The sequence below is a fragment of the Sphingomonas sp. Leaf412 genome (assembly GCF_001425405.1).
In the GTDB taxonomy this organism is placed as follows: Bacteria; Pseudomonadota; Alphaproteobacteria; order Sphingomonadales; family Sphingomonadaceae; genus Sphingomonas.
On record NZ_LMQP01000003.1, the window covers coordinates 163,762 to 214,001 of the forward strand.

The following is a 50,240-nucleotide window of genomic DNA, read 5'->3' on the forward strand; positions in this document are numbered from 1 at the left end:
CCCCGTGCCGGGGAGGATATAGGTCGTGTCCCTCAACCTTCCTTCGCAGCGCAACCGCGGGCGGCGGGCGCCGATGGCGGATATCAACGTCACGCCGCTGGTCGACGTGATGCTGGTGCTGCTCATCATCTTCATGGTCACCGCGCCCCTTCTGACACAGGGCGTGCCGGTGAACCTGCCCGACAGCCGCGCGAAGCCGCTGGAGCAGGAGCAGCAGCCGACCGAGATCTCGCTCGACGCCGCCGGGCGCGTGTTCGTCGCGAAGGAGGAGGTGGGTGCGGATGCATTGCCGCAGCGGCTCGCGACGATCGCCGCCGCGGGGAAGGATGGCCAGCCGCCGCAGGTGCTGCTGCGTGCCGACCGCGGGCTCGACTACGGGCGCGTCATGCGCGTCATGGGCGAGCTGAACGCCGCGGGGCTGAACCGTGTCGCGCTGGTGACGGTGGGCGACGAGTAACGATGGAGCGCGCGGAGAAGATCGGGCTGGGCGTCGCGACGGCAGGGCATGTCCTGCTGTTCGGTGCGCTGTCGCTCGGCTTCCTCGACACGCCCAACCCCGCGAAGCTGTTGCCCAAGCCGATCGAGGTCAGCCTGGTGCCCGACGTCGCGCTGGAGGCGGCGGCGCCCGCATCGACCGAGGCGCCGTCGCAATCGGTCGCGCCCGAGACGGGCGAGCCGGTCGATTCCCCGCCCCCGGTGCCCGACCCCGCGCCGCAGCCCGAGCCGCAGCCCGCGCCCGCGCCCGTCCCCAGGCCCGCGCCGCAACCGCCGACGCCCGCGCCGCCCAAGCCGACCCCGCCCAAACCCGCGGCGGCGAAGCCCGCGCCGAAGCCTGCCCCCGGGCCCAAACCGGTGCCGCAGCCCAGGCCGGCGCCGAAGCGACCCGCGCCCGCGGCGGAGAAGGCGCCGGCGCGCCCGGCGAAGCCGACGCAGGCCGCCTCGTCCAGCAGCGCGGCGAAGCCCGCGACCGCGGCGACGCGGGGCGCGGGCAAGTCGCCCGCCGCCACCGCGCCGCGGCCGCGCGGCGGGCGGCTGGGCGACGATTTCCTGAAGGGCATGACGGCGGAGAAGAGCAATGCGCGCGAGAACGACGCGCCCCCCGCCGCGGCGAAGATCGACGGGCGTGCGCTGGCCAGCATCGTGCAGGCGATCGCGCGGCAGATCCAGCCGTGTGCGGACCGGCAGGTCGATCCGGGGCCGGGCGCGAACCGGATCGTGACGAAGCTGAACCTGCGGCTGAACCGCGACGGCACGCTGGCGGCGACGCCCACGATGGTCAGCCAGTCGGGCCTGACCGACGAGAACCAGCGCTATGCCCGCCGCGTCGTCGACCTGGGCATCGCGGCGTTCAAGGGCTGTTCGCCGCTGCGGTTGCCGGCGGAATATTACGACACCGCCAATGGCGGGTGGAGCAACATCAACTTCAACTGGAAGCTGCGATGAAGAACATCCTCTCGTTCGCCGTGCTGCTCGCCACGCCTGCGATGGCGCAGGACCTGCCCGCGCCGGCCGCGCCCCCCGCCGTCGCGCCGACGCAGGGCGGCGGGCCGCTGGAGGTGGACGTGACCGGCGGCATCTCCGCGCCGATGCCGATCGCGATCCCGCCGATGCCGACGCCCGCGGTCGCCTCCACCCCCGCAGGGTCGACGGACGTGCTGGGGCGCCAATTGTCCGAGATCATCGCCAACGACCTGCGCAATTCCGGCCTGTTCACGCCCGTCCCGCCCGCGCAGTTGCGGACGGTTTCGGTGCCCGAAGTGACCGCGCCCGCCTTCGATTACTGGGGCGGATCGGGTGCGCAGGCGCTGGTGCAGGGTTATGTCCGCGCGAACGGCGACGGCACGCTGACGGTCGGCTGTTACCTGTACGACGTGTCGGCGCGGACCGAACTGGCGCGGCAGGGCTTCGTCGTGCCGCCGTCGGACTGGCGCCGCGCGGGCCACAAATGCGCCGATTCGGTCTATCAGCGGCTGACCGGGGAGGGGCCGTATTTCGACAGCCGCGTCGTCTACGTCAGCGAGACCGGGCCGAAGGGCAACCGCATCAAGCGGCTGGGCATCATGGACCAGGACGGGGCCAATCATCGTTTCCTCACGCAGGGCTCGCTGGTCCTGACGCCGCGGTTCGCGCCGAACCAGCAGTCGATCGTGTACATGAGCTATGTGGGGAAGAGCCCCGCGATCTACGTCTACGACATCGGGTCCGCGCGGCAGCGGCTGGTGGTGCAGAACGCCGCGACGACCTTCGCGCCGCGCTTCTCCCCCGACGGCCGGTGGATCCTGTTCTCGATGGCGACCGCGGGCAATACCGACCTGTATCGCGTCCCCGCGGGCGGCGGCACGCCGCAGCGGCTGACGACATCGCCCGGGATCGACACCGGGGGCAGCTATTCCCCCGACGGATCGCGGATCGTGTTCGAAAGCGACCGGTCGGGCGGGCAGCAATTGTACGTCATGAACGCGGACGGATCGAACCAGCAGCGGATCAGTTTCGGCGGCGGGCGCTACGCCACGCCCGTCTGGAGCCCGCGCGGCGACCTGATCGCGTTCACGAAGCTGGCGGGGGCGTTCCGCATCGGCATCATGGGCCCGAACGGATCGGGCGAGAAACTGCTGACCAATTCGTGGCAGGACGAAGGCCCGTCGTGGAGCCCCAACGGCCGCGTGCTGATGTTCTATCGCCAGGGGCGCGGCAATGCGGGGAAGGCGGACCTGTGGTCGGTCGACCTGACCGGCGTGAACGAACGCCGCGTGCCGACGCCGCTGGACGGGTCCGACCCGGCCTGGGGGCCGTTACGTCCGTAGCATCGTTCATGGGGGCATGACGCGCCTTGCGATCGTTCATGGGGGCATGAACGGGGGACCGATAAAGAGGAGACATCACGTGGCTAGACTGACCACCACCTTCCTTCTGGGCGCCGCACTGGTCGCGACCGCCGCCTGTTCGAAGAAGCGGCCGGAAGTCCTGCCGCCCGCGCCGGGGGAGGCGCCCGCCGCCGGGCCGTCCGTGCCCGGTTCGCCCAATGCGGACGGCGTGACGCCGGGTTCCGCCGCGGACTTCCGCCGCTCGATCACCAGCGACACGGTCAATTTCGGGCTCGACATGGTGGACATCGATTCCACCGCGCGCGCGATCCTGGATACGCAGGCGGCGTGGCTGCAACGCTACCCCGACGTCCGCGTGCAACTGGAGGGCCATGCGGACGAGCGCGGGACGCGGGAATACAACCTCGCGCTGGGCGACCGGCGCGCCAATTCGGCGAAGAACTATCTCGCCGCGCGCGGCGTGTCGCCGTCGCGGATCACGACGATCAGTTACGGCAAGGAACGCCCGCTGGCGCTGGGATCGGACGAGGAAAGCTGGGCGCAGAACCGCCGCGCGGTGACGGTGGCGGTGACGAACTGAGCTATCCTCCCCGGCACGGGGAGGATATCACCGCTTCAACGCCCACCGGACCACGTTGCCGAGCGCGCCTGCGCCTGCCCGCACGGCGGGGCGCGCCAGCAGGCCGGGCGTCCGGCCGTGCATCGCCGCGGCCCAGGGCGGCAGCAGGTCGCGCGCCGCCGCCGCCGCCATGCGCATACCGGCGTTCGTCGCGGCGTCGTCGCCCGGCGCCAGCAGCGCGTCCGCGACCTCGCGCGTGCGGTGGTCGAACCGCAGGTCGCCGCGCACCCGCGCGTAATAGGCCGCCACCGCGGCGCGCGACGTCGGCACGCCCGTCGCGCCGAGCCGCTCGGCCACCAGCGCGGTCTGCGCCAGGTACAGGTCCTGGTCCGCCGCCGTCATGCCGGGATCGCGATAGCGCAGATAGGCGCGCAGGAAGCTGTCGACCTCCGCCACGTGCACCCATGTCAGCAGGGCGGGATCGTTGGCGTCGTAGCGCGTCCCGTCCGGCAGCGTGCCGTGGACGCGGTCGTGGATCGCGCGGACGTGATCGATCGCGCCGGTCGCGGTGGCGGTGGCGCCGAACGTCGTCGCGGCGATGAACCGTGCGGTGCGCTTCAGCCGCCCGAGCCGGTCGTGGCGGAAATCGCTATGGTCCCACACGCCCGCCAGCGCGAGCGGATGGAGCATCTGGAGCAGCAGGGCGGAAATGCCGCCGATCATCATCGCGGTGAAATCGCCGTGCACGCGCCACGCGGGCGATCCCGGACCGAACAGTCCGTCGTCGCCCGGCGGGCGCGCCAGGTCGATGCTGCCGCTCCCGACGAGCGAGCGCAGCCGGCGGGCCAGCGTGTCCCTGACGCGGTCGGTCAGCGGCACGCCGGCCCGCGTGTCGTCACGCCTCGGTCGTCGACTTGCGACGGCCGCGCGGCCCCTTGTCCGCGGCGGCGGCGTCGACCGCACCCTCGGTCCGGCGCGCGCCGGGCTTGCGGCCCAGGCCGATCTTCTTCGCCATGTCGCGACGCGCGGCGGAGTAGTTTTCCGCGACCATCGGATAGTCGGATTTCAGGCCGTAGCGCGCGCGATAGTCTTCCGGCGTCAGGCCGTGGCCCGACAGGTGGCGACGCAGCGTCTTGTACGGCTTGCCGTCGATCAGCGAGATCAGGTGATCCTTCGACGCGAGCGACTTGCGCACCGACACGGCGGGCGAATAATCGCTCTGCGGCTCCTCGCTCGGCGTCGACGAAGCACTGGCCGAAAGGTTCGCGACCGCATCGTGCATCGTGCGCAGGAACGCCGGAACATCCTCACCCGAAGCGCGCGTGTTGGGATTGGACAGCCATGCGATCGTCAATTCGGTCGCAAGCTCCACCGCATTGCTGGCGAGGGTTTCGTCGGTCATCGTCGGGTTCTCCAATAATCGTTTCTTGCCCTTGGCGCGGGCCGGTTGCTTCGTCAACGTCGGATACCAGCAAAAGCATCCAGTTATTGCTCCAGGTTATTCAATTGGTGCAGCAAGATTGACAGATGAAGCATGAACAGCGGCAGATCGTTTCTATCACGTCACGATTATCGGTGCAAAGCGCCGCGTCACGTCGCCGTTCTTGCACCGGAAAGGGCAGGTTATCCCGCTTGACCGGTGCCGCGCCGCCGCCCCATGATGGCCGGAACGAGAAGAAAAAGGGGTTTTCGATCATGACGATACGTCGCGTCCGCGGCGTGCTGGCTCCCGTGGCGATGGGGATGCTGGCACTGTCCGCCTGTTCGACCGGCGCGGACCGCCCGAAATCGGCATCGGCGAAGGCACCGCCGCAACCCTATTCGCGCAATCCCTATCCTTCGACGTACAAAGTTTATCCCGGCGTCCCCACGCTGGTCCGCAATGTCACCGTCTTCGACGGCGAGGGCGGGCGGATCGAGAACGGGCAGGTCCTGTTCGCGGACGGCAAGGTCGTCGCGGTCGGACAGACGGTGGATGCGCCCGCGGGCGCCACGATCATCGACGGGCAGGGGAAGTTCGTGACCCCCGGCGTCGTCGACATCCACAGCCACCTGGGCGACTATCCCAGCCCCGGCGTGCAGGCGCATTCGGACGGGAACGAGGCGACCGCGCCGATCACCGCCGAAGTGTGGGCCGAACACAGCGTGTGGCCGCAGGACCCGGGGTTCAGCCGTGCGCTGGCGAACGGCGGCGTCACCACGTTGCAGATCCTGCCCGGCTCCGCGAACCTGATGGGCGGGCGCAGCGTGGTGCTGAAGAACGTGTACGCGCGCACGATGCAGGGGATGAAGTTCCCCGGCGCACCCTATGGCCTGAAGATGGCGTGCGGCGAGAATCCCAAGCGCGTCTACGGCGGCAAGGGGCGCATCCCCTCCACCCGCATGGGCAATGTCGCGGTCGACCGGCAGACGTGGGCGAAGGCGGCGGCATACCGGCGCAAGTGGGACAAGTATGAAAAGGACGGCGGCGACATGCCCGATCGCGACATCGCGATGGATACGCTGCGCGGCGTCCTGTCGGGCGAGATCCTGATCCAGAACCACTGCTATCGCGCCGACGAAATGGCCATCGTCTTGGATATGGCCCAGGAGTTCGGGTACAAGGTCACCGCCTTCCACCACGCGGTGGAGGCGTACAAGATCGCGGACTTGTTGAAGGCGCGTGGCGCCTGTGCCGCGGTGTGGGCCGACTGGTACGGGTTCAAGATGGAAAGCTACGACGGGATCGGCGAGAATCTCGCGATCCTGGAGAATGCGGGCGCGTGCGCGATGATCCATTCGGACGACGCCAACGGCATTCAGCGGCTGAACCAGGAAGTCGGCAAGGTCCTGTCCTCCGCCCGGCATTCGGGCATCAACATCCCGGACGAGGCGGCGTGGAAGTGGCTGTCGCTCGGCCCGGCGAAGGCGCTGGGCATCGATGCGCAGACCGGGTCGCTGCGACCCGGCAAGATGGCCGACGTCGTGCTGTGGAACGGCAATCCGTTCAGCGTCTACACCCGGCCGGAGAAGGTGTGGGTCGACGGCGCGCTATTGTACGATTCCAGCGACCCCAAACGCCGCCCGGTCAGCGATTTCGAGCTGGGCCAGCCCGGCATGGGAGACGTCAAGTGAAGCGCGCCTTTCTCCTCCTCGCCGCCACGATGCTGGCGACGCCCGCAGCGGCGCAGACACCGGGGTCCCCGCAAAGTACCACTTTGCGGGGTGGGACGATCGCCATCACCGGCGGGACGGTCGCGATCGGCGACGGATCGCAGCCGATCGAAGGCGGCACGGTCGTCATGTCGAACGGCCGCATCGTCGCGGCAGGACGCGGCGTGGCGGTGCCCGCGGGCGCGCAGGTGATCGACGCGACGGGCAAATGGGTCGCGGCGGGCATGGTGTCCGCGCCCACCGACCTGTCGCTGGTCGACAGCGAGGGCGTGCGCGAATCGAGCGACGTGCGCGCGCGAGAGACGCCGTTCAACGCCGCGCTGGACGTGTCGGTGGCGGTGAACCCGAACAGCATCAAGCTGGCGAACGAACGCGTGCTGGGCGTCACGCGCGCGCTGATCGCGCCGTCCGCGGGCAATTCCGTCTTCGCCGGGCAGGGCGCGGTCATCGATCTGGCCGCCGATCCCGATGCGGTCACGCGTGCGCGGGCGTTCCAGTTCGCGGAACTGGGCGAGGACGGCGGGCAGAACGCCGGGGGCACGCGCCCCGCGGCCTATGCCATGTTGAAGGACGCGTTCGCGCAGGCGCAGGATTACCGCCGCAACCCCGCGGCGTTCGACGGGCGCAGCCGCGATTCGCTGCTGAAGCGCGCCGACGCCGAGGTGCTGGTGAAGGTGCTGGACGGCGCCATGCCGTTGCTGGTCCATGTCGAGCGCGCGAGCGACATCCGCAGCGTGCTTGGGCTGACGACGGACTATCCGCGGCTGAAGCTGGTGCTGGTGGGCGTCGCCGAAGGATGGATGGTGGCGCGCGAGATCGCGGCGGCGCGCGTGCCCGTCATCGCGCAGGCGCTGGCCGATCTGCCCGCGTCGTTCGAGCAGGTCGCGGCGACCGAATCCAACGCGGGCCGGATGCGGGCGGCGGGGGTTCAGGTGGCGCTGGCGTCGACGGGTGCGTCGGGGGGCGACCATGTGCTGCGCCAGTTCGCGGGCAATCTGGTCGCGATCACGCGCGTGCCGGGGCACACCGGGCTGGACTGGGGACAGGCGTTCGCCGCGATCACCAGCGGGCCGGCGGAGGCGCTGGGCATGGGCGCGGACTTCGGCAGCCTGCGCGCGGGACGGCGCGCGGATGTGGTGCTGTGGGACGGCGATCCGCTGGAACTGTCGAGCGCGCCGGTGTCGGTGTGGATCGACGGCGTCGCGCAGCCGATGCGGTCGCGGCAGACCGACCTGCGCGACCGGTACCTGACGCCGACCGAAGGCGCGCTGCCGAAGGCGTACGAGCGGCGGTAGTTCTTTCCTGGCCCTCTCCCCGCCGGGAGAGGGCTAGGGCCGATCGACATTCAATTTTCCGGTGCAAGATGTTCGCACGAAGCCGCAAAGACGCGAAGTAAAGCAAGAGACTGGTTCGCGCGGAGGCGCGGAGGGCGCAGAGAGTAAAGTGTAACGCAGACCGGCACTCCCCTCGTCGAAGCAGCCCCCTCATCCAAGCAGCGACGTCGGGCCGGCCGGTAATTGGCCCTCCGATCAGCCCGGTGCACGACACCTCCGCGTCCTCCGCGCCTCCGCGCGAACCCGAACTTCCTTGCGGCTTCGCGGTTTCGCTTGAGCGTTTCATCCCGCCATCTGAATGTCGATTGGCCCTAGGATGGTTTCGTTATTGCGAGCGTAGCGAAGCAATCCAGCGTGGCGCGTCCCGCCCTTGATTGCTTCGCTGCGCTCGCAATGACGGGGCGGTCACCGCCCCAGCAGCACGCGGGCCTGGCTGGCGATCTGCGCCAGCATCGCGGCATTGGGTTCGGCGGCGTTGCGGGCGCGGTCGACGACGGCCTTGAACTGGCCGACGCGCGTCGCATTCTCCGCCAGCCAGCTATCGACCAGCGCCTCCGGATCGCGCTTCCCGGCCTTGCCCAGGAAGTCGAAGCGCAATTGCTGGAAATCGCGCGCCAGCCCCGCGATCAGCAGGCGTTCCCACGGATCGCTGGGCGTGATCCGCGCCGCATTCGCCTGCGCCCAGTCGAGCCCCAGCGCCTGACCCAGCCGCGTGAAGGCGCGGGTCAGCTTCGTTTCATCCACCTTCGACCGTTCGCCGAGGTCGGCGAGGCCGACCGCGCCGTCCAGTTCGAACAGGCGCACCACCTTCGTCGTCAGCGCCGCCGGCGCACCGGCGGCCTCCAGCGTGTCGGCGATGCGGCGGCTCTGCGCGCGCGCTTCCTCCAGCAGCAGGTCGCCCGCCGCCTGTTCCAGATGCGCGATCCCCTTCGCCAGCCGCTTCAGCACCGCGGACGGCGCGACGCCCGGTGCGGTGACGCGCAGCAAATCCGCGATCTGCGACCGGACCGCGACCGCGACCTCGTCGAACAGCGCGAGCCGTCCCGCCTCGGGCATCGCGGTCGTCTCGATCTCGCGCCACAGCGCCGACAGGCCGAACTGGCGTTCCGCCACGACGAACATCGCCGCGATGTCGCCCAGCGCGGCGCCTTCCTCCTCCGCCAGTTCGAACGGATGCAGGATGCCGATGCGGTTGACGATGCGGTTGGCCAGCTTCGTCGCGACGATCTCGCTGCGCAGCCGGTGCTGGTCGATCGCCTTCGCGAACCGGTCCTGCATCGCCTGCGGGAAGGCGGCGTGGAGGTCTGACTTCAGCGCGTCGTCCGCGCCCAGACCCGCGCGCTCGATCTCGTCCTGCAACGCCAGCTTCGCGGTCGCCAGCAGCACCGCCAGCTCGGGCCGGGTCAGCCCGCGCCCCTCGGCGGCGCGGCGCAGCAGTCCCACGTTCGATCCCAATCCCTCGACGCGGCGGTCGAGGCGGCCCGCGCCCTCGAATATCTCGATCGCGCGGACGTAGCTGGGCAGCGACTGCGCGCCGTCCCGCTCCGCGATCGACAGCGCCAGCGTCTGGAGCCGGTTGTCCTCCAGCACCAGATGCGCGACGTCGTCGGTCATCCCTTCCAGCACCGCGTTGCGATCCTCGTAGGACAAGCGCCCCTCGGTCATCTCGCGGTTCAACGCGATCTTGATGTTCACCTCGTTGTCCGAACAATCGACGCCCGCCGAATTGTCGATGAAGTCGGTGTTGATCCGCCCGCCGCGCGCCGCGAACGCGATGCGCGCCGCCTGCGTCACGCCCAGGTTCGCGCCCTCGCCGATCGCGATCGCGCGCACCTCCTCCGCATCGACGCGCAGGCGGTCGTTGGCGGGATCGCCGACCGTGGCGTTATTCTCCGCCGCCGCCTTCACATAGGTACCGATGCCGCCGAACCAGATCAGGTCGACGGGCGACTTCAGGATCGCGGAGATCAGCGCGGCGGGTTCGATCGAGTCGACCGGGATGTCCAGCGCGGCGCGGATCTCGGGCGACAGCGGGATCGACTTGGCATCGCGCGCGAACACGCCGCCGCCCGGCGAGATCAACGCCGTGTCGTAATCCGCCCAGCTCGACCGCGGCAGGGCGAACATCCGCTCGCGCTCGATCCAGCTGGCCGCAGGGTCGGGATCGGGATCGAGGAAGATGTGGCGGTGGTCGAACGCCGCGACCAGTTTGAGCGCCTTCGACAGCAGCATCCCGTTGCCGAACACGTCACCCGACATGTCGCCGCATCCGACGACGCGGATCGGCTGCGTCTGCACGTCCAGCCCGCGTTCGGCGAAGTGGCGCTGCACCGATACCCACGCGCCCTTGGCGGTGATGCCCATCGCCTTGTGGTCGTAGCCGACGCTGCCCCCGCTGGCGAAGGCGTCGCCCAGCCAGAAATCGCGTTCCAGCGCCAGGGCGTTGGCGACGTCGCTGAACGTCGCGGTGCCCTTGTCCGCCGCGACGACGAAATACGGGTCCTCGCCGTCGTGGATCACGACGCCGTCGGGATGCACGACCTTCGACCCCACGATATTGTCGGTGATCGACAGGAGCGTGCGGATGAAGATGCGATACGCCTCCGTCCCCTCCGCCAGCCACGCGTCGCGGTTGCCGGGCGGTGGCAGCTGCTTGGCATAGAAGCCGCCCTTCGCCCCCGTCGGCACGATCACCGCATTCTTCACGCGCTGCGCCTTCATCAGGCCCAGGATCTCGGTCCGGAAATCGTCGCGGCGGTCGGACCAGCGCAGGCCGCCGCGCGCGACCGGACCGGCGCGCAGGTGGATGCCCTCGACACGGGGGGAATAGACCCACACCTCGCGCCACGGCAGCGGCTTGGGCAGGCCGGGGATCTTCGCGCTGTCCAGCTTGAACGCCAGCGCCTCCTCCGCCGCGGGGATGAAGGCGTTGGTGCGCAGCGTCGCGCCGATCAGGGCGTGGAAGGCGCGCAGGATGCGGTCGTCGTCGATCGCGGTGACCGCGTCCAGGCCCGCGGCGATCGTGGCGTCGGTCGCCGCGCTGTCGCCGCGCTGCGCCGGATCGTGCGCCTGCGCGAACCGCTGGACCAATGCCTTCGCCAGGTCGGGCGCGCGGCGCAGCGTGTCCACGACCGTGGTCATGCCGTACGTCAGCCCCGCCTGCCGCAGGTAGCGGAACCACGCGCGGAACAGGACGACCGCGCGCGGGCTGAGCCCGGCGTCGACGATCAGGCTGTTGAACGCGTCGTTTTCCGCGGTACCGCGCAGCGCGTCCGCGATCGCCCGTTCCAGCACCTGCGGATCGTCGTCGAACGCGGCATCCGCCGCCTCGACGACGAAATCGTGGACGAAGGCGTCGTCCGCCTCCTTCAGCCGCGTCGGCAATTCGCCGATCACGCGGAAACCGAAATTCTCCAGCACCGGCACCGCGTCCGACAACGCCAGCGCGCCGTGGAGCTTGTAGATCTTCAGCCGGTGATCCTCGCCCGGTGCGGTCGGGTACAGATGGACCTGCCGGTCGGCGGGCGTTTCAAGCGCGGACAGGCGCAGGATGTCCTCCGCCGCCTCGCTCGCCACCGATACGTTGCGGTAATTGGGCGGGAAGGCCGCGGCCCAGCGCAAGGCGAGGCGCGCGGCGCGCGGGGCGGCGATGCGCTCCGCCAGCGCGGCCTCCACCTCCGGCACCCAGCCGCGCACCATTCGCGCGACGCGCGCGTCGAGCGGGACGACGTCCGGCGCACTGCCGCCGTCACGCATGTCCAGCGTGTAGCGCAGCATCGCGACGACGCCGTCCTCCAGGCTGATCGACCAGTTCAGCAGGCGCGCGTTCGCCGCCTTCGCCAGCATGTCGCCGATCGACACGCGCCGCGCGGTCGTCACGTCGTCGCGCGGCAGCCACACGAAGGCGAACAGGTGGCGACCGAGCGGGGAGGGGACCAGCACGACCTTCGGCCGCGGGCGGTCGGCCAGGCTCATCGCGGTCAGCGCCAGCGTCTCGACCGCAGGACCGTCGAATGCGGTCATCAGGTCGTGGGGCAGCGAAGCGAGCGCGTGCGTCAGCGCCTTGCCGGTATGGCCCGCGGGATCGAACCCGAACTTCGCCTCCAGCTCCGCCAGCCGCTGGCGTAGCCGCGGCACGCTGCGCGGGGGAGCGTTCAGCGCGGCGGAGGTCCACAGGCCCGCGTGGATCGACAGGCCGGTCACCTTCCCCGCGGTCGCGAGCGGGACGATGACGAGGTCCAGCGGCGTGCGGCGGTGGACGGGCGAGATCAGGCTGGATTTCAGGACCAGCGGCGCGGCATTGCCCTTCGCGAACCACGCGATCGCCAGGTGGCGCGACTTGTCCGCCAGCAGCGGGACGTCGTGGCGGTTCTTCGCGATGCCCAGCGCGCCCGCCGCGGTGCCGCCGTCGACGGTCCAGCGCTCGTGCCCCAGCAGCGTGAAATGCCGGTCCAGGAACCAGCGCAGCAGCCCGGCCCCTTCCGCGTCGCCGCCGGTATCGTCCAGCATCCCCGCGTCCGCCGCCAGCGCGGCCTGCATCGCGCGCCAGTCGCGCACCGCCTCGCGCACGTCGGCCAGTACCTTGGCCAGTTCGTCGGTCAGTTCGCGCCGGTCGCGCGCGTCGACGCGCTCCAGCTCGATGTAGATCATCGATTCGGTCGCGGTGCCGTCGTCCCCGATCGCGGTCAGATGCCCCTTCGCATCGCGCGCGACGCGGACGACGGGATGGATGATGCGATCGACCGCGATGTCGCGCTCGCCGATCGCGGCGGCGATCGAATCGACCAGGAAGGGCATGTCGTCGTTGACGATCCCCAGCCGCATGCGGCGGCGCCCGTCCATCTCGGGCAGCGCCTCCAGCGCCATGGCGGGCTCGCCCGGTGCGCGGTCGATGCCCGTCGCGATCAGGAAGGCCGCGGCCTCCGCCTGTTCGGCGGCGGCGAAATCGTCCAGCTCGCCCGGCAGCGCGCGGTGCGTCAGGCGTTCGGCGAGCGCCCGGGACAGTATCCGTTGTGACTTTTCCGACATGCCGCGGCTATGCCCCTGCCGCGGGCGTATCTCAACCCCGGCGGATCATCCGATCCGCTTCAGCAGCGCCCCCGCCAGCCGCGCGTCGGCCACCGCGCCGACCACTTCCACGGTCCCGTCCGGCCCCGCGCGGCCTAGCAGCACGACCGCCTCTCCCGCCGCGATGCCGGTGTCCAACGATAGCGTCGCCACGGTGGCGCGCCGGTCGAGCGGGGCGGGGTCGGCGCGTGGGCGCACCGGGCGGCGCGCGGCGCGTTCGTCCGCCACGATCCCCTTGATGCCGCCCGGCGTCGCCTCCAGCACGCGCGGCAGGCCGCCGTCGGGCACGTCGTGGCGCCGTGCATGCGCCAGGACGGTGGCGATCTCGGTCAGCCGCGTCTTGTCGTGGTCGGCGCCGAAGACCAGCTTCGCCACCGCGGTCAGCGGGCTGCGCGCCTGGGCGACGATCCCCGCGTCGGCCAGCAGGGCCGCCAGCCGGTCCGGCGCGGCGTGCGCGGCCAGCGCGAAATCGTGCGCGCGGCCCAGCGCGCGGTACAAGGCGGCGTGGCTGCGCGTGTCCGCGGCGCGCGCCGCGGCGGCGCTGGCGCGTGCGGCGGCCAGGCGGTCGTCCAGCGTGTCGGCCGCGCCGTGATCGGGGGCAAGGCCGGTGCCCGCGGGCGCCCCCGCGCCGGGACCGTCGGCCCATGCCACCGCCGCGTCCGCGCGTTGCGGCGCGCGCGCCGCGCTCAGTTCCGCGGCCAGCGCCGCCTGCTGCCCGGCGGAGGCCAGTTCCTTCCAGTTGATGACGCCGTAGATATAGTCGATCGTCGCGGCATCGGACGAGAAGGGCATCAGGATGCCGCGATACATCGTCGGCGTGCCGCGCGTGCCGACGAACTCCGCCTCGAACCCGATCGGCGCGCGATTGGCGATGATCTGTAGGTAATGGTCGGTCAGCCGCGACAGCAGCGAGCGCGCGGGCACGTCCGCGATATGCGCGATGTCCTGGTCCGCCATCCCGCATTCGTCGCGCAGCGCACGGCCCAGGAACTGGATCGCCGGATTGTCGAGCCCGGCGGAGAAATCGAGGAGGACGCTGTTCGGCCCGAAATCCGCGATGCTGGCGGGATCGAGGTCCGCGATCGCGGGGAAGGGGCGGTCGCCCAGCAGCGACACCCAGTGATTGTACGCACGCACGTGCATCCGCCGCTCGTCCAGGCCGACCGCGATCTCTGCCTCGCCGACGCCGCCCGCGGCGGGATCGTCGTCGTGCCGGATGTCGTCATGGCCGCGCGCGCTGTCCATCGTCCTGTCGTCCCGTGGTATGCGCCCGTGACGGCGCGTCGGGACGGCTTGTGCGCCGTGCATGGTAAAGACGCTGTTAACGCTGTCCCGCACACTCGCGCTTGCCAGCGGCGATCCGCCCTGATAGTCGCCCGCCCCACGTCGTGTCTCCACCGACGCGGACGACCAGGCCGCTTTAGCTCAGCTGGTAGAGCATCGCATTCGTAATGCGGGGGTCACAGGTTCGAGTCCTGTAAGCGGCACCATTTCCCATCGAAACCGAGAAACCCGACGCCCACCCACGGCGGCGTGCATGCCGGGTCCGGTCCGGTCAGAACGGTGCCGCCGGATCGGTCAGGATGCCGCAGGCGGCGGCCGCCTTGCCGACCGCGATCGGGACGCGGGGGTCGTTCACCTGACCGGCGACGCGGATGAAGTCGCCCGCCGTCAGGCGACCGGGCGTCGTGTCGCCCTCGCGCGCGGCGCGCGCCGCGCGGCCGAGCTGCTGGAGCTGGCCGAGGGACAGATCCGCCTCCAGCTGGTCGCCGACGCACCGGGATTGCGCGGGCTGGAAGCCGTAGCCCTCCATCGAGGTCGCGATCTTCGCGGACGGGTTCACGCACGCGCCGACGACGACCGTCGCGAGGGCGACGGCCGCGATGCCGGCAGAACGCAGGGCGGTTGGGCGCAGGCCGGCGGAGCGCAGGATCGTCCGGTAGGTCATGGTCGTGGATCCTCGTTCGTTCGCCTGGCGCGCGGGTCGTCGGGGCCATGGCGGCTGGAATCCGGAAACCGACGTGCCGCGCGATCGATCCCGGGTATCGATGCACCTGCATTGGTAGAAATCGATCACGGCCAGGCACGCGGGCAGGCGCGCGGGCAGCAGCGCGGGCGGGGGCCGGGCGCGTCGCGCCGCGATGGTCCGCCAGGTGCGCGACCGGCGCCGCGGATGCCGGAATGCGGCGGCCGATGGATCGAACCGGGCGGTCCCGCGCTGTCGCGCCACAATATATCGGGATATGCTGCATGGAAGCCGCGAACGTCTTCACCACGCTCGACATCGAACTGAAGCCCGATCCGTCGCGGACGGTGATCCGTCCGTTCGGCTTCAGCTACCCCGACGCCTTCGCGAAGGGGCGGCCGACCCGGTCGGAGGCGGTGGCGGGGCGGTTGATGGGGCTGGACGCGGCGATGCGCGAGCGGATGCTGGGGCTGCTCCACGACGCCATGCGACCGCGCCACCGCAACGTCGACCACGTGTTCCTGCGCCGGTTCGAGGAAGTGAAGGGCGAGCTGGGCGTCGCGGTCGAGAGCGAGTGCGACCGGTTGCTGATCGGCGCCTATTTCAGCCAGGAATATGCGTTCGAGAGCGCGGCATTGTTCAACCCATCGATCGTCGCGGTGCCGGACGAGGACCCGGACGACGGCAGCATCGCCTTCCTCCTGTCGCTGCGCGGCGTGGGGGAGGGGCATATCTCCTCGGTCACGTTCCGGTCGGGCACGTGGGACGGCGGCGACGGGCTGGTGCTGCATCCCGCCAGCTCGCAGGGCGTGCCGCCGCGGATCGAGCAGGCCGACGACGGCGGCTGGGTCCGGCTGCGCTCGCACGACAGCCACCACGTGTCCGAAACCGTGATCTTCCCGATCCTGCCCAGCCAGCGGCAGGGGGTGGAGGATCTGCGGATGGTCAACTTCACGGACCACGACGGGGTGCGCAGCCTGATCGGGACCTACACCGCGTTCGACGGCAGCACGGCGCGCGCCGAATTGCTGCGCGGCGTCGACCTGCGCACGTACGAGATGCGCCCGCTGACCGGCGCGATGGCCGCGTACAAGGGCATGGCGCTGTTCCCGCGGCGCATCGACGGCCGGTTCGTGATGCTGGGGCGGCAGGACAACGAGAATATCTGGCTGCTGCGGTCCGACGACCTGCACCGCTGGGACACGGGCGAGATCATCATGGGACCGAAATATCCGTGGGAGTTCGTCCAGATGGGCAATTGCGGATCGCCGATCGAGATCGACGAGGGCTGGCTGGTCTTCACCCACGGCGTCGGGCTGGTGCGCGGCTATTGCGTCGGCGCGTGCCTGCTGGACAAGGACGATCCGTCGAAGGTGCTGGCGCGCACCGCGTCGCCGTTGCTGTTCCCCAGCGCGGAGCAGCGCGGCGGCTATGTCCCCAACGTCACCTACAGCTGCGGCGCGTTGCTGCACGGGCGCCGCGTGCTGCTGCCCTATGCCATCGGCGACGAATATACCGCCTTCGCGGTCGGCAGCGTCGACGACCTGCTGTCGGTCATGCGGGCGTGAGCGCGTGGGACGCCGCCGCCGTGCGCGCGTGGCTGGCGAGCCGCATCGCCGCCGCGCGGACGGATCAGGTCGCGGCGGAGCGCGGCGGGCGGGAGCGGCAGGACGATTGCGACAAGGCGACGGCGGAGGAGATGGTCTGCACCCTCCTGTCGGCGAAGGTACCCGCCGACGATTCGGCGCCGTTCCTGGCGGCACTGACCGCGCTGCTGGATCGCGACGACTATGTCTGGCGCGGCGTGTACGACGACCGGCGGTTCGACCGGCACGTCCGCACGTACCTGAAGAAACTGGTGCGGATGACGAAGGCGAATGCGGGTTTCGGCAACATGACGCATTACCAGTGACGGCGCGGGCGTCCGCGTCTGCTACGGCATCGTCCGCCCGGAACGACGAAGGACGATGCCGCCTGCCATGACCGTGACCGACGATTCCCTTCGCGACCTGGGCTGGGACGCGCATTTCGCCGGGCAGCTTTCGTCGGAGGAGGCGGCGCGCCGCCGCCCGGTCCGCGTGATGGCGGTGCATCGCGGCGCGATCGCGGTCGCGGGCGCGGACTGGGACGGTCTGGTCACCCCGCATATCCAGGGCGCGTCGCCGTCCGACGATCACCCGACCGTCGGCGACTGGCTGCTGCTGGACGAGGCGACGGACCTGCCGCTGCGCGTGCTGGCGCGCCGGAACCTCTTCAAGCGCCGCGCGCCCGGCGATCCCCGGCGCGAACAGATGATCGCGGCGAACGTGGACACGGTGTTTCTGGTCGCGTCGTGCAACCAGGATTTCAGCGCCGCGCGGATCGAACGCTACCTGATCCTGGCGCGCGACGTGGGGGTGGAGGCGGTGGTGGTGCTGACCAAGGTCGACCTGACCGATACGCCCGCCGCGTTCGCCGATGCGGTCCGCGCGATCGAGCCGGGACTGGTGGTGGAGGCGGTCGACGCCCGCGTCGCGACGGATGTCGCGCGGCTGGCGGCCTGGTGCGGTCCGGGCCGGACGGTCGCGTTCCTGGGCTCGTCGGGCGTGGGGAAGTCGACGCTGGTCAACACGTTGCGCGGGACGGACAGCATCGCGACGCAGCCGATCCGCGAGAATGACGGGACCGGGCGGCACACCACGACGGTGCGCGAGATGCACCGGCTGGATCATGGCGGCTGGCTGCTCGACCTGCCGGGGATGCGCGAACTGCAATTGTCGGAGGCCGCCACGGGGATCGCGGAGGTGTTCGACGATTTCGAGGCGGCGGCGGCGGACTGCCGCTTCTCCAATTGCGCGCACGGGGGCGAGCCGGGGTGCGCGGTGCGCGCGGGGATCGCGGACGGCGCGCTGACGCAGGAACGCTTCGACCGCTGGCGCACGCTGGCCGATGCGGACGCGGCGGCCGCGCTACAGGCGTCGCGGCGGCGGCCGCGGTAGCGCGTCAGGCGATCTCGACGATCGGCGCGGGGCGTCCGGCGTCGATGCGGACGCGCTTCGCGGTCGCCTCCGCGAACGGCTTGGCGATGACGGTCGATACCGTGCGGAACTCGGCCGTCGCCGCGCTCGGGGTCAGCGTCAGCAGCAGGAAGCCCTTCGCATCCTGGTCGCAATAGCGCACCTCCGGGTTCGCCTCCGCGATCAGCGTGCCGATGCCGGGGATCAGCGAGCCGTAGGACGGGCTGGTGATCGCGGTCGCGCCCAGTTCGGCGGCGACGAGGCGGCCGGCGTCGTCGTGCAGGTCGTTGGCCCAGGCGGCGTGGCTGTCCCCCGACAGGACGATCGGCCGCGCCTTCGCGCGCCGGAAGGCGGCGTACAGCCGCTCGCGCGCCGCCGGATAGCCGTCCCAGCTGTCGAAATTGAACGGCAGGCCGGCGCGATACGATGCGATGCTCGCGGCCAGCCGCGCGCGCCACATGGCGGGCAGCGTCGCCAGCAGCGTGGCGAAGCGCGCCGGCCCCAGCTGCCGTTCGATATCCGGCCCCGCGACGCGCGCCATCACGACCTGGTTCCCCAGAACCTGCCACGGCCGCCCCGCCGCGACCGACGTCGCCAGCGTTCGTTCGACCCACGCCAGCTGCTTCGGTCCCAGCAGGTCGCGCGTCGGTTGCGCGCGTTCCGCCATCATCGGCGCATAATCCTCCGGCGCGATCCCCGCGCCCTTCGGCGCCACCTGCCGGTCGCGCGCCAGCAGCCGCGTCTCGACCATCACCAGCGTCGCCAGGTCGCCGAAATCGAAGCTGCGGTTGATCGCCGCCCAGGGCTGTCCGGGGAGCGGATCGCGGATCGGCATCCACTCGAAATAGGCCTGCATCGCCGCGGCCTTGCGCTTGTCCCAGTCGCCCTCGGTCGCGGGCGTGTGGTTCTCCGCCCCGTGCATCCAGCCGTCGTTCGCGACCTCGTGATCGTCCCAGACGCAGATGAAGGCGGCGCGCGCGTGCGCGGCCTGCATGTCGGCATCGCGCTTCAATTGCGCATGACGGCGGCGATAGTCGTCCAGCGTGACGATCTCGTGCGCGGGTTCTACGACGCGGCCGGTCTTCTTCGCGACGTCGGCGCCATACCCCTCGGGACCGTATTCGTAAATGTAGTCGCCCAGGTGGACGACCGCGTCGACGCGGTCGAGCCGGGCGATCGCGGCACAGGCGTTGAACAGGCCAGCGTAGAGCTGGCACGACGCCACCGCCATCACGACGTCCGCCGTCCTGCCGCGCGGCAGGGTGCGGAACCGGCCCACGGGGGAGCGGGTGCCGTCCGCGGCGGTGAACCAGTAATAATAATCGCGGCCGGGCTTCAGCCCCGTCGCCGCCGCCTTCGCCGTGTGGTCGCGCGCCGCACGCGCGACGACGCGCCCCGACGCCAGCACCGGGCCGTCGACGCGATCGGCGACGTGCCAGTCCAGCGCGACGTCGCCCCCGCGCGCCGTCGTGGCGCGGGTCCACAGGATCGCGCCGTCCGCCGCCGGATCGCCGCTGGCGACCCCATGGGCGAACGCCACCGCCCCCGCGGCGTCGGCGCCGCCGGGCAGCGCGAGCGCGGCGCCCGATCCCAGCCCCGATCCCAACAATGTCAGTGCGTTGCGGCGATTGATCGTCATGGCCTGTCGTCCCGTCGGCGAAGTTCGGTGCGCTAGCGCCCATCGACGACAGTCTCGCGGCGGATGCAAGACGGTTCCGTGACGGGACCGTCATGGTCCCTTCATCGCCACGCCGCCGAACCGTCACGCGCCGTCCCTAGGGGCGGCTGCAACGACATCGGGGGCTTTTTCAATGACATGCATTTCCACCCGGCTCGCGCTCGCCGCGCTTGCCACCACCTGTTCGACGCAGGCGATGGCGCAGGCCGATCCCGACATGGGCACCGACATCGTCGTGACGGCGCAGAAGCGCGAACAGCGGATCGCGGACGTCCCCGTCACCGTCACCGCGCTGACCGGCGCGCGCATGGCCGACATCGGCGTGTCCGAACTGGACGAGGTGGCGATGTTCGTCCCCGGCCTCCAGGTGCAGGAGCAGAGCGCGAACAACCCCGGCCTCGTCATCCGCGGCATCACGTCGGACAGCGGATCGGCGCAGCAGGGCGCGCGCGTCACGCTGTACTACAACGGCGTCGACATCAGCCGCTCGCGCGGGGCGTGGCAGGACCTGTACGACCTGGAACGGATCGAGGTGGTGAAGGGGCCGCAGGCGACCCTGTTCGGCACCGCCGCCGCGGTCGGCGCGATCAGCCTGATCTCCGCCCGTCCGCAGGCGGGCACGTCGGGCGGCATCGACGCGTCCTACGGCAATTTCGATCGCACGCAGGTGTCCGGCTTCATCAATGCGGGCGACGACATCCTGTCGGCGCGGATCGCGGGCGCGTACAAATACCGCCGCGGCTACGTCCGCAACATCGCGGGCGATCCGGATGTGCCCAACCAGAATCAGGGCGGGGTGGATCAGGACGACCTGAACGGGCAGGACCAGCGCGGCCTGCGCGGCTCGCTGCGCTTCCGGCCCGACGACCGCATCACCGCGGACCTGGTCCTGACCTACGACGGGCAGCGCAATCCCGGCACCGCGTTCAAGAGCCGCGCCTTCGCCCCCACGGGCGGGCAGACGGGCGATTACGGCAATGCCGAACTGTCCGGCTCGCCGAACAGCCTGGCGGTGCTGGGCGCGCGCAAGCTGGGGCTGGACCGCAACGTGTACGACGCGAACCTGACCGTCGCGGTGGACCTGTCGCCGGGCGTCACCTTCACCACCGTCAACGGCTATCGCCGCTTCGACGCGCTGGAGATCTTCGACGCCGACGGCGGCCCCGTGTCGTATCTGGAATTTGCGGAGGATGCGAAGGGCGACCAGTGGAGCCACGAGGGGCGCTTCGCGTTCGACGGCGACAGGGTGCGCGCCTCGTTCGGCTGGAACGCCTTCTTCGAAAACGGTTTCCAGCGCGTGCCGTTCGCGACGGAGGAGGGGACGTACCTGGCCTGCTCCGTCGCGGGCGCCTATGCCGCGGTGCGCGCGGGGCTGAACCGCGCGGGCATCCCGACCGGCCCGGCGTGCGTCGCACCCAACGGCACGATCCCCGCCCTGCGCGCCACCGCGGTGCTGAGCGGCGGCCGCGCAACGTCGATCCCCTACGCCGCGGAATTCACCAACTACGGCAACAACGATACCTATTCGGTGTTCGCCGACGCGACCTACATGCCCGTGCCGCAGCTGGAACTGACCGCGGGCGCGCGCATCCTGATCGAGGATCGCCAGTCGGGATATTCCTCGATCCAGCCCAATTCGGTGCTGCTGGCCGGGCTGGGCGTGCAGAGCAGCCTGCTGGGCACCGCCAATACCGGCGGCCGGAAATTCGAGGCGGAGCGCAGCTTCACCGCCGTCCTGCCGCGCTTCAACGCGCTGCTGAAGCTGGACGCGGGCGTGAACCTGTACGCCACGGTCAGCAAGGGCCGCCGATCCCCCGTGGTGCAGCTGGCGGCGGCGCGCGCGGGATCGGCGGTCGTCCCCAATTTGCAGATCGTGCCGGAGGAGAAGGTCTGGAACTACGAAGGCGGGATCAAGGGGAGCATCGGCCCGTTCACCGGCGCGGCATCGGTCTTCTACCAGACGTATGACGGGTTCCAGGTGTCGGTGACCGAGAACGGCGTGACCACGACGCGCAGCGCGGGCTCGGCGAACAATCTGGGCGTGGAGCTGGAGGGCAATGTCCGCGTCGCGCCGATCCTGTCGGTGTTCGGCACCTTCGCCTATATCGACGGCGGGATCGGGAAGGATGCGTCGAACGGCGTGTTCGCGGGCAACCGCTTCCGCCTGCAACCCGAAACCACCGCATCGGGTGGCGCGATGCTGCGCGTGCCGGTCGGCGGCGCGATCGCCTATGCCACGCCGTCGGTCACGTATCGGTCGAGCGTCTTCTTCGAACTGCCCAACAATCCCGCGATAGCCACGCCGGGCTATACATTGGTGAACCTGCGTGCGGGCGTGGAGCTGATGGACGGGCGCTATCGCATCGGCGGGTTCGCGCGGAACCTGACCAACAAGCGCTACCTGATCGACGCGGGCAACACCGGGGGCGGCTTCGGCATCCCGACCTATATCGCGGGCGAGCCGCGCTTCTACGGCGTGGAACTGGGCGCGAAGTTCTGATGCGCGCGGGCGGGGCGGGGGGTGTTCCCTTGCGCCCCGTCCGCATCCTACAAGGGGGCATGGACACCGCCTTCCCGCCACCGCCGCCGATCCTCGCCCCCGTCGTCGACGGTCCCGCCTTCCCCGTCGGCCGCGTCTTCTGCATCGGCCGCAACTATGCCGACCACGCGCACGAGATGGGCGGCGATCCGACGCGCGAGGCGCCGTTCTTCTTCACCAAATGGGCACAGGCGGTCGTGCCGTCGGGCGGCACGATCCCCTATCCGCCGGAAACCGCCGATTACCAGCACGAGGTGGAACTGGTCGTCGCGATCGGCACCGGCGGGCGCGACATCGCGGCGGCGGATGCGCCGGCGCACGTGTTCGGCCATGCGGTCGGCCTCGACATGACGCGCCGCGATCTTCAGGCGGCGGCGAAGGCGGACGGGCGGCCGTGGGATGCGGCGAAGAACGTGGAACACGGCGCCCCGCTCGGCCCGATCCACCCCGTGGCGCAGGCAGGCCACCCCGCGGCGGGGCGCATCGCGCTGACCGTGAACGACATCGTGCGGCAGGACGGCGACCTGTCGGACATGACCTGGGGCGTGGCGGACCTGATCGCGTATCTGTCGCGCTTCTACCGGCTCGAACCCGGCGACCTGATCTGGACCGGCACGCCCGCGGGCGTCGCCGCGGTGGTGCCCGGTGACGTGCTGGTGGCGTCGATCGCGGGCCTGTCCGACCTGACCGTCACCATCGGGGAGCGGGCGCGTGGCTGATCCCGTCCTGCACGGCTATTGGCGCTCCACCGCGTCGTATCGCGTCCGCATCGCGCTGAACCTGAAGGGCGTGGCCTATCGCGACGCCTTCCACCACCTGCGCGACGGGGCGCAGCGCGCGCCCGCGTACCTGGCGCTGAACCCGCAGGGTTTCGTGCCCGCGTTGCAGGTGGGCGACGCGGTGCTGACGCAGAGCCTGGCGATCTGCGATTATCTGGACGAGGTGTATCCCGAGCCCCCCCTGCTCCCCGCCGACCCGGTCGCGCGCGCGCAGGTGCGCGCCGTGGCGCAGGTGATCGCGTGCGACGTCCATCCGGTGCAGAACCTGAAGGTCCTCGACCGCCTGCGCGCGGCGGGGCTGGACGGCGCGGCGGTGAAGGAATGGGCGCGCGCGACGATCGACGACGGGCTGGACGCGTGCGACCGGCTGCTGGCGGAGCGGGCGGGGCCGTATTGCTTCGGCGCGTCGGTGACGCTGGCCGACCTGTTCCTGGTCCCGCAACTGACCAACGCGCGCCGCTTCGGCGTCGACCTGCGCTGGCCGCGGTTGCTGGCGATCGAGGCGGCGTGTTTGAGGCTGGATGCGTTCCGGCGGGCGGCGCCGGAGAATCAGCCCGACGCGGAGTGAGGGGGGGGCGGATCAAGCTTCCGGCGGCTCCGTGCCGTCATGGGGGTAGAGGAGACGATGCGTGACCCTGCCGTCCGGACCGTCGCGGACGATTCGCCCGATGCCGCCGTGCCGCCGTGCCGCCGTGCCGGCGGTGGGCACGGGTTGCAATTCGTCCGTGCCGGCCACAGCATGGCGGACGCCCTCGCGGCGCAACGGATCGTCCCGAAGGACTGCGGTGGAACCTGTTCCAGAGGATATCGAGGTCGTGTTCCTCGCGCAGCGCGGGGCATTGCTGTCGTTCTTGCGCGCGCGCAACGCCGGCGAGGCGGCGGAGGACGTCCTGCACGACATCTGGATGCGGCTGCCGCGCGGGGCGGCGGACATCCGTTCGCCGCGCGCCTATCTGTTCCGCATGGCCAATGCCGTCCTGATCGACCGGCGCCGCAGCGCGGCGCGGCAGCGGCGGCGCGACGATGCGTGGCATGAAACGGCGGGTCCGATCGACGGCGATCGATGCGAGCGGCCCGCGGCGGATCGCGCGATCGCGGCGCGCCAGGCCGCCGCGGCGGTCCTTGCCCTACTCGACGCGCAGGGGCCGCGGGTCGCGCGGGTTTTTCGCCTGCACCGGATCGACGGCATGATCCGGCGCGATATCGCCGCGTGCCTGGGCGTCAGCCTGAGCACCGTCGAGGGCGACCTGCGTCGGGCATATGCCGCCCTGGCATCGTTCCGGGAGAGCGACGATGCGGCCTGAGATCGCCATCGACGACGAGGCGATCGGGTGGGCGGTCCGCTCGTCGGAGCCGGACTTCGACGACTGGGAGGGGCTGGCCGCGTGGCTGTCGACGGATCCGGCGCGCAACGCGGCGTACGATCGGGCGATGATGGGTGCTGCCGCGGCGCAGGACGCGCTGGTGCAGGGCGCGGTCGTCGTCCCCCTCGGCGCGCGCCCGTCACGCCCGGCGTCGGGGCGGCGCCTGCTTCCCGCCGCCGGCTGGATCGCGGGCATCGCGGCGTGCGCGGCCGGCGCGCTCCTGCTGCTTCGTCCCGTCGCCCCCGTCGCCCCGCCCCCCCGGATCGTCGATGCGCCCGCGGGCCGGGCGCGCGTCGTCGCGCTGGCCGACGGCACCCGGATCACGATGGCGGGCAGCAGCCGGTTGCTGCTCGACGACGGCGATACCCGCCGTGTCACCCTGTCGCGGGGGCGGGCGGTGTTCGCGGTCCGGCACGATGCGACCCGCCGCTTCGGCGTGACGGTGGGCGCGCACGAGGTGGTCGATGCGGGCACGGTGTTCGAGGTCGCCGAAATCGCGGGCGGCGCATCGGTGGCCGTCGCGGAAGGGGCGGTGATCGTCGATCCGGCGGGCATCGCGGCGCGACTGGCGGCGGGCGAGGTGCTGGTGCTGCGCGACGGCGACCGGCCGCGACGTTCCGCGATCCCGCGCGAGGCCGTGGGGCGGTGGCACGCCGCGCGCATGACGTACCGCGCCGCGCCGCTGCCACAGGTGGCGTCCGACCTCGCGATCGCCTGGGGCCGCACGCTGTCGGTCGATCCGGTGCTGCGCGACCGGCGCTTCACGGGTATTCTCGTCCCGGCGGTCCTGCGCGACCGTCCCGACGAGCTGGGCGCGCTGCTCGACGTGCGTGTCCGGACGGACGCGGCCGGATGGCGCCTGCTGCCGCGGTGAGGCGGTGGGCGGCGCCGCTCTGCCTCGTCGTCGCCGTCGTTCCGGCGGCGGCGCAGACGATGGACGTCGACATGCCCGCCGCGCCGCTGACCGTCGTCGTGGAGCGGCTGTCCCGGCGGTTCGGGATCAGCGTGGTCCTGACCGACCCGAAATTGCTGACGCGCCGGGTTCCCGTCACGTTTGGCGCTGGAAGTCTTTACTCGCTTGGCGGGGCCCCCCTGTCCTTCACGGATACGCAGGCGGTCCGGTTCGATTGAGATGCACGGAATGTCGTCATAGACCTTGACATTGTTCGGGCGCAGTTTGCCCAACTCATCCAGTCGACACCCGGTGAACGGAGCAAGAAGTAAAACCCAAAACAATGTGCGAGGGGAAACCCCACTCCGCTCGGGCAAAGGAGAGCGGAAAATTCTCACCAGGTCTTGTGACTCGAACGGCAGGCGAGGATCTTCGATTTCATTTTTCGGCAGCGACTTTACGGCCTTTGCCACGTTGTCGCTGATTATCTCTAGCTCTTCGACAGCATGCTCAAGCGTCACGCGAATGGCAGAGAGAGCTTTGTTCACCGTTGCAGGAGATAACGTCGTCAGCCCTTGCGCCTTGGCGAGTTCGACCTGCTCGAGAAGCGGGAGGGCGGTGATCTGCTTTCCAGCGCGCGCGGGAAGCCCGGCGTAGGTACGACGATAAGCACGAACCATGGATGCGGTGATGGTATCCACGGGCGGATCATCGTGCAGGCGTGCGAACCGGCCGATAGCCGTGCGCCACTCGTCTACTAGCTTCGGCTCGCGGGGCTGAAACGCAGCCCAATCCTCGAAAACCTGCGCGATGGTCGGGGTAGCGTCCTTCGCCGAGGTTTGGGACGCCGCCGCCGCCGATGACGCCGCCTCAATCCCGGTGACCAAGATCGGGGATGGCAAGACACGGGCTCGTCCTGAATCTATCCTCAGCGCGCATGCAGCGCATAGCCTGTCGAGAAACGCTCGACCGATCGCTTCGTACAAAGCTGGTTCTATCGGGAAGGCGATGCGGTTGCCGTAGGCGATAGCGATAATTGCCCAGTCGATGGGATCAAGGCTTGGCAAGTTGGAAATGCGCTGCAGGGTCTCTAGCCATGGCAGCGGGCTGAAGTCGGGTACCGCCTCCAGCATCGCCTTGCGGTCGCCGTGGTCTCGTAGGTCGTCCGCGGTAGGCGGCGTGCCGAAATCGTAACGGGCGCCGGGTTCATGATCCGCCAGGCCATGGGCATGCCTGAATGCTCCAATTTCGAGCGAAGCCAGCTTCTGCGCGATGCCTTGAAGCTGTTGATCGCTACTACCCTCGAGATAGGTGTCGACCATCACGCGTGCTGATCGGAGATGGCCACTTGCCAGTGCTCGTTTCGCCGAGGCGAGTTTTTGATCGTAGGCAACCGCATGAGGGTGATAGCGCCGACGAGCCTCATCAGGGTCGCGAGTGTCGAGCGTCCGCTTATACTCGCTCGTGACACCGTCGAAGAACGGGCGCAGCGGCGCGGGGATGACCCGTCGGAAATAGAAGATGCCGGTGCGAGGATCTTTGAAAGGGGCAGCCATACGGATCACTTTGTACGCATCCTTTGTACACAAGGATGGGTAAAGCGTCCATAATCACCACAAAAACCGCGCTAATCCGCCATTCTAGCAGGTGCTGGTGACCCCTACGGGAATCGAACCCGTGCTTCAGCCGTGAAAGGGCCGCGTCCTAACCGCTAGACGAAGGGGCCGTGAAGGCGAGCGTCCGCCTACGGAAAGCGGGGGCGGGGGTCAAGCGGCTGGATGCGAAAAGGGCGGCCCGTCGCCGGACCGCCCCCTTTTTCCCGATGGCCGCAAGGCCGCGGGATCAGCGCTTCGAGAACTGGAAGCTGCGGCGTGCCTTCGCACGGCCGTACTTCTTGCGCTCCACGACGCGGCTGTCGCGGGTCAGGAAGCCTGCGGCCTTCACCGGCGCGCGCAGGATCGGTTCGTAGCGGGTGATCGCCTGGCTGATGCCGTGCTTCACCGCGCCCGCCTGGCCCGACAGGCCGCCGCCCTTGACGGTGCAGACGACGTCGTACTGGCCCTCGCGCTCGGTGATGCCGAACACCTGGTTGATGACGAGGCGCAGCGTCGGACGCGCGAAATACACCTCCTGGTCGCGGCCGTTGATCGTGATCTTGCCCGAGCCGGGCTTCAGCCAGACGCGCGCGACCGCATCCTTGCGGCGGCCGGTGGCATAGGCGCGGCCGTACTGGTCCAGTTCCTGCTCGCGCAGGGGTGCGCGCTGCACCGGCGCCTCCGCCGTGCCGGACAGATAGGCGTCGGCCGACACTTCGTTGCCCTGGTCCGTGCCCGCGGGCGCATCGGTCGCGGCCTGCTGCTGACCCAGCGCCGCGCCCAGATCGGCCAGCGACTGGCGGTTGTCGGAGGAATCCTGGCGGTTGTCGGACATTATGCGCCCACCTTGTTCTTGCGGCTCATGCCGGCGATGTCGAGGACCTCGGGGTTCTGCGCCGTGTGCGGATGCTCGGTGCCGTTGTAGATGCGCAGGTTGCGCATCTGCTGCCGACCCAGCGGCCCGCGCGGGATCATGCGCTCCACGGCCTTTTCCAGCACGCGATCGGGGAAGCGGCCGTCGAGCATCTTCTCGGCGGTGACGCCCTTGATGCCGCCGGCATAGCCGGTGTGGCGATAGTAGATCTTCCCCTTCAGCTTGTTGCCGGTGAAGCGCACCTTGTCCGCGTTGATGACGATGACGTTGTCACCGCAATCGACGTGGGGAGTGAACGACGTCTTGTGCTTGCCGCGCAGGACGTTGGCGATCACCACCGCGGCGCGGCCGACGACCAGGTTTTCGGCATCGACGATATGCCACTTCTTTTCCACTTCGTGCGGCTTGGCCGCCTTCGTGGTCTTCATCAGCGCCTTCATGGGGCCAGACCTTCATTTCGCGTTCGACAGGAAAAAGGACGCGGTCCCCGCCGGGACGCACGCCGTTGCCAGCGCCAATGACCGCGGACCCTTCGAAAGTCAAGGTTTCCGGGCTGTTCCCGGCGGGTACGGGGATACCATGGCGACGAGGCGGGCCGTGCGGACGGTCGTGGCGGTGCGCACCACGCCCCGGTGGCGGGCGGTCAGGCGGCGATCCTCGCGCATGTCGCGGACCAGGCCGTCGGCGCGGGCGATCGTGCGGCTGCGCACCAGCGTGCCGGCATCGTCGCGCGTCACCACGACCGTCACGTCGCGACCGCGCCGGACGGTTTCCCGGACAGGCAGGAGGGTTCCGTCGGTCGCGGGAAGAGTCGTGTCGCGGCCCGCGTCGCGCCGGTCGGCGTCCGCCCCCGCGCACAGTGCCAGCAGATCGCCCGCCAGCGTCTGCACCCGCACCGCGGGCGTGGCGGCGTCGTGCAGCGCCAGCAGGCGTCGGCGCGAGGCGGGGTCGTCGTCCGTCGCCACGATCGCGGCACGCAGCCGGTCCCACAACGGGTCGACGTCCTCGACCGCGATCAGTCCGCCGTGACGGTCGAGCCTGACGATGATGGGCACGCCGGCCAGCGCGGACTGGAGCCGCGCGAAATGGCGTGTCCCGCCGCTGTCGGCCGCACTGGCGGGCAGCGCGCGCAGGACGGCACGATATCCGTCGTGGTCGCGCGTGAACGTCACGGCGTAATCGGTGGCGAAACGGCGGACGCCGCCTTCCCCCGACTGGCGCTCCCCCAACTGGCGTTCCATCGTCATGGTCAGGCGATAGGGGGCGTCGGTGGCGGGGGCGAACCGCGCCGCCGCGGGCGTCGCCGCCAGCGCGACGAGCGCCGCCGCCCGGCCGAGCCTCACCGCCGGCGCGCCCCCGCGGCATGCGCGGCGGCGGTCGCGGCGATCAGCAGCAGCGCGGCATTCGCCTGGTGCGCGACCGCGACCGCGATCTGGACGCCGCTCAGCAGCGTCGCGATGCCCAGCAGGACCTGCACCACGACCAGCGCGACGACCGCCGCCCCCGCCGGTCCGCGCACCTTCAGCGCCATCCACACCAGCGCGCCCGCCGCGGCGAAGGCCAGCCAGCGGTGGATGAACTGCACCACCACGGGATTGTCGACCGCGTTGCTCAGCGCGGGCGTCAGCATCGGGGCGTCGGCGGGGAAGAACGCGTCGCCCATCAACGGCCAGCTGGCGAAGGCATAGCCCGCGTCCAGCCCGGCGGTCAGCGCGCCGAACACGATCTGCACGAACAGCAGGGCCAGGACCAGCGCGGGGCCGCGGCGCAGCGGCGTCGCGCGCGCGCGCGGGTCGGCGGCGCGGGCGGACAGGTCGCGCGCGGTCCACACGATCCCCGCCAGGATCAGCAGCGCGACGGTCAGGTGGACGGCGAGGCGGATGTGGCTGACGTCGGTCCGCTCCGACAGGCCGGAGGCGACCATCCACCACCCGATCGTCCCCTGCAATCCGCCGAGCGCGAGCAGGGCGGTCAACCGCCAGCCGTATCCGCGCGGGATGCGCCCGCGCACCGCGAACCACGCCAGCGGAAGCGCGAAGGCGAGCCCGATCACCCGGCCCAGCAGGCGGTGGGCATATTCCCAGAAGAAGATCGCCTTGAATCCGTCCAGCGTCATGCCGCGGTTCAGCTGCTGATATTCGGGGATGCGCTGGTAATTGGCGAATTCGGCCAGCCACTGCGCCTCGTTCAGCGGGGGGACGATGCCGCTGATCGGTTTCCATTGCGTGATCGACAGGCCCGATTCGGTCAGCCGCGTGATGCCGCCGACGATTACCATCGCGACGATCAGCGCGGCGACGACATGAAGCCACCGCACGAGCGCGAGGGGGCGTGCGGTGACCGAATAGCCGGAAGATGCCTGGAGCATGGCGCGTCCTATCGCATCGCCGGGGGCGCGTCGATTCTCTTGCGCACGGCCCCGCGGCGGCGCGGACGCATGATGTGATGTTGTAACATGGGCAGGGATGCGCTACATCGTCGTCATGGCGCGGCATGACTCCCCCTCGATCATCGACCGGCTGGATCGCTGGGCGATCTGGCTGTCGGCGGCGTGCGTCGCGCATTGCGTCGCCACGACCGCGGCGGTCGCGACGCTGGCGGTCGCGGGCGGCGTGCTGGGCAATCCGGTGATCCACCAGGTCGGGTTGATCGCCGCGATGTTGCTGGGCGCGGTCGCGTTCGGGCGCGGGCTGCTGCGGCATCGGCAGGCGCTGCCGATGGCGGTCGGCGCGATCGGACTGGCGCTGATGGCCGCCGCGGTGGTGATGCCGCACGGGGAGAACCATCTGGCCGAATCGATGCTGACGATCGCGGGCGTCGCGGTGCTGGCGGGGGCGCATGCGCTCAACCGCCGGGCCTATCGCTGAACTTGCCCGCGCGCGCGCCGGACCCTATTTCACCGTCATGGCGCACGATCACCACGAACCGCAGGGCGTCGCGCTCCAGGACGCCGCGCGGCTGACGCTGGAGCGATCGGGCGAGCAATGGACCGCGATGCGCGCCAGCGTCTACGCCGCTTTGTCGGGTTTCGCGAAACCGGCGTCCGCCTACGACATCGCCGACGCGGTGTCGCGCAGCGAGGGGCGGCGGATCGCGGCGAACAGCATCTATCGCATCTTAGACCTGTTCGTGACCGCGAACCTGGCGCGCCGGGTCGAAAGCGCGAATGCCTATGTCGCGAACGCGCATCCCGCATGCCGGCACGACTGCATCTTCCTCGTGTGCGACGCCTGCGGGCGGACGACGCATCTGGACGACGACCGGGTGACCGGCGGAGTGCGCGATGCGGCGCGCGCGGCGGGTTTCCAGCCGATCCGCCCGGTGATCGAGGTGCGCGGGCGCTGCGCCGCCTGCGCGGTCGCCAACTGACGCCCCGCGCGGGCCGGTAACCGGTAGCAATCGACACGACGTGGGACGTCGGCTATTCGGGACGGATGGCCGACGCACCAGAAACGCCCCTGCTCGATACCGTCACCACCCCCGACGACCTCCGCACACTGAAACCCGAACAGTTGCGGCAGCTTGCCGACGAACTGCGGCAGGAGACGATCTCCGCGGTCGGCACGACCGGCGGGCATCTGGGATCGGGGCTCGGCGTCGTCGAACTGACGACCGCGATCCACTACGTCTTCGACACGCCGCGCGACCGGTTGATCTGGGACGTCGGGCACCAATGCTATCCGCACAAGATCCTGACCGGGCGGCGCGACCGCATCCGCACCCTTAGGCAGGGCGGCGGGCTCAGCGGCTTCACGAAGCGCAGCGAGAGCGAATACGACCCGTTCGGCGCGGCGCATTCGTCCACGTCCATTTCCGCCGCGCTGGGCTTCGCGATCGCGAACAAGCTGTCGGGCGCGCCGGGCAAGGGTATCGCGGTCATCGGCGACGGCGCGATGTCCGCGGGGATGGCGTACGAGGCGATGAACAATGCGGAGGCGGCGGGCAACCGGCTGGTCGTCATCCTGAACGACAACGACATGTCGATCGCGCCGCCCGTCGGCGGGCTGTCGGCCTATCTGTCGCGGATCGTGTCGAGCCGCGAGTTCCTGTCGCTGCGCGACCTGATGAAGCGCGTCGCGCGCAAGCTGCCGCGCCCGTTCCACACCGCGGCGAAGAAGACCGACGAATTCGCGCGCGGCATGACGATGGGCGGCACGTTGTTCGAGGAGCTGGGCTTCTATTACGTCGGCCCGATCGACGGTCATAACCTCGACCACCTCATCCCCGTGCTGGAGAATGTGCGCGATGCGGAGGAAGGGCCGATCCTCGTCCATGTCGTGACGAAGAAGGGCAAGGGCTATGCCCCGGCCGAGGAATCGGCGGACAAATATCACGGCGTGCAGAAGTTCGACGTCATCACCGGCGCGCAGGCGAAGGCGCCGCCGGGACCGCCGTCGTACCAGAACGTGTTCGGCGACGCGCTGGCCGACGCCGCGGATCGCGACCCGCGCATCTGCGCGATCACCGCGGCGATGCCGTCGGGGACGGGCGTCGACCGCTTCGCGCAGCGCCACCCCGATCGCGCCTTCGACGTCGGCATCGCGGAACAGCATGCGGTGACCTTCGCCGCCGGTCTCGCCGCGCAGGGGATGCGGCCGTTCTGCGCGATCTATTCCACCTTCCTGCAACGCGCCTACGACCAGGTCGTCCACGACGTCGCGATCCAGAACCTGCCGGTCAGGTTCGCGATCGACCGCGCGGGGCTCGTCGGCGCGGACGGCGCGACACATGCCGGGTCGTTCGACGTCACCTATCTGGCGACGCTGCCCAATTTCGTCGTGATGGCGCCCGCGGACGAGGCGGAGCTGGTCCACATGGTCCACACCTGCGTCGAGCATGACAGCGGCCCGATCGCGGTCCGCTACCCGCGCGGCAACGGCACCGGCGTGGCGCTGCCCGCGACGCCCGAGCGGCTGGAGATCGGCAAGGGCCGCGTGGTGCGCGAGGGCAAGACGGTGGCGATCCTGTCGCTCGGCACCCGCCTGGCCGAGGCGATGAAGGCGGCCGAGGCGCTGGAGGCCAAGGGGCTGTCGACGACCGTCGCCGACCTGCGCTTCGCCAAGCCGCTGGACGAGGCACTGATTCGCCGCCTGCTGACCAGCCACGAGGTCGCGGTGACGGTGGAGGAGGGCGCGATCGGCGGCTTCGGCGCGCACGTCCTGACGATGGCGTCGGACGCGGGCCTGACCGATGCGGGGCTGAAGCTGCGCACGCTGCGCCTGCCCGACTCGTTCCAGGATCAGGACAAGCCGGAGGTGCAATATGCGCAGGCCGGTCTGGACGCCGACGCTATCGTCGCCACGGTGCTGAAGGCGTTGCGCTGGAACGAGAACGCGGAACAGGCCGCGCGCGCCTGAATGGACCCCGGCTGGACGAAGGTGATCGCCGCCACCGCGGTGGCGTTGCTGGGGCTGCTGGGGCTGAACCTGGCGATCTGGCGGCGATTGCGGCAGGTGTCGCGGGAGCGGGGCGAATTGCCGCCGGGCGGGGAATGATCTAGTCTGCGGGCGTCCGCGCGTGGAGGTGCCGTGATGAAGATCGATCGTTGGGGCGACAGCCTCGCCGTCCGTATCCCGCCCGACGTCGCTGAGGCGCTGGGCCTGAAGGAAGGCGACGAGGTCGAGGTGGCGGCAGCGGTGCCGACCGGCACGGCGAAGGACCCGGCCGAGCGCGCCGCCGCGATCGCGACGTTGCGGTCGCTGCGGGGGCTGGTTCCCGCAGGATTCCGCTTCGACCGCGATGAGGCCAACGCGCGTCGGTGAGCGCGTTCTTCGATACCAATATCCTCATCTACTCGCTCGAAGGCGATCAGGTCCGCTCGCGAATCGCCGGCGACGTGGTCGCGTCCGGTGGGTGGATCAGCGTGCAAGTTCTGAACGAGGTGACGAATGTGCTGCGTCGGAAACTCCGTCGCGAATGGGCACAGGTCGATGTGGCGCTCCAGGTCTTTCGGTCGACCTTGAATGTCATCCCGCTCACATCGTCGATCCACGTGCGCGGCGTGGCACTGGCGCGACGATATGATTTCGCGATCTACGACGCGATGATCGTGGCCGCCGCGATGGAGGCGGAATGCTCGCGCCTCTATACCGAGGACATGCACCACGGCCTGACCGTCGACGACCGACTGACCATCCTCAACCCGTTCGTCTAGCGCATTCCCGGCCGCACCTCCGCGGGCCGAGGCATCGACAGAATCGCGCGCGCGTCGCCCGGCGAGCGCGCTTCCCCGTTCGGGCCGCCGCCCGCGTCGATGACGCGGTCGAGCAGGTCCAGCCCCTCGCGCCACAGGCCCAGCCCGCTCGCGGCGTTCAGGTGCCCGTATGGCCCCGCCTCCACGAAATGACTGCCCCAGTCGACCGCCAGGCTGTGTGCGCGGTCGACGCCGATCCACGGGTCGTCGGTGCTCGCCACGACGATGGACGGGAACGGCAGCGGCGCGCGCGGCGCGGGGGCGAAGGGCGCCAGTTCCGCCGCCACGCCGTCCCGGTCGACATCCGCGGGCGCCACCAGCAGCGCGCCCGCGACGGGCCAGCCATAGGGCTGCGGGCTCAGCGACGCCCACCACGCCACCGCGATGCAGCCCAGCGAATGCGCCACGAGAACGACGGGCGCGCGCGCGGCGGCCACCGCCTGGTCCAGCTTCGTCACCCAGGAATTGCGATGCGGCCGGTCCCACATGCCCAGATCGACGCGCGCGACGTCGGGCCGGTGGCGTTCCCACAAGGTCTGCCAGTGCGCCGGGCCGGAATTGCCGAGGCCCGGCACGGTCAGGATGGTCGGGCGGACCGACAGGTCGAGGGCGGAACGCGTCATCACCACCTCCTCTTCAACATCCGAAGGGCGAGGCCGCGGCACAGTCTAGGGGTCGGCAAGACCGCGGCCTCTGGACATGAATGTATTCCTACCAATCCAATAGGCAATCGTGCAGCGCAGCAATCGGTGCGAGACGATGCGCCCTTGCGACGAAGCGAATTTCCGGCCTAGCGGGGTCCATGGCGAAGCAGCGCGCGGACCAGATTCTCGTCGATCGCGGCCTTGCCGAGTCGCGAACGCGCGCGCAGGCGCTCATCATGGCGGGCCTGGTGTTCGCGGGCGATCGGAAGGTGGAGAAGCCCGGCCAGCCGCTTGCGGACGACGTCGTGCTGGACGTGCGCGGGCGCGACCATCCGTGGGTGTCGCGCGGGGGCATCAAGCTGGCGCATGGGCTCGATCATTTCGGCTGGCACGTCGACGGCGCGGTCGCGATCGACGTCGGGTCCTCGACCGGCGGCTTCACCGACGTCCTGCTGACCCGCGGCGCGGCACGCGTCTACGCGGTCGACAGCGGGACGAACCAGCTGGCGTGGAAGCTGCGGCAGGACCCGCGCGTGATCGTCCACGAACAGACCAGCGCGCGCATCCTGACCGCGGCGCACGTGCCCGACGCGGTCGACCTGGTCGTCTGCGACGCCAGCTTCATCGGGCTGGCGAAGGTGCTGGCGGTGCCGTTGGGGTTCGTGCGCGACGGGGGACGCCTGCTGGCACTGGTCAAGCCGCAGTTCGAGGCGGGGCGCGGCGAGGTGGGGAAGGGCGGCGTCGTGCGCGATCCCGCGATCCACGCGCGCGTGTGCGACGAGGTCGCCGGCTGGCTGACGCAGGAGGGGTGGCAGGTCGCGGGCGTGACGCCCAGCCCGATCACGGGGCCGGAGGGGAATGTGGAATTCCTGATCGCCGCGATCCGGCCGTGAGGCGTTCAGCCGCGGTTAGCGTGGCGGGGCGCACGGACGCCGGCATGTTTCGCGTGAAGGAGAAGACCATGGCCCCCGACCGTCGCCGCCTGATCGTCGGCGCGCTGGCCGCGTCGGTCGCGCTGTTGCCCGGATGCGCCACCACCGGGTTCGGCGGCGGCGCGCAGGAGGCGTTGCAGCGGCTGCTGGAGATATCGACCGGGCGCGCGGTGGAACGGCTGGTCGCGGGCAACGGCTTTCTGAACGATCCCGCGGCGCGGCTGCCCGTGCCGCCGGAGCTGAGCCGCGGTCGCGAGGGGGCGGTGCTGGGCGCCCTGCTGAATGCGCGGCCGGTGCAGCAGCAATTGTCGCTGATGGTCAACCAGGCGGCGGGGGAGGCGGCGGATCGCGCGGCGCCGGTTATCTTCGACGCGATCCGGCGGCTGACCTTCGCCGACGCGCTGGGCATCGTGCGCGGCGGCCCGACGTCGGCGACCGACTATCTGGAGCGCAGCGTCGGCACGGGCATCGTCGATGCGATGCTGCCGGGCGTGGGGCAGGTCCTTCGCGGGTTCGACGGCAATGGCGTGCTCGGCCCCGTGCTGGGCGCGGCGACGGGGGTGAACGTGGTCGCGATCCAGCGCGTCGTGGCGGTGCAGGCGGCGCGCAGCCTGTTCGGCGCGATCGGGCGCGAGGAAGCCGCGATCCGCCGCGACCCGCGCTCCGCCCGCGACGGCCTGGTCGAGGCGCTGCTGGGCGGACGACTGGGGTAGGACAAGACGGTCCGCCCGACGCCGCGACGCGCGACTCCGGACAGGCACGGTCCGAACGGGGGGGCGTTCGCGGGCGGACAGGAGCCCCGAAGTCCCCACCCGCCTGCGCTTCCCCCGTGCGCGGCCTGCCCCCGTCGCGGCCGCGCGCGGATCAGGCCGTTCGGGTCGCGCCCGGTGTCAGACGTGGATCGCCTTGCCCCGAACGGCCATCGCGGCTTCCTTGATCGCCTCGCTGTGCGTCGGATGCGCGTGGCAGGTGTAGGCGATGTCCTCGCTCGTCGCGCCGAACTCCATCGCCTGCGCCGCCTGCGCGATCATCGTCCCCGCGACGCTGGCGATCGCCCATACGCCCAGCACGCGATCGGTCTTGGCGTCCGCGATGATCTTCACGAAACCGTCGGGCTCGTGGTTGGTCTTCGCCCGGCTGTTGCCCGCCATCGGGAACTTGCCGACCTTCACCTCGCCCGCTTCCTTCGCGGCCTCCTCGGTCAGGCCGACGCCCGCGATCTCGGGCCAGGTGTAGACGACGCTCGGGATGATCGCATGGTTCACGATCCCGTGCTGCCCCGCGATATTCTCCGCCACCGCAATGCCTTCGTCCTCCGCCTTATGCGCCAGCATCGGGCCGGGGATCACGTCGCCGATCGCCCATACGCCGTCGACATCGGTGCGGAAGTCGTGGTCGGTTTCGATCTGCCCGCGCTTGTTCGGCGTCAGGCCGATCGCCTCCAGCCCCAGCCCGTCGGTGTTCGGGCGCCGCCCGATCGACACCAGCACGCAATCCGCCTCGATCGTCGTCGCCTCGCCGCCGTTCGCGGGCTCCAACGTCAGCGTCGCGGTGTCCCCGCTCACGGTCACGCCGGTCACCTTCGTCCCCAGCCGGAACTCGATCCCCTGCTTCTTGAAGATGCGGTTCGATTCCTTGCGGATGTCGCCGTCGAAGCCGGGCAGGATCTGGTCCAGGAACTCGACGCACGTCACCTTCGCGCCCAGCCGCCGCCAGACCGAGCCCAGCTCCAGCCCGATCACGCCGCCGCCGATGACGACCATGTGCCGGGGCACCTGCGCCAGTTCGAGCGCGCCGGTGCTGTCGACCACGACCTTCTGGTCGACCGTCACGCCGGGCAGGGGGGTGACGATGGAGCCGGTGGCGATGACGACGTCCTTCGCGCTCACCTTCTGCCCGCCGACGTCGACATTGTGCGCGTCGACGAACGCGGCCTTGCCCTTCAGCCAGGTGACCTTGTTCTTCTTGAACAGGAACTCGATCCCGCCCGTCAGCTGCTTCACCGCGTCGCGGCGCTGGCCGTGCATCGTGTCGAGGTCCAGCTCGGGCGTGACCTTGATCCCCATCTTCGCCATCGCCCCGTTGGCGGCGGCGTCGAAATATTCGGACGCGTGCAGCAACGCCTTGGACGGGATGCACCCGACGTTCAGGCACGTGCCCCCCAGCGTCTCGCGCGAATCCGCACATGCGACACGCAGGCCAAGCTGCGCCGCCCGGATCGCGGCGACATAGCCGCCCGGGCCGGCGCCGATCACGAGGACGTCATAGTCGTAGGTCTGGTCAGTCATTGTCGTGGTCCCTCAGGCATTCGCCGCCAAGGTGTTGAGCCCATCCCAAAAATGCCGAAACGAGCGGGAAGTGTTGCGGACGGGCTCGAGCAAATTACCCATCGCGCGTGCGGTATCGATCTTCGGTAGTCTCGAGAGACCCTTCAAATGACCTGCCCGCTGAAGTTCGCGCAGCAACGCCTCATGCGTCCCGCCGCGAATTGCATCCGGATCGCGGTACGAGGCTTGACCTGTGATCCGACGCATACCACGCCAGCCTTCCTCCAGCGCGACGATGTCACCAAAAAACCATGCCTCCAGTTCCTCGCAAACGATGCGGTTGACCACGTCGATCCGCTCCTGATCGCACGGTCGCGTTTTCAATCCGGCTGCGGCGGACGCGGCAACGAGTTTCCCTTTCAGGACCAAGCAATCGTCCTCGTCACGGTCAACAAGGATCAATGATCGCGGCCGGTACTCTGTCGCAGTTCGGGCATAACCTGCCAACCGGGCGGGAAGTCGCGCAAGCAATTGCTGCTTCGAGCCATAGTTGATCGCACGCCATTCGATCGTCGGATCGAGATGATGCCTCAAGAACGCAATGAGGAAAGCCTCCATCGAAGGTTCTTCCACGTGGATATGGATCGGCCCGGGCATTGGTCAGGGATTGCCCGCCTCGAAAAAACCCTCGATCCATAGTTGACCCAAGCTTCCACCGGCCGCGATCTGTTCCGGAACGCCCGCCATCTGTGAAGCCCGGATCGCTTCAGTGTACCCGCGCTCATTGCGTCGAAGCGCCCACACTTGGTTTGCCTCAAGCGCATCGATGAAAAAAGGTGAGTGGGTCGTCACCACCATTTGCATGTGGCGGGTCGCGACTTCGCATTCCTCCGCCAGTTCCCCAAGCAATCTAGGATGAAGAAAATTTTCCGGTTCCTCAATCCCGAGAAAAGGTGGCGGAGAAGGATCGCTTAACTGCACCAAATACGCAAGCATCTTGAGGGTGCCGTCCGAAACGTAACGCGCCTGAACTCCCTCTTCGAAGGGTGCATCTTTTACGGTCAGGAGAAGATGTCCGGTAGGCAGTGATAAAGGCTCGACCGTCTCTAGTTTCGGAATACGGCGACGCAATGTGGAAAATACACGGTCGAGTACATGCGGATGGCGCTCGCCTAGAAACTGGATGACGTTTGCAAGATTGTGCCCGGTCCGCGATAAATGCTCCTGCGGTCCAGCCTCGGGTACGACACGTGCGTCTGAAGTTGACAGATACGAGAGATGCCACCCTACGATGAAGTCACGAAGAGACTTTACGCGGGGATTGCTGGCCAACTGGCCTAGTGTGCTGACGGCAAGAACATCGGGTCCTGCAAGAGGTAGTTCTGTCTTGACGTCCGCTTCCTCAGGTAGGTCGCCGGATATGACCGAGCCTTGGCCGTAGCGATAGTCCAGGAAGCGAAAGGGCGCACCCCAGCTTTTGCGCTTCCAATGCATCCACTCAGCAGCGACGACGGGCCTGCCGTCGATCTCGTCGATGGCTAAATGATAGCGGACAAGGCCAGGACGTCGGCCCCCGATCAGCCCGCCTTCGCGATATGCGACTTCAAAAGTGATCGGTCCCGACTGTCCCCGGCTGCGTAGGTCGGAGAACTTGCCGCGCTTGTCCACAGCGCGCCGGAGGCCTTCGGAAAAGCAGTCAGATAGAAATGCGAAGACATCGAAGAACGTCGACTTCCCGCTTCCGTTCGCACCCAGCAACGCAGTCAGGGGCGTCATCGCCTTGAACTCGACCTGCTGCAACGCACGAAAATTTCCTATTCGGACATTTTCGATGCGAGCCGGGGGAGACGACGCAGATATAGAGGTGCGGACGCCCATCACAGGTCGATCAATATCCGCGTCGGGTCCTCGATAGCATTCTTCAGCGCGACGAGGAACGTCACCGCCTCGCGCCCGTCGATCAGGCGGTGGTCGTAGCTGAGCGCCAGATACATCATCGGGCGCACCACGACCTGTCCGTCGCGCACGACCGGGCGGTCCTCGATGCGGTGGAGGCCCAGCACCGCGGACTGCGGCGGGTTGATGATGGGCGTCGACATCAGCGATCCGAACACGCCGCCGTTGGAGATGGTGAAGGTGCCGCCCTTCATCTCGTCCATCTTCAGCGTGCCGTCCTTGGCGCGCTTGCCATAGTCGCCGATCGTCTTCTCGATCCCCGCGACCGACAGGTCCTGCGCGTCGCGGATGACCGGCACGACGAGCCCGCCGGGCGAGGATACCGCGACCGAGATGTCGGCATAATCGTGATAGACGATCTCGTCGCCCTCGATGCTGGCGTTGACGCTGGGGATGTCCTTCAGCGCCATCGTCGCGGCCTTCACGAAGAAGCCCATGAAGCCCAGCCGCACGCCGTGCTTCTTCTCGAACAGGTCCTTGTACTTCGCGCGCGCCTCGATCACCGCGGTCATGTCGACGTCGTTGAACGTCGTCAGCATCGCGGCGGTATTCTGCGCCTCCTTCAGCCGCTTGGCGATCGTCTGGCGCAGGCGCGTCATGCGGACGCGCTCCTCCTTGCGCCCGGTGGAGGCGGCGACCGACGGCGTCTGCGGCGCGGGGGACGCGGCGGCGGCGGGTGCGGCGGCGGGTTTCGCGGAGGCGGCGGCGGCGATGTCCTCCTTCGTGATGCGGCCGTCCTTGCCCGTGCCCTTCACGGTCGAGGGGTCGACGCCATGTTCCAGCACCGCGCGCCGTGCGGAGGGCGACAGCGCCGCGGGGGCGTCGCCGTCGGACGCCGGCGCCTGCTGCCCCGCGGTGTCGGCGGGGGCGGGAGCAGGCGCGGGAGCGGGGGCCGCCTCCTTCGGCGACTCGGTCACCGCGGGCTGCGGCGCGGCAGCCTGCGCCGGCGCCGCGCCGCCCGCGTCGACGGTGGCCAGCATCGCGCCGACCTGCACCGTGTCGCCGACCTGCACCGCATGCGCGCCCATCACGCCCGCGACGGGGGAGGGGACCTCGACCGACACCTTGTCGGTCTCAAGGCTCGCGATCGGCTCGTCCGCCGCGACCGCGTCGCCCGGCTGCTTCAGCCACTCGCCGAGCGTCGCCTCGGTGATCGATTCGCCCAGCGTGGGGACCAGAACTTCGGTTGCCATGTCTACTCGCTTCCTCGTGTCCCCGCGGAGGCGGGGACCCAGTCTGGGCCTCCGCCTTCGCGGAGGCACATCAAGGGCTTATGCCCCCGCCTTGCCCGCCTTCTTGTCGCTCTCGCGGCTGCGGCGAATCTCCTCGCGGACGCTGTGGCCCAGCGCGTCGGCGACCAGCGCCGCCTGCTCGGTCTGGTGCCGCTTCATCAGGCCCGTCGCCGGGGAGGCGGCGGCCGCACGCCCGGCGTAGCGCGCGCGCGCCACGCTCGCGTCCGCGCCCGTCAGCGCCTCCTCGATCAGCGGCTCGACGAAGAACCAATAGCCGTTGTTCTTCGGCTCCTCCTGCGCCCACACCACCTCGCGCAGGTTCGGCATCCGCGCGATCCTTTTCGCCAGCGCCTCGGTGGGGAAGGGATACAATTGCTCGATGCGGACGATCTGGATGCCCTCGTCGCTCGCCGCGTCGCGCGCCTCGAACAGGTCGTAGGCGACCTTGCCGGTGCACAGGACCAGCCGCGTCGTCGCCTCGTCCGCCGCGCCGTTGGGATCGGACAGGATGCGGCGGAAGTGCGAATCGCCCTGGAAATCCGCCGCCGAACTGACCGCCGCCTTGTGCCGCAGCAACGACTTGGGCGTCATCACGACCAGCGGCTTGCGGAACGACCGGTGCATCTGCCGCCGCAACAGGTGGAAGAAATTGGCGGGCGTCGTGCAATTGGCGACCTGCATGTTGTCGCCCGCGCACGATTGCAGGAAGCGTTCGGGCCGCGCCGAAGAATGCTCCGGCCCCTGGCCCTCGTATCCGTGCGGCAGCAGCATGACGAGGCCGTTGGCGCGCAGCCACTTGGCCTCGCCCGACGCGATGAACTGGTCGATCATGATCTGCGCGCCGTTGACGAAGTCGCCGAACTGCGCCTCCCACAACACCAGCGTCTTGGGATCGGCCAGCGCATAGCCATATTCGAATCCCAGCACGCCATATTCGGACAACGGGCTGTCCAGCACCTCGAAATGCCCGTGCTCGACGTTCCACAGCGGCACGTATTTATGCTCGTCGTTCTGGTCGACCCACACCGCATGTCGCTGGCTGAACGTGCCGCGGCCCGAATCCTGCCCCGACAAACGGACGCCATAGCCTTCCGACAACAGCGTCCCGAACGCCAATGCCTCGCCCGTCGCCCAGTCGAAGCCCTCGCCGGTCGCGAACATCTGCCGCTTGGCATCCAGCACGCGCGCCAGCGTCTTGTGGATCGACAGGTCGTCGGGCACGGTCGTCAGCGTGCGGCCGATCGCATCGAACAGCTTGGGCTCCACGCCCGTGTCGACGTGGCGGCGGCTCGCCTCCGCATCGGTCGGTGCGTGCAGGCCGGACCAGCGGCCCGCGAACCAGTCCGCCTTGTTCGGCTTGTACGCCGCGCCCGCCTCGAACTCGCCCTCCAGCAGTTTCGTGAACTGCGCGACATTGTCGTCCAGCCACGCCTGGTCGATCACCTTCTCCGCGATCAGGCGCTTGGCGTACACCTCGCTGACCGGCGGATGCTGGCGGATCGCCTTGTACATCAGCGGCTGGGTGAAGCCCGGCTCGTCGCCCTCGTTGTGGCCGAAGCGGCGGTAGCACCACATGTCGATCACGACGTCGCGGTGGAACGTCTGGCGATATTCGATCGCCATCTTCGTCGCGAAGGTCACCGCCTCCGGATCGTCGCCGTTGACGTGGAAGATCGGCGCCTGCACCCCCTTCGCCACGTCGGACGGGTAAGGGGACGAGCGCGCGAACTGCGGGCTGGTCGTGAAGCCGATCTGGTTGTTGATGACGAAATGGACGCAGCCGCCGGTGTTGTAGCCGCGGATGCCGGAAAAGCCGAAGCATTCCCATACGATCCCCTGGCCCGCGAAGGCGGCGTCGCCGTGGATCAGGACGGGCAGCGACTTGCTGTGGTCGCCAAGGTCGTCCGCGATCGTCTGGATCGCGCGCACCTTGCCCAGCACGACCGGGTCCGCGGCTTCCAGATGCGACGGGTTGGCGACCAGCGACATATGGACCTTGCGTCCGTCGAACTCGCGATCCGTACTGGTGCCGAGGTGATATTTCACGTCGCCCGACCCGCCGATGTCGTCGGGGTTCGCGCTGCCGCCCGCGAATTCGTGGAAGATCACGCGCAACGGCTTGGCCATGACGTTGGCCAGCACGTTCAGCCGGCCGCGATGCGCCATGCCGAACACGATTTCGTTGATACCCGCCGCGCCGCCGTACTTGATGACGCTTTCCAGCGCGGGAATCATCGATTCGCCGCCGTCGAGGCCGAACCGCTTCGTGCCGACATATTTGCGGCCGAGGAATTTCTCCCACTGCTCCGCCTCGACGACCTTGTTCAGGATCGCCTTCTTGCCCTGCGCGGTGAAATCGGCGCCCTTGTCCTTGCCCTCCATCCGGTCCTGGAGGAAGCGGCGCTCCTCCACGTCCGCGATGTGCATATATTCCAGGCCCACGTTGCCGCAATAATTGGCGCGCAGCGTGTCCACGACCTCGCGCACCGTCGCCCATTCCATGCCCAGCGTGCCGCCGAGGTAGACGGGCCGGTCGATGTCGGCGTTGGAGAAGCCGTAATAGTCGGTCGTCAGGTCCGCGGGCAGTTCGCGCAATCCCGACAGGCCGAGCGGGTCGAGGTTGGACGCGAGGTGGCCGCGCACGCGATAGGTGCGGATCAGCAACTGCACCCGGATCGCGTCGCCCGCGGCCTTGATGATGTCGTCCTGCGACGGGGCGGGGGCGGCGGCCGGGGCGGCGGGGGCGGGCTTGCCCTTCTGCGGCCGGGGCGCGGGCTCCATCTGCGTCGGATCGAGCGCGGCGGTCAGGTCGTCGGTCGACGTCGGCGGCCAGCGGTCGTTGCTCCACGACGGGCCGGTCGTGCCGGTCTCGAGCCCGTCGAACATCGCGCGCCACTGCGGCTCGACGCTGTCGGGCGACGATTTGTAGCGTGCGTACAATGCGTCGATGAACGCCGGCGATACGCTGCCGGCGACGTCCGAGAAATCCTGGCCTTCGTAGCCCATGATACGCATCCCCGGCCGCTTACCTATTTACCGTCACCCCGGCGTAGGCCGGGGTCCAGAGCCGCGCGCGACCGGCTCGTGGCCCTGGATCCCGGCCTGCGCCGGGATGACGACGTTACTTCTTCAACACGTCCAGCAGCGTCGAGCCCAGTTCCGACGGCGACGCCGCCACCCTGATCCCCGCCGCTTCCATCGCCGCGATCTTGCTGTCCGCATCGCCCTTGCCGCCGCTGACGATCGCACCGGCATGGCCCATGCGGCGTCCGGGCGGGGCGGTGCGTCCGGCGATGAAGCCCGCCATCGGCTTCTTGCGCCCGCGCTTCGCCTCGTCGCGCAGGAACTGTGCCGCCTGTTCCTCCGCATCGCCGCCGATCTCGCCGATCATGATGATCGATTCGGTCGCGTCGTCGGCCAGGAACAGCTCCAGGACGTCGATGAAGTTCGTCCCGTTGACCGGATCGCCGCCGATCCCGACCGCGGTGGTCTGGCCCAGCCCGGCGTTCGAGGTCTGGAACACCGCCTCGTAGGTCAGCGTGCCGGAACGCGAGACGACGCCGACCGACCCCTGCTTGAAGATGCTGCCGGGCATGATGCCGATCTTGCACTGGCCGGGCGTCAGCACGCCGGGGCAGTTCGGACCGATCAGCCGCGACTTGCTGCCCGACAGCGCGCGCTTCACGCGCACCATGTCCAGCACCGGAATGCCCTCGGTGATGCACACGATCAGCGGCACCTCGGCATCGATCGCCTCAAGAATCGAATCCGCGGCGAAGGGGGGCGGCACGTACACGACCGACGCATCCGCGCCGGTCTTCTGCACCGCCTCCGCGACGGTATCGAACAGCGGCAGGCCCAGATGCGTGCCCCCGCCCTTCCCGGGCGTGACGCCCGCGACCATCTGCGTCCCGTAATCGAGCGCCGCCTGCGTATGGAAGCTGCCCGTGTTGCCGGTCATCCCCTGCGTGATGACCTTGGTGTTCCTGTCGACGAGGATGCTCATTGGAATCCCGTGTCCTTAGCCGTCACCCCGGCGAAGGCCGGGGTCCAGTTGCTACATCAGCGTCGGGAACAGGTCGTGCCAATCGGGGTTCATCGCCTCGATCTGACGCAACTTCCACGCCCGTCGCCACTCCTTCATCTGCTTCTCGCGTCGGATCGCATCATCGATGCGGTCATGGACCTCGAACCAGACCAATATCTTGCAACCGTATCGGCGTGTGAAACCTTCCGCGATGTCCTCGCGATGCTCCCAGACGCGCTTCAACAGATTGCTGGTTACGCCGATGTAGAGCGTGCCGTTACGCGCGCTCGCCATGATGTAGACGTAACCTCTTCGTTCCATCGTTACTCCGACAACGACCGCCGGATTGGACCCCGGCCTTCGCCGGGGTGACGGTCCGGGGTGGTCGTTCCTAGTTCAACGACCCGTCGATCCCCTTGCACGCGACCAGCAGCTCCTTCACCGCGTCGACCGACACCTGCAAGTTCGCCTTCGCCTCGTCGGACAGCTTCACCTCGACGACCTTCTCGACGCCGCCGGCGCCGATCACGACCGGCACGCCGACATACAGGTTGTCGACGCCATACTGACCGGTCAGATGCGCCGCCGCCGGAAGCACGCGCTTCTGGTCGTACAGATACGCTTCCGCCATCGCGATGCCGCTGGTCGCGGGGGCGTAATAGGCGCTGCCGGTCTTCAGCAGCGCGACGATCTCGCCGCCGCCGCCGCGCGTGCGCTTGATGATCTCGTCCACCTTCTCCTTCGTGGAGAAGCCCATCTCGATCAGGTCCGCGACCGGGATGCCGCTGACGGTCGAATATTCCAGCACCGGCACCATCGTGTCGCCATGGCCGCCCAGCACGAACGTGTTCACGTCCTTCACCGACACGCCGAACTCCTCGGCCAGGAAGTGGCTGAACCGCGCGCTGTCCAGCACGCCCGCCATGCCGACCACCTTGTTGTGCGGCAGGCCCGAGAATTCGCGCAGCGCCCATACCATCGCGTCGAGCGGGTTGGTGATGCAGATGACGAACGCGTCGGGGGCGTTCTTCGCGATGCCCTCGCCGACCGCCTTCATCACCTTCAGGTTGATGCCCAGCAGGTCGTCGCGGCTCATGCCCGGCTTGCGCGCCACGCCCGCGGTGACGATGATGACGTCCGCCCCGGCGATGTCGGCGTAATCGTTCGACCCCTTGATGACGGCGTCGAAGCCTTCCACCGGGCCGCACTGGCTGAGGTCGAGCGCCTTGCCCTGCGGCACGCCCTCCACGACGTCGAACAGGACGATGTCGCCCAATCCCTTGAGCGCGGCCAGATGGGCGAGCGTGCCGCCGATATTGCCGGCGCCGATCAGCGCGATCTTCTTGCGGGCCATTCCATCCCCTCTCGTAGTCGGATGGCCACGTCGCCTACGCGCTTTGTCCGGATGGGGCAACCCCACGTCTCAGACTTTAATCGCGACTAATTCGCAAGAGCATTAGGCGTTTCCATGCCCCTCGGCAAGATAATCCTCCGACCGCATTTCCTCCAGCCGGCTGACCGTCCGCTGAAATTCGAACGCGCCGTCGCCCGTCGGATACAGCGCGTCGGGCTGGGCATCCGCCGCGGCGAGCAGCTTGACCTTATATTCGTACAACGCGTCGATCAGCTGGACGAACCGCGCCGCCTCGTTCCGGTTGTCGGGTCCCAGCACCGGGATGCCGACCAGGATGACGGTATGATAGCGCCGCGCGATCGCCAGATAGTCCGCCGCGCCGCGCGCCTCGCCGCACAATTTCCGGAACGAGAAGACCGCGACTCCCTTCAACGCCTTGGGCACGCGCAACGTGCGGCCCTGCACGGTCAGCTCCTCGGTCGGCACGTGCGCGCGATCCTCGGGCGGATAGTCGGTCAGGCGGAAGAAGGCGGCGGACAGCTGCGCGGTCGCCTCGGCGCCGTTGGGCACCAGCCACATGTCCTGCTGCCCCAGCCGGTCGCGGCGATAATCGACCGGGCCGTTGAGCGGCAGGACGTCCAGCCGCTGCTCGATCAGCGCGATGAAGGGCAGGAAATGCTCGCGGTTCAGGCCGTTGTTGTACAGGTCCGACGGCGCGCGATTGCTGGTCGTCACCACCGTCACCCCCGCCTCGATCAACGCGGTGAACAGCCGCGACAGGATCATCGCGTCGGGGCTGTTGGTCACCATCATCTCGTCGAAGGCCAGGCATTGCGCCTCCTCCGCCAGTGCCGCGGCGACGGGGACGATCGGGTCGCCCTGTTCCTTGCGCCGCTCGATCGCGATCCGGCCGTGGACCTCCAGCATGAATTCCGCGAAATGGACGCGGCGTTTCCGCGGAATCGCGACATGCGCGAAGAACAGGTCCATCAGCATCGACTTGCCGCGCCCGACCCCGCCCCACAAATACAGGCCGCGCGCGGGCACCACCTTGCGGCGGAACAGGCCGGTGGTCCGGGGATGCTCCAGTTCGTGCGCCAGCGCATCCAGCCGCGCGGCGGCGGCGGCCTGTTCGGGATCGGGGCGCAATTCCCCCGCGGCGATCAGCGCGTCATAGGCGGTGAGGACGGCGGCCATTTTCTTCCTTCGTCATGCCCGGCCCGACCCGGCATCCATCGTACCGCGAATGCCTCCGGCCGCGACTCTTGCGGAGGCATGGACCCCGGATCAAGTCCGGGGTGACGATGGCGCCGGTCAGCCCGGCTTCTTGATCGTGCCCGAGAATTCGCACACGACCGCGTCGCTGTCCCCGACCTGCTGCACCAGCAACCCGCGCAGGAAGATCAGCCGCCGCGTCTCGCGCAGCATCTCGACCCGCGCCTCCAGCGGCTGGCCGACCCGCCCCGCGCCGATGAAGTGGGTGTTGAGGTCAAGCGTCACCGCCGGCCCCGCCTCGATCAGGCCCAGCCCCCTGATCGCCGCGAACAGCGCGACGTCGATGAAGCCCAGCAGCGCGCCGCCGTGGACATTCTCGCCGAAATTGGAATGCCGCCGCTCCGGCGTCATCCGGACGCGCGCCTGCCCGTCCTCGATCCGGACGATGATCTCGCCCAGGAACGAATTGTAGCGCGTGTCGTCGCGGAACCGCCACTGCATCCAGCCGGGATGGTCGGGGTGTTCGTCGTAGGAGAAGGCGGGGGCGGGCTTTTCGATCGTCACTGTCCTTCGAACACCACCCCCGTTCGGGCTGAGCGTAGTCGAAGCCTATGCCCGACCGTGGGCGCATACCCGTCGACTTCGCTCAGGGCGAACGGAGGTTGGGGTGTGAGGCGTCGCGTCGCCGAAAGAATCAGACGACCCGCTCGACTTCCATCTTCTTGATCTCCGCGATCGCCTTGGCGGGCGACAGCCCCTTGGGACAGGCGTTGGCGCAGTTCATGATCGTGTGGCAGCGGTACAGCCGGAACGGATCCTCCAGCGCGTCGAGCCGCTCGCCCGTCATCTCGTCGCGGCTGTCCGCCAGCCAGCGATACGCCTGCAACAGGATCGCGGGGCCCAGGAACTTGTCGCTGTTCCACCAATAGCTCGGGCACGACGTCGAGCAGCACGCGCACAGGATGCATTCGTACAGCCCGTCCAGCTTCGCGCGCTCCGCGGGCGACTGCAACCGCTCCTTGCCCGCGGGCGGCGGGGTGACGGTCTGGAGCCACGGGGTGATCGAGGCGTATTGCGCGTAGAAGTGCGTGAAGTCGGGGACCAGGTCCTTGACCACGTCCATCGCGGGCAGGGGGGTGATCGTGACCTCCCCCTTCACGTCCTCGATCGCGGTGGTGCAGGCCAGCCCGTTCTTCCCGTCGATGTTCATCGAGCAGGAGCCGCAGATGCCCTCGCGGCACGACCGGCGGAACGTCAGCGACGAATCCTGCTCGCCCTTGATCTTGATGAGCGCGTCCAGGACCATCGGGCCGCATTCGTCCAGGTTCACCTCGAACGTGTCGAAACTGGGATTCTCGCCCGTATCGGGATCGTAGCGATAGACGCGGAACGACCGCATCGTCCCGCCCGGTTGCGGCGACGGATGCTTCGTTCCGCCCTTGATCCTGCTGTTCTTGGGAAGTGCGAACTCGGCCATTACGATATCGTTTCCTCACGCGGCGCGCGCGCCGGCCCGGTCGATGATACGGACCGGTTACATGATCGCGGGCGTGCCCGCAAACAAGGGATCCGCATCGATCACTAGCGGCTGCGCCCCATTGCTCAAGAGGATATAGCGCGCCGCCGCGTCGCGTCGGCCGCGTCAGATGACGTCGAGTACCAGCCCCAGGTCGCGCGCCTCGTTCGCCTCGATATACCAGTTGTTCGGCGCCCGCTCCTTCAGCTCGTCCAGCGTCACGCGCGTGCCGCGGACCAGGTCGGCGAAGCCTTCGTCCTGGATGCGGATCGAATCCTCGATCTCGTTCAGCTTCGCGTTCAGGACCGGGGCCAGCGTGTTGAGCGGGCCGGACAGCTGGACCGTGGAATTCATCAGCCGTTCGTGGATCATCAGCCGCGAATTGCGCGTCAGGAACCTCTTGTCCGCCGGAAACGCGGACATGAACGTCGCGCCCGCGGAATAGACCGCCACCTTGCCCAGGAACAGCGCCTCGCGCCCGGTATATTCGCGCAGCAGGCGGATCGAATCGCCCATCGCGCGCGCCATTTCGGGGTCGCCGCCCAGCGTGGTGATCGACACGACCAGCGGGCTTCCGTCCGCGGGTGCGGCGGCCAGCTGCTGCTTGAACGACGCATACATGTTGTCGTCCACCGTGCCGTGGAGCTGGATGTGGGGGACGGCGAGGAACGGATAGTCCCTGGCCTTGCTTTCGCTGCGCTTGGCGGCGTCGGTTGCGGTGTCGGTCATGGTGCGGCGCAACCAAGCGCACGGGCCAAGGTTCCGGCTATTTCTTCAGCGATGCGGTCGCGGCGCGGCCGACGCGCGCACCGTCGGGGGGCAGGTCGCGTTCCAGCACCGCGAGCCACGCCGCGGCGCCCGCGCCGATCGACACCTGCGGCTGCGACGGCTCCAGCTTCGCGTCCCCCTCCCATCCCGCGACCAGCGCCTGCGCCTGCGCCGCGGCGGTCGCGAGCGGGACGCGCCGGCGCAGCGCGGTGTTGACCAGTGCGTCGCCGAAGAAGGTCCAGTCGTTGTCGGACTGGCATCCGAACGACGTCCGGTCCGCGGACGATGCGGTCAGGATCGCGGTGGTGTCCGACGACAACAACGGCACGAACACGCCCGAATAGCAGGCGCTGACCATGATGAGCCGGTTGCGGATGCCCAGCGCCGACAATTGCTGCCACAATCGCGTGGGGGAGATCGCGCCATACCCCTGGTCGCCGTCGTTGTAGTAGATGCCGAACGGCGCGCCGTGGCTGGTGGTGTACAGGACCAGGACGTCCTCGTTCACGTCCATC

General features: G+C 69.3%; 47 protein-coding genes, 2 tRNA genes and 1 pseudogene. 24 read left to right on the forward strand and 26 right to left on the reverse strand.

Translation table 11 applies throughout. The features are described 5' to 3' along the window. Window positions 1–25: 25 nt before the first annotated feature. The 4 genes from tolR (at window position 26) to pal (ending at window position 3,405) form a co-directional block, all read left to right on the forward strand. Window positions 26–457: a protein TolR gene (gene tolR, locus ASG29_RS07915; protein WP_055982655.1), complete on the forward strand. Its 432-nt coding sequence runs from the start codon at window positions 26–28 to the stop codon at window positions 455–457. A 2-nt stretch (window positions 458–459) separates the two neighbouring features. Continuing rightward, a complete protein-coding gene (locus ASG29_RS07920) occupies window positions 460–1,443 on the forward strand; it encodes a hypothetical protein (RefSeq protein WP_055982658.1) in 984 nt (327 codons plus the stop codon). Next, window positions 1,440–2,804 (forward strand): Tol-Pal system beta propeller repeat protein TolB, encoded by a 1,365-nt coding sequence (gene tolB, locus ASG29_RS07925; protein ID WP_082515833.1) that lies wholly within the window; start codon window positions 1,440–1,442, stop codon window positions 2,802–2,804. Before ASG29_RS07920 ends, tolB begins: the two co-directional genes overlap by 4 nt. A 79-nt stretch (window positions 2,805–2,883) precedes the next feature. Next, the gene (gene pal / locus ASG29_RS07930; RefSeq protein WP_055982660.1) at window positions 2,884–3,405 is read left to right on the forward strand and encodes a peptidoglycan-associated lipoprotein Pal; all 522 of its coding nucleotides are present in this window, start codon (window positions 2,884–2,886) and stop codon (window positions 3,403–3,405) included. Window positions 3,406–3,432: 27 nt separating this feature from the next. Here the strand turns inward: pal and ASG29_RS07935 are convergent, their stop codons facing one another. Together ASG29_RS07935 and ASG29_RS07940 are read right to left on the reverse strand one after the other, a co-directional pair. Then, the gene (locus ASG29_RS07935; protein ID WP_321163189.1) at window positions 3,433–4,263 is read right to left on the reverse strand and encodes an oxygenase MpaB family protein; all 831 of its coding nucleotides are present in this window, start codon (window positions 4,261–4,263) and stop codon (window positions 3,433–3,435) included. Window positions 4,264–4,279: 16 nt separating this feature from the next. Further along, window positions 4,280–4,786: a MucR family transcriptional regulator gene (locus tag ASG29_RS07940; protein WP_055982662.1), complete on the reverse strand. Its 507-nt coding sequence runs from the start codon at window positions 4,784–4,786 to the stop codon at window positions 4,280–4,282. Window positions 4,787–5,121: 335 nt separating this feature from the next. On the opposite strand from ASG29_RS07940, the gene ASG29_RS07945 reads away from it, so the two are divergent. Together ASG29_RS07945 and ASG29_RS07950 are read left to right on the forward strand one after the other, a co-directional pair. Beyond that, entirely contained in the window at window positions 5,122–6,498 is a 1,377-nt protein-coding gene (locus tag ASG29_RS07945; RefSeq protein WP_200932477.1) for an amidohydrolase, read from the forward strand. A 29-nt stretch (window positions 6,499–6,527) separates the two neighbouring features. Beyond that, window positions 6,528–7,832 (forward strand): amidohydrolase family protein, encoded by a 1,305-nt coding sequence (locus ASG29_RS07950; RefSeq protein ID WP_055985243.1) that lies wholly within the window; start codon window positions 6,528–6,530, stop codon window positions 7,830–7,832. Between the two features lie 444 nt (window positions 7,833–8,276). On the opposite strand, the gene ASG29_RS07955 is transcribed toward ASG29_RS07950, so the two are convergent. Both ASG29_RS07955 and ASG29_RS07960 read right to left on the reverse strand, forming a co-directional pair. Beyond that, window positions 8,277–12,899, reverse strand: a complete 4,623-nt coding sequence (locus ASG29_RS07955) for an NAD-glutamate dehydrogenase (RefSeq protein ID WP_055982664.1) — start codon at window positions 12,897–12,899, stop codon at window positions 8,277–8,279. Window positions 12,900–12,944: 45 nt separating this feature from the next. After that, window positions 12,945–14,183, reverse strand: a complete 1,239-nt coding sequence (locus ASG29_RS07960) for a hypothetical protein (protein WP_055982666.1) — start codon at window positions 14,181–14,183, stop codon at window positions 12,945–12,947. Between the two features lie 169 nt (window positions 14,184–14,352). Here ASG29_RS07960 and ASG29_RS07965 point away from each other — a divergent pair. Further along, window positions 14,353–14,428 (forward strand) — tRNA-Thr (locus tag ASG29_RS07965). 65 nt (window positions 14,429–14,493) lie between these two features. Here ASG29_RS07965 and ASG29_RS07970 read toward each other — a convergent pair. After that, entirely contained in the window at window positions 14,494–14,886 is a 393-nt protein-coding gene (locus ASG29_RS07970) for a hypothetical protein (protein WP_055985246.1), read from the reverse strand. Window positions 14,887–15,188: 302 nt separating this feature from the next. Here ASG29_RS07970 and ASG29_RS07975 point away from each other — a divergent pair, with 302 nt between their 5' ends. The 3 genes from ASG29_RS07975 to rsgA all read left to right on the forward strand — a co-directional run bounded on the left by ASG29_RS07975 (window position 15,189) and on the right by rsgA (window position 17,882). After that, window positions 15,189–16,472, forward strand: a complete 1,284-nt coding sequence (locus tag ASG29_RS07975) for a glycoside hydrolase family 130 protein (RefSeq protein WP_055982668.1) — start codon at window positions 15,189–15,191, stop codon at window positions 16,470–16,472. Further along, window positions 16,469–16,816: a hypothetical protein gene (locus ASG29_RS07980; protein ID WP_082515835.1), complete on the forward strand. Its 348-nt coding sequence runs from the start codon at window positions 16,469–16,471 to the stop codon at window positions 16,814–16,816. The genes ASG29_RS07975 and ASG29_RS07980 overlap by 4 nt, the downstream gene beginning before the upstream one ends. A 67-nt stretch (window positions 16,817–16,883) precedes the next feature. Continuing rightward, on the forward strand, window positions 16,884–17,882 hold the full coding sequence (gene rsgA / locus ASG29_RS07985) for a ribosome small subunit-dependent GTPase A (protein WP_055982670.1): 999 nt from the start codon (window positions 16,884–16,886) through the stop codon (window positions 17,880–17,882). Window positions 17,883–17,886: 4 nt separating this feature from the next. On the opposite strand, the gene ASG29_RS07990 is transcribed toward rsgA, so the two are convergent. Beyond that, entirely contained in the window at window positions 17,887–19,539 is a 1,653-nt protein-coding gene (locus tag ASG29_RS07990; RefSeq protein WP_055982672.1) for an alkaline phosphatase D family protein, read from the reverse strand. A gap of 172 nt (window positions 19,540–19,711) precedes the next feature. On the opposite strand from ASG29_RS07990, the gene ASG29_RS07995 reads away from it, so the two are divergent. The 6 genes from ASG29_RS07995 to ASG29_RS08020 all read left to right on the forward strand — a co-directional run bounded on the left by ASG29_RS07995 (window position 19,712) and on the right by ASG29_RS08020 (window position 25,391). Next, entirely contained in the window at window positions 19,712–22,078 is a 2,367-nt protein-coding gene (locus ASG29_RS07995; RefSeq protein WP_055982674.1) for a TonB-dependent receptor, read from the forward strand. A gap of 59 nt (window positions 22,079–22,137) precedes the next feature. Further along, window positions 22,138–22,836: a fumarylacetoacetate hydrolase family protein gene (locus ASG29_RS08000; protein WP_055982676.1), complete on the forward strand. Its 699-nt coding sequence runs from the start codon at window positions 22,138–22,140 to the stop codon at window positions 22,834–22,836. Continuing rightward, on the forward strand, window positions 22,829–23,464 hold the full coding sequence (gene maiA, locus ASG29_RS08005; protein ID WP_055982678.1) for a maleylacetoacetate isomerase: 636 nt from the start codon (window positions 22,829–22,831) through the stop codon (window positions 23,462–23,464). Before ASG29_RS08000 ends, maiA begins: the two co-directional genes overlap by 8 nt. A 217-nt stretch (window positions 23,465–23,681) precedes the next feature. Further along, complete coding sequence (locus tag ASG29_RS08010; protein ID WP_055982680.1) at window positions 23,682–24,200, forward strand: sigma-70 family RNA polymerase sigma factor; 519 nt, start codon at window positions 23,682–23,684, stop codon at window positions 24,198–24,200. Then, window positions 24,190–25,134, forward strand: coding sequence for a FecR family protein (locus ASG29_RS08015; protein ID WP_055982683.1), 945 nt, complete (start codon window positions 24,190–24,192; stop codon window positions 25,132–25,134). The genes ASG29_RS08010 and ASG29_RS08015 overlap by 11 nt, the downstream gene beginning before the upstream one ends. Then, complete coding sequence (locus ASG29_RS08020; protein WP_055982685.1) at window positions 25,131–25,391, forward strand: hypothetical protein; 261 nt, start codon at window positions 25,131–25,133, stop codon at window positions 25,389–25,391. Before ASG29_RS08015 ends, ASG29_RS08020 begins: the two co-directional genes overlap by 4 nt. A 1,134-nt stretch (window positions 25,392–26,525) precedes the next feature. Here the strand turns inward: ASG29_RS08020 and ASG29_RS17825 are convergent. The 6 genes and pseudogenes from ASG29_RS17825 to ASG29_RS08045 all read right to left on the reverse strand — a co-directional run. Continuing rightward, window positions 26,526–26,708, reverse strand: a pseudogene (locus ASG29_RS17825) (DUF6538 domain-containing protein); the annotation flags it as partial. A gap of 95 nt (window positions 26,709–26,803) precedes the next feature. Further along, window positions 26,804–26,878 (reverse strand) — tRNA-Glu (locus ASG29_RS08025). Window positions 26,879–26,994: 116 nt separating this feature from the next. Then, complete coding sequence (gene rpsI, locus ASG29_RS08030; RefSeq protein ID WP_082515841.1) at window positions 26,995–27,582, reverse strand: 30S ribosomal protein S9; 588 nt, start codon at window positions 27,580–27,582, stop codon at window positions 26,995–26,997. Continuing rightward, on the reverse strand, window positions 27,582–28,061 hold the full coding sequence (rplM, locus tag ASG29_RS08035; RefSeq protein WP_082515843.1) for a 50S ribosomal protein L13: 480 nt from the start codon (window positions 28,059–28,061) through the stop codon (window positions 27,582–27,584). The genes rpsI and rplM overlap by 1 nt, the downstream gene beginning before the upstream one ends. Before the next feature lie 99 nt (window positions 28,062–28,160). Continuing rightward, a complete protein-coding gene (locus ASG29_RS08040; RefSeq protein ID WP_055982687.1) occupies window positions 28,161–28,964 on the reverse strand; it encodes a hypothetical protein in 804 nt (267 codons plus the stop codon). Beyond that, window positions 28,961–29,989 carry a COX15/CtaA family protein gene (locus ASG29_RS08045; RefSeq protein WP_055982688.1) on the reverse strand — a complete coding sequence of 343 codons (1,029 nt, stop codon included), beginning with the start codon at window positions 29,987–29,989 and terminating at the stop codon, window positions 28,961–28,963. The genes ASG29_RS08040 and ASG29_RS08045 overlap by 4 nt, the downstream gene beginning before the upstream one ends. Window positions 29,990–30,086: 97 nt before the next feature. Here ASG29_RS08045 and ASG29_RS08050 point away from each other — a divergent pair, with 97 nt between their 5' ends. The 6 genes from ASG29_RS08050 to ASG29_RS08070 all read left to right on the forward strand — a co-directional run bounded on the left by ASG29_RS08050 (window position 30,087) and on the right by ASG29_RS08070 (window position 33,775). Further along, complete coding sequence (locus ASG29_RS08050; protein WP_235532827.1) at window positions 30,087–30,488, forward strand: MerC domain-containing protein; 402 nt, start codon at window positions 30,087–30,089, stop codon at window positions 30,486–30,488. 37 nt (window positions 30,489–30,525) lie between these two features. Continuing rightward, window positions 30,526–30,990 carry a Fur family transcriptional regulator gene (locus tag ASG29_RS08055; protein WP_055982690.1) on the forward strand — a complete coding sequence of 155 codons (465 nt, stop codon included), beginning with the start codon at window positions 30,526–30,528 and terminating at the stop codon, window positions 30,988–30,990. A gap of 65 nt (window positions 30,991–31,055) precedes the next feature. Then, window positions 31,056–32,978 carry a 1-deoxy-D-xylulose-5-phosphate synthase gene (dxs, locus tag ASG29_RS08060; protein WP_055982693.1) on the forward strand — a complete coding sequence of 641 codons (1,923 nt, stop codon included), beginning with the start codon at window positions 31,056–31,058 and terminating at the stop codon, window positions 32,976–32,978. Continuing rightward, a complete protein-coding gene (locus tag ASG29_RS16695) occupies window positions 32,979–33,116 on the forward strand; it encodes a hypothetical protein (protein WP_156457950.1) in 138 nt (45 codons plus the stop codon). A gap of 36 nt (window positions 33,117–33,152) precedes the next feature. Then, entirely contained in the window at window positions 33,153–33,383 is a 231-nt protein-coding gene (locus tag ASG29_RS08065; RefSeq protein WP_055982695.1) for an AbrB/MazE/SpoVT family DNA-binding domain-containing protein, read from the forward strand. Beyond that, window positions 33,380–33,775, forward strand: a complete 396-nt coding sequence (locus ASG29_RS08070) for a PIN domain-containing protein (protein WP_055982697.1) — start codon at window positions 33,380–33,382, stop codon at window positions 33,773–33,775. Before ASG29_RS08065 ends, ASG29_RS08070 begins: the two co-directional genes overlap by 4 nt. Here the strand turns inward: ASG29_RS08070 and ASG29_RS08075 are convergent. Continuing rightward, a complete protein-coding gene (locus tag ASG29_RS08075; RefSeq protein WP_055982699.1) occupies window positions 33,772–34,437 on the reverse strand; it encodes an RBBP9/YdeN family alpha/beta hydrolase in 666 nt (221 codons plus the stop codon). The two genes, ASG29_RS08070 and ASG29_RS08075, sit on opposite strands and share 4 nt — an antisense overlap. A gap of 179 nt (window positions 34,438–34,616) precedes the next feature. Between ASG29_RS08075 and ASG29_RS08080 the strand changes: the two genes are divergently transcribed. Together ASG29_RS08080 and ASG29_RS08085 are read left to right on the forward strand one after the other, a co-directional pair. Next, window positions 34,617–35,351: a TlyA family RNA methyltransferase gene (locus tag ASG29_RS08080; RefSeq protein WP_055982701.1), complete on the forward strand. Its 735-nt coding sequence runs from the start codon at window positions 34,617–34,619 to the stop codon at window positions 35,349–35,351. A 44-nt stretch (window positions 35,352–35,395) separates the two neighbouring features. Beyond that, window positions 35,396–36,103 carry a DUF4197 domain-containing protein gene (locus ASG29_RS08085; RefSeq protein WP_156457951.1) on the forward strand — a complete coding sequence of 236 codons (708 nt, stop codon included), beginning with the start codon at window positions 35,396–35,398 and terminating at the stop codon, window positions 36,101–36,103. Between the two features lie 177 nt (window positions 36,104–36,280). Here the strand turns inward: ASG29_RS08085 and lpdA are convergent, their stop codons facing one another. The 13 genes from lpdA to ASG29_RS17465 all read right to left on the reverse strand — a co-directional run. Continuing rightward, window positions 36,281–37,678, reverse strand: coding sequence for a dihydrolipoyl dehydrogenase (gene lpdA / locus ASG29_RS08090; protein WP_055982705.1), 1,398 nt, complete (start codon window positions 37,676–37,678; stop codon window positions 36,281–36,283). Between the two features lie 12 nt (window positions 37,679–37,690). After that, window positions 37,691–38,314, reverse strand: coding sequence for a DUF4276 family protein (locus tag ASG29_RS16395; protein WP_082515845.1), 624 nt, complete (start codon window positions 38,312–38,314; stop codon window positions 37,691–37,693). 3 nt (window positions 38,315–38,317) lie between these two features. Then, window positions 38,318–39,535: an AAA family ATPase gene (locus tag ASG29_RS16400; RefSeq protein WP_156457952.1), complete on the reverse strand. Its 1,218-nt coding sequence runs from the start codon at window positions 39,533–39,535 to the stop codon at window positions 38,318–38,320. Then, window positions 39,535–40,806, reverse strand: coding sequence for a 2-oxoglutarate dehydrogenase complex dihydrolipoyllysine-residue succinyltransferase (gene odhB, locus ASG29_RS08100; RefSeq protein ID WP_055982709.1), 1,272 nt, complete (start codon window positions 40,804–40,806; stop codon window positions 39,535–39,537). Before odhB ends, ASG29_RS16400 begins: the two co-directional genes overlap by 1 nt. Before the next feature lie 78 nt (window positions 40,807–40,884). Continuing rightward, window positions 40,885–43,851, reverse strand: coding sequence for a 2-oxoglutarate dehydrogenase E1 component (locus tag ASG29_RS08105; RefSeq protein WP_082515846.1), 2,967 nt, complete (start codon window positions 43,849–43,851; stop codon window positions 40,885–40,887). A gap of 115 nt (window positions 43,852–43,966) precedes the next feature. Further along, window positions 43,967–44,851, reverse strand: coding sequence for a succinate--CoA ligase subunit alpha (gene sucD, locus ASG29_RS08110; RefSeq protein ID WP_055982711.1), 885 nt, complete (start codon window positions 44,849–44,851; stop codon window positions 43,967–43,969). Between the two features lie 51 nt (window positions 44,852–44,902). Continuing rightward, window positions 44,903–45,193 carry a GIY-YIG nuclease family protein gene (locus tag ASG29_RS08115; RefSeq protein WP_055982713.1) on the reverse strand — a complete coding sequence of 97 codons (291 nt, stop codon included), beginning with the start codon at window positions 45,191–45,193 and terminating at the stop codon, window positions 44,903–44,905. A gap of 70 nt (window positions 45,194–45,263) precedes the next feature. Then, entirely contained in the window at window positions 45,264–46,226 is a 963-nt protein-coding gene (gene mdh, locus ASG29_RS08120; RefSeq protein WP_055982715.1) for a malate dehydrogenase, read from the reverse strand. A gap of 102 nt (window positions 46,227–46,328) precedes the next feature. Further along, the gene (gene zapE / locus ASG29_RS08125; protein ID WP_055982718.1) at window positions 46,329–47,423 is read right to left on the reverse strand and encodes a cell division protein ZapE; all 1,095 of its coding nucleotides are present in this window, start codon (window positions 47,421–47,423) and stop codon (window positions 46,329–46,331) included. A gap of 117 nt (window positions 47,424–47,540) precedes the next feature. Next, window positions 47,541–48,005 carry a PaaI family thioesterase gene (locus tag ASG29_RS08130; protein WP_321163190.1) on the reverse strand — a complete coding sequence of 155 codons (465 nt, stop codon included), beginning with the start codon at window positions 48,003–48,005 and terminating at the stop codon, window positions 47,541–47,543. 130 nt (window positions 48,006–48,135) lie between these two features. Beyond that, window positions 48,136–48,918: a succinate dehydrogenase iron-sulfur subunit gene (locus tag ASG29_RS08135; protein WP_055982719.1), complete on the reverse strand. Its 783-nt coding sequence runs from the start codon at window positions 48,916–48,918 to the stop codon at window positions 48,136–48,138. Between the two features lie 165 nt (window positions 48,919–49,083). Beyond that, entirely contained in the window at window positions 49,084–49,686 is a 603-nt protein-coding gene (locus tag ASG29_RS08140) for a ClpP family protease (RefSeq protein WP_055982722.1), read from the reverse strand. A gap of 37 nt (window positions 49,687–49,723) precedes the next feature. After that, a partial coding sequence (locus ASG29_RS17465) for a C13 family peptidase (RefSeq protein ID WP_235532828.1) occupies window positions 49,724–50,240 on the reverse strand: 517 nt, incomplete at its 5' end.

What these genes read in the sequence shown, in the direction of transcription:
- ASG29_RS07920 (WP_055982658.1), top strand. Translation starts at nt 460, where the DNA reads ATGGAGCGCGCGGAGAAGATCGGGCTGGGCGTCGCGACGGCAGGGCAT.
- tolB (WP_082515833.1), top strand. Translation starts at nt 1,440, where the DNA reads ATGAAGAACATCCTCTCGTTCGCCGTGCTGCTCGCCACGCCTGCGATG.
- ASG29_RS07940 (WP_055982662.1), bottom strand. Translation starts at nt 4,786, where the DNA reads ATGACCGACGAAACCCTCGCCAGCAATGCGGTGGAGCTTGCGACCGAA.
- ASG29_RS07945 (WP_200932477.1), top strand. Translation starts at nt 5,122, where the DNA reads ATGGGGATGCTGGCACTGTCCGCCTGTTCGACCGGCGCGGACCGCCCG.
- ASG29_RS07950 (WP_055985243.1), top strand. Translation starts at nt 6,528, where the DNA reads ATGCTGGCGACGCCCGCAGCGGCGCAGACACCGGGGTCCCCGCAAAGT.
- ASG29_RS07955 (WP_055982664.1), bottom strand. Translation starts at nt 12,899, where the DNA reads ATGTCGGAAAAGTCACAACGGATACTGTCCCGGGCGCTCGCCGAACGC.
- ASG29_RS07960 (WP_055982666.1), bottom strand. Translation starts at nt 14,183, where the DNA reads ATGGACAGCGCGCGCGGCCATGACGACATCCGGCACGACGACGATCCC.
- ASG29_RS07970 (WP_055985246.1), bottom strand. Translation starts at nt 14,886, where the DNA reads ATGACCTACCGGACGATCCTGCGCTCCGCCGGCCTGCGCCCAACCGCC.
- ASG29_RS07975 (WP_055982668.1), top strand. Translation starts at nt 15,189, where the DNA reads ATGGAAGCCGCGAACGTCTTCACCACGCTCGACATCGAACTGAAGCCC.
- rsgA (WP_055982670.1), top strand. Translation starts at nt 16,884, where the DNA reads ATGACCGTGACCGACGATTCCCTTCGCGACCTGGGCTGGGACGCGCAT.
- ASG29_RS07990 (WP_055982672.1), bottom strand. Translation starts at nt 19,539, where the DNA reads ATGACGATCAATCGCCGCAACGCACTGACATTGTTGGGATCGGGGCTG.
- ASG29_RS07995 (WP_055982674.1), top strand. Translation starts at nt 19,712, where the DNA reads ATGACATGCATTTCCACCCGGCTCGCGCTCGCCGCGCTTGCCACCACC.
- ASG29_RS08000 (WP_055982676.1), top strand. Translation starts at nt 22,138, where the DNA reads ATGGACACCGCCTTCCCGCCACCGCCGCCGATCCTCGCCCCCGTCGTC.
- ASG29_RS08015 (WP_055982683.1), top strand. Translation starts at nt 24,190, where the DNA reads ATGCGGCCTGAGATCGCCATCGACGACGAGGCGATCGGGTGGGCGGTC.
- rpsI (WP_082515841.1), bottom strand. Translation starts at nt 27,582, where the DNA reads ATGTCCGACAACCGCCAGGATTCCTCCGACAACCGCCAGTCGCTGGCC.
- rplM (WP_082515843.1), bottom strand. Translation starts at nt 28,061, where the DNA reads ATGAAGGCGCTGATGAAGACCACGAAGGCGGCCAAGCCGCACGAAGTG.
- ASG29_RS08045 (WP_055982688.1), bottom strand. Translation starts at nt 29,989, where the DNA reads ATGCTCCAGGCATCTTCCGGCTATTCGGTCACCGCACGCCCCCTCGCG.
- ASG29_RS08050 (WP_235532827.1), top strand. Translation starts at nt 30,087, where the DNA reads ATGCGCTACATCGTCGTCATGGCGCGGCATGACTCCCCCTCGATCATC.
- ASG29_RS08055 (WP_055982690.1), top strand. Translation starts at nt 30,526, where the DNA reads ATGGCGCACGATCACCACGAACCGCAGGGCGTCGCGCTCCAGGACGCC.
- dxs (WP_055982693.1), top strand. Translation starts at nt 31,056, where the DNA reads ATGGCCGACGCACCAGAAACGCCCCTGCTCGATACCGTCACCACCCCC.
- ASG29_RS16695 (WP_156457950.1), top strand. Translation starts at nt 32,979, where the DNA reads ATGGACCCCGGCTGGACGAAGGTGATCGCCGCCACCGCGGTGGCGTTG.
- ASG29_RS08065 (WP_055982695.1), top strand. Translation starts at nt 33,153, where the DNA reads ATGAAGATCGATCGTTGGGGCGACAGCCTCGCCGTCCGTATCCCGCCC.
- ASG29_RS08075 (WP_055982699.1), bottom strand. Translation starts at nt 34,437, where the DNA reads ATGACGCGTTCCGCCCTCGACCTGTCGGTCCGCCCGACCATCCTGACC.
- ASG29_RS08080 (WP_055982701.1), top strand. Translation starts at nt 34,617, where the DNA reads ATGGCGAAGCAGCGCGCGGACCAGATTCTCGTCGATCGCGGCCTTGCC.
- ASG29_RS08085 (WP_156457951.1), top strand. Translation starts at nt 35,396, where the DNA reads ATGTTTCGCGTGAAGGAGAAGACCATGGCCCCCGACCGTCGCCGCCTG.
- lpdA (WP_055982705.1), bottom strand. Translation starts at nt 37,678, where the DNA reads ATGACTGACCAGACCTACGACTATGACGTCCTCGTGATCGGCGCCGGC.
- ASG29_RS16395 (WP_082515845.1), bottom strand. Translation starts at nt 38,314, where the DNA reads ATGCCCGGGCCGATCCATATCCACGTGGAAGAACCTTCGATGGAGGCT.
- ASG29_RS16400 (WP_156457952.1), bottom strand. Translation starts at nt 39,535, where the DNA reads ATGGGCGTCCGCACCTCTATATCTGCGTCGTCTCCCCCGGCTCGCATC.
- odhB (WP_055982709.1), bottom strand. Translation starts at nt 40,806, where the DNA reads ATGGCAACCGAAGTTCTGGTCCCCACGCTGGGCGAATCGATCACCGAG.
- ASG29_RS08105 (WP_082515846.1), bottom strand. Translation starts at nt 43,851, where the DNA reads ATGGGCTACGAAGGCCAGGATTTCTCGGACGTCGCCGGCAGCGTATCG.
- sucD (WP_055982711.1), bottom strand. Translation starts at nt 44,851, where the DNA reads ATGAGCATCCTCGTCGACAGGAACACCAAGGTCATCACGCAGGGGATG.
- ASG29_RS08115 (WP_055982713.1), bottom strand. Translation starts at nt 45,193, where the DNA reads ATGGAACGAAGAGGTTACGTCTACATCATGGCGAGCGCGCGTAACGGC.
- mdh (WP_055982715.1), bottom strand. Translation starts at nt 46,226, where the DNA reads ATGGCCCGCAAGAAGATCGCGCTGATCGGCGCCGGCAATATCGGCGGC.
- zapE (WP_055982718.1), bottom strand. Translation starts at nt 47,423, where the DNA reads ATGGCCGCCGTCCTCACCGCCTATGACGCGCTGATCGCCGCGGGGGAA.
- ASG29_RS08135 (WP_055982719.1), bottom strand. Translation starts at nt 48,918, where the DNA reads ATGGCCGAGTTCGCACTTCCCAAGAACAGCAGGATCAAGGGCGGAACG.
- ASG29_RS08140 (WP_055982722.1), bottom strand. Translation starts at nt 49,686, where the DNA reads ATGACCGACACCGCAACCGACGCCGCCAAGCGCAGCGAAAGCAAGGCC.